We start from the raw sequence: 56840 nt of genomic DNA, 5'->3' as shown, positions 1-56840 counted from the left end.
GGGTCGAGGCGGCGCCCAGCGGCGGCGACGTGCCTAGCCCCTCGCGCCGGCGTTGAGTGTGATCGTGTCGAGGCCGCCGTCGACGACCCCCCAGTCGTCCAGAATCGCCTCGTAGGTGCCGTCGTCGACCAGCGACTGCAGCGCAGCCTGCACGGCCTCGGCCATCCCGGAATCCTTCTGCACGGCCATACCGTATGGTGCCGCCTCAAACGTCTCTCCCGCGGTCTGCAGCTTGCCCGTCAACTGTGCGATCCCGTAGAGGGTGACCGGGGAGTCGGCGCTGAAAGCGTCGGCCTGGCCCAGCGCGACGGCATTCGCCGCGGCATCCTGCGTGTCGAGGGGGATCTTCTGGATCGGCGGTTTGCCGGCGGCGACGCAGGCGTCACTCTTCGCCGGGATCTCGACGGTGTCCTGGTAGGTCGTGGACTGCACGGCGACCTTGAGTCCGCACGCATCGTCGGGGTCGACGGTCGTGCCCGCGGGCGAGGCCCACTGGATGCCTGCGAGGTAGTAGTTCACGAAATCGACTTGCTTTTCACGCTCCGCCGTGTCGGTGAAGGACGACATGCCGACGTCGATCTTGCCGCCGACGACATTCGGGATGATGTTCTCGAATTTGGCCACCGTGTACTGGGCCTCGAGCCCGAGCTTGGCGGCGATCGCATCACTCAGGTCGATCGCCCAGCCGATCGGTTCACCGGCGTCGTTTTTGAACTCGTTCGGCGCGTAATTCGGGCTGGTGCCGAAGACGAGCTTGCCCGGGGTCGCGGTCGTTTCCGGGAGGAGCGCGGCGGCCTCCTCGTCGGTGGTCACCACCTCGGCCGCGGATCCCTCCGTGACGCCAGTCGTCGGAGTGGAGTTGTCCACGCAGGCGGTAAGCAGGAGGGCGGCCACGGCGGCCAGGGCCGGGAGAGCATGTCGAGCGCGCATTGAGCATCCTTTGTGAATTTTTCGCCATCGAAGTGATCAGAGGTGCAACTCTGCCGAGTCTATGTTCAGTGCCGGTCGCGCCCGGGACGTGCCGGGCATCCGTCGCCGTACGCCGCCGAACTGTGACTTTGCCCACCGGCGAGGGAGCCATTCTCCCGGCCCGGCGGTGCGCGAGTGGCGGAGATCAGGCCGTCGGGATCTAGGGCGAGACGGCGGTGGGCTCGCCGCCGGTGATTCGCACGAGTTCGTCGAACGTGGTCGGGAACACGGTGTGCGCGTGGCCCGCAGCCGCCCAGACGACCGGGAATTCGGCGAGGGCGACGTCGACCAGGGTGCGCAGTGGCGACGGATGTCCCAGCGGCGCGACCCCGCCGATCACCTGACCGGTGGCCTGCCTGACGACATCCTTCGAGGCACGTCCGATCGTGCCGCCCAGTCTGTCCCCCAGCCACGCCGCATCGACCCGGTGAGCCCCCGAGGTGAGCACGAGCAACGGCTCACCATCGAGGGTGAAGACGAGCGAATTCGCGATGGCGCCGCGCGAAATGCCGAGCGCCTCCGCGGCGGCGGCGGCGGTTGTGGCCGCATCGTCGAACCAGCGAATTTCCGGGTCCAGGCCGTGGGCGCGGAGAGCCTCCCGAACCCGATCGACGGACGGATGCGCGGAATTGACCATGCCGAAATCCTAGAGCCTGCACGCGAGGCAGCCCGATAGGCTGACGCGTATGACTGCCGACAGCGCCGCCCGCATCATCACCCTGCCCGACCGACCCGGACCGGTCGTGGCCGAGACCGCCTACGTCGCCCCGGGCGCCGTGGTCGTCGGCAACGTCACCCTGGCCGAACACGCCAGCGTCTGGTACAACGCCGTGCTGCGCGCCGAGGCGGAACCCATCCGGATCGGCCCCGGCTCCAACCTGCAGGACAACGTCTCCTGCCACGTGGACCACGGATTCCCGCTGATCGTCGGCCGGAATGTGTCCGTCGGGCACGGGGCAGTGCTGCACGGCTGCACGGTCGAGGACGGCTCGCTGATCGGCATGATGGCGACGGTGCTGAACGGCGCCGTCGTCGGTTCCGGGTCCCTCGTCGCCGCCGGAGCTGTCGTGCTCGAGGGCACCGTCATCCCGCCCAGATCGCTGGTCGCCGGCGTTCCCGCCAAGGTGCGGCGGCCCCTGACGGATGAGGAGGTGGCCGGCCTCGGCCACAACGCAGCGGAGTATCTGCGTCACTGCGACCTGCACGCCTCGGTGACGGCGCTGCCGCAGCGCTGAGCCGGTCTGCCTCACGCTCGCGGCGCGGGCTACGGCTCACGGTGCAGGGAATACCGTGCGCCGGCTTCCACAGCGTGCGCCGCGACGGCGGCACCACCGAGCCTCGCCCGCACGGCCACCTGCGCGAGCCCCGAGAGGCGACCGTTACGAGGCGACCGCCCGTGGCGCCCGACTACCTGCTGATCGACAGCTCGGCTGCCTTCACCACGTTGCACAGCAGCATGGCACGGGTCATCGGGCCGACGCCGCGTGGATTAGGGGACAGGAAGCCGGCGACGTTCGCGACACCCGGGTGCACGTCACCGGTCAGGGTGCCCTTGCCGGTGATCGGGTCGGTCACCCGGGTGATGCCCACGTCGAGCACGGCGGCGCCGGGCTTCACCCAGTCCGCCTGGATCAGGTGCGGCACGCCGACGGCGGCCACGACGATGTCGGCGCGCCGCACCTCGCCGGGCAGGTCTACCGTGCGGGAGTGCGTCAGGGTGACGGTGGCATCCAGACCCTTGCGGGTGAACAGCAGTCCGAGCGGGCGCCCGACGGTGAGGCCGCGCCCGACGACGACGACGCGCTGGCCGACGATCGGCACGTCGTAGCGGCGCAGCAGCTCGACGATGCCGGCCGGAGTGCAGGGCAGCGGCGAGTCCAGCTCGCCCTCGATGCCGAGCACCAAGCGGCCGAGGTTCGTCGGATGCAGGCCGTCGGCATCCTTCGACGGGTCGATCAGTTCGAGCATGGCGTTGTCGTTGTGGCCGACCGGCAGCGGCAGCTGAATAATGTAGCCGGTCACCTCGCGGGCGGAGTTCAGGTCGGCGATTGCGGCGCGCACATCGGCGCTGGTCGCCGACGCGGGCAGGTCGACCCGGATCGATTCAATGCCGATCTCGGCGCAGTCGCGGTGCTTGCCCGCGACATACGAGCGCGAGCCCGGGTCATCGCCGACCAGGAGCGTGCCGAGCCCGGGCACGATCCCGTGCGCGCGCAGCTCCGCGATCCGGTCGATGAGCTCGGTCTTGACCACGGAGGCGGTCGTGACTCCGTCGAGGGTTATTGCCGTCATTGTGGATCCATTCAGTCGGTCGTTCTGACGTTTGCAGGTGCTCCGGTGCTCCGGTGCTCCGGTGCGCAGGTGCGCAGGTGCGCAGGTGCCGAAGGTGCGCAGGTGCCGAAGGCGCGTGCGAATCCGACGGGGATTTTGGGCAACACGCCGGTGACAGATGCCTCCAGCGGGCTTTCGCAGCAAAATCTCCGTCGAATTCGTTCACAGGCCGTACGCCAGGGTGCGGAGCCTGTGGCGTTGACACCCGGGTCGAGGGCGGCCGGGTGCGCGGCGGACGTTACTGCTGCAGACCGGGGTACAGCGGGAAGGCCTCGGTAAGCACCTTGACGCGGGCGCGGAGGCCCTCGATGTCGGCGTCGGGCTTGAGCGCCTCGGCGATGACGTCGGCGACGACCGTGAACTCCTCGTCGCCGAAGCCACGGGTGGCCAGGGCAGGGGTTCCGATGCGCAGGCCGCTAGTGACCATCGGCGGGCGCGGGTCGAACGGCACCGAGTTGCGGTTGACCGTGATGCCGACCGCGTGCAGGGCGTCCTCGGCCTGCTGTCCGTTGATCGGCGAGTTGCGGAGGTCCGCGAGCACGAGGTGCACGTCGGTGCCGCCGGTGAGCACGTCGACGCCGCCGGCGCGCGAATCATCCGCCATCAGACGGTCGGCGAGGATGCTGGCACCGCGCAGGGTGCGCTCCTGACGTTCCTTGAACTCGGGCTCGGCCGCGAGCTTGAACGCGGTCGCCTTGGCGGCGATCACGTGCATCAGCGGGCCGCCCTGCTGGCCGGGGAACACGTTGGAGTTGAGCTTCTTCGCCAGCGCCATGTCGCGCGAGAGGATCAGACCGGAGCGGGGACCGGCGAGGGTCTTGTGCACGGTGGTGGACACGACATCCGCGTAGGGAACCGGCGACGGGTGCAGGCCGGCGGCGACGAGTCCGGCGAAATGGGCCATGTCGACCCAGAGCAGGGCGCCGACCTCGTCGGCGATGCTGCGAAAGGCCTCGAAGTCGAGGTGGCGCGGGTAGGCGGACCAGCCGGCGATGATGACCTTGGGCTTGGTCTCGAGTGCCGTCTCGCGCACGACGTCCATGTCGACCAGGAAGGTGGTCGGGTCGACGCCGTAGGCGACGGGATTGTAGAGCTTGCCGGAGAAGTTGAGCTTCATGCCGTGGGTGAGATGGCCGCCGTGGGCAAGTTCCAGACCGAGGATGGTGTCGCCGGGCGTCGCGATGGCCGAGAGCACGGCGGCGTTCGCGGTGGCGCCGGAGTGCGGCTGCACGTTGGCGTACGCGGCGCCGAAGAGGGACTTGGCCCGGTCGATGGCGAGCTGTTCGGCGACGTCCACGTACTCGCAGCCGCCGTAGTAGCGGCGTCCCGGGTAACCCTCGGCGTACTTGTTGGTGAGCACGGAGCCCTGCGACTGCAGCACAGCGCGCGGCACGAAGTTCTCGCTGGCGATCATCTCGAGGTAGTCGCGCTGGCGTCCGAGCTCCTGCTCGAGAACGGCGGCGATCTCGGGGTCGACGACCTCAAGGGGCTCATTGAATGTGGACCGCAGAACGGTGGATGGCACGGATTCGGGCACGGGGTCTCCTCAGACTTCTTGTTTAACGACGTGATGATCAATCGTCGTGGCCCAGGCGTGCGGTCACTAACCGTGTCAGTCGCTCCCCGATGGTGACCCATCTTTCGTGCTACGCCAGTCGCGACAGAGACGATCTTATCAGTCGGGCCGGGTACCGAGCTCATCGATTATGAGCACATCGACACGCACATGGTGGGTGTCATAGGCGGCCCGGCCCACCATGTGCGCTGCGACCGGGGCGGTCAACGCCTGGAACACGACGATGGCCATGACGAGGGTGACGGTGCCCACGGTAAAGTTGTTCAGAGCGACGTCGGCCGTGATCGCCATGAGGCCGAAGATCTGCGGTTTGGTGGCGGCGTGCAGCCGCGATAGTACGTCGGGGAAACGGATGACGCCGATTCCGGCCGCGAAGCACATCACGGCCCCGGCGAGCACCAGGACAGCCGAGATCACGTCGCGCAGTTCGTCGGTCATTCGGTATCCCGCACGGGCAGGAAGCGGGCGATGCTCAGCGAGCCGAGCACCGCGAAGAGGGCGAGGACCAGCAGCACCGGCAGCGTGTCGGTGTGCCGGTTGAATGCCATCTCCGCACCCATGGCGCAGATCACGGTCGCGACCAGGACATCCGAGGCGATCACCCGGTCCAGCACGGTCGGTCCCCGCACGATTCGATAGAGGGCGCACAGGGCACCGGCCCCGAACAGCACCCCGGCAATGACGGCAACGATGTGCATCAGGCGGTTCCTCCCCGCTTCAGTTTCTCCTTCGCATGCTGGTCGCGTGCGCGCTGGTCTTTCTCACTCCGGTCCTCGTCGCTCACCCGGTGGAGCCGTTCCACGTCTTCCCGGGACCCGAGGGCCATCACGATCCGCCGCTCCTCGGCCAGCACGCCGTTCCGGAACCGCTCCACCTGTTCCGGATGCGCCACGTTCAGCACGTGCAGATAGAGGGTGGACTGCACTCGGTCCACATCGACCACGATCGCCCCGGGAACGATGGACGTCGACACCCCGGTCAGCGTCAGGATGAAGTCGCTGCGGGTGCGCAGGTGCACCGCCACGATCGCGTTGCTGGGTGTGTAGCGCGGGGAGAGCGCGAGGACGGCCACCTGCAGCGAGCCCCGGACGATGTCGAACCCGAGCCGGATCAGGTAGAGCACGGCGTACCACGGGTTAAGGCGCAAACCCAGCTCCACGGCCGGTAGGTAGAAGCCCACGGAGACGAGGGTGGCCAGCAGCGTGCCGGTGAGCAGGTTGAGCCAGGAGAACGAGCCCCAGAGCAGCATCCACAGCAGCACGAGCCCCAGGAACAGCGGCGCCTGGTTGGCGATGGCGACGAGGCGCTGCTTCGGGGTGCTCATGGCGTGCCGTTCGGGAAGACGGCGTCGATGTACGTGGCCGGGTTCTCGATGTTGGCCGCCGCGCGGGTGGTGAACGCGAACACCGGCCCGGCGAACACGGTGAGTGAGACGGTCAGCAGCAGCAGCGCCGTCGTCGCGCCGGTCATCAGCGGCGAGATGGTGCGCGTCGTGACCGTGCCCTCGTCGTCCGGGTCGTCCAGGAGCGCATCGAGCATCGGCGACTCGTAGTCCTCGACCTCGCCGGCCCCCCGCCAGAACGCGATGTTCCAGACGCGGGCCAGGGCGTAGAGCGTGAGCAGCGAGGTGGCGGCGCCGGCGCCCATCAGGATGTAGGTCACCGGTTCGGCGATGTCCGCGCCGGCCTGGAAGAGGGCGATCTTGCCGAGGAAGCCCGAGAACGGCGGGATGCCGCCGAGGTTGAGCGCCCCAACGAAGAACAGGAAGGCCACGAACGGCGCCGCCGTCAACAGTCCGCCGAGCCGGGCCAGCGAGGTGGTGCCGCCCACCCGCTCGATCAGCCCCGCGCAGAGGAAGAGGGTCGTCTGCACCGTGATGTGGTGCACGACGTAGAAGATGGTGGCCGCGATCGCCAGCGGCGTGCCCATCGCGATGCCGAAGATCATGTAGCCGATGTGGCTCACCAGCGTGAACGACAGCAGCCGCTTGATGTCCGCCTGCGCGAGCGCCCCGAGGATGCCCACGATCAGGGTCAGCAACGCCACCACCATCAGCGGCACCGACAGCGGGCTCTCGGGGAAGAGCAGGGTCTGAGCGCGGATGATCGCGTAGATTCCGACCTTCGTGAGCAGCCCCGCGAACACCGCAGTGACCGGCGCCGGGGCCGTGGGATAGGAGTCGGGCAACCAGAACGACAGCGGAAACACTGCGGCCTTCACGCAGAAGGCCAGCAGGAGCAGCAGGTTGAGGATCAGCTGCACGTCCGGCGGGAGGTCCGCCACCCGCTCGGCGATGAGCGCCATAGTGACGGTGCCCGTGGCCCCAAAGATCAGGGCGATCGCGCTGAGGAACAGGATGGAGGAGACCAGGCTCACCACGATGTAGGTGACACCGACACGGATGCGCGCACCCGTTCCGCCGAGCGTCAACAGCACGTAACTAGCCGAGAGCAGCATCTCGAAACCAACGTAGAGGTTGAACAGGTCCCCCGCGATGAACGCGTTGAACAGCCCGGCCGCCAGCACGAGATAGGTGGGATGGAAGATCGAAACCGGGGTTTCCCGGTCTCCGTCCACGATGCCCTGCCCCACGGCGAACAGGAGCACGCCGAGCAGCATCAGCGCGGAGACCAGAAGCATGATCGCCGAGAGCCGGTCGACGACGAGCACGATGCCCCACGGCGCATCCCAGCCGCCCACGTGCACGACGGCGGGGCCGGTCTGATCGACCTGCGCCAGCAGGACCGCGCCGATAAACGCCACCAGCGTCAGGGCGATCACACTGACCACGATCTGCTGGGGGCGACGGCGGCCGAGGGCGAGGGTCAGAGCGCTTCCGAGCAGCGGGATGGTGACGACCAGAGGCACGAGGAGATTCATAGCTTCATCCCCTTGTCCGGCGCGTTGGCAGGGGCACCGAGCTCGCTCTCGCGCTCGCTCGCATCGAGGTCTTCCTGGCTGGCTGCCTCGTCCTCGGTGACCGAGCGGAAGGACTCCTCCGTGCTTGCCACGGTCTCGGCCGCATGCTCGTCGGTGACCGTGTCACCCTCGTCGCCCAGCCGGGCCAGCCACCAGGACCGGTAGATCAGCGCGAGGATGAGCGCCGTGATGCCGAAGTTGATCACGATGGCGGTGAGCATGAGCACCTGGGGCACCGGGTCGACCATCGCAGCGTCGGCGGCCGTGCCGGTGACGATGGGCGCGTTGCCGGGGCGGCCGCTCATGATGAAGATCAGCAGGTTCGTGGCGTTGCCCACCAGCAGGAATCCGATCAGCACCCGGGTGAGACTGCGCTCCAGCATCACGTAGACGCCGGCGGCGTACAGGACCGCCATCACGATCACGAGAGTGAGGGAGGCGCTCATCCGGCTACCACCGCGCCCTGCTCGGACTGCGGGTGCGGCTCGGTCTCGCCGGCTTCCTGCTGTCGATCGACTTCGCTGCCGAGGCTGCGCAGGATGTCCAACACGAGACCGACCACGACCAGGTACACGCCGATGTCGAAGATGGTGGACGTGCCGAAAGAAAGGGGGCCGAGCACGGGTACCGTGGTTTCGAAGTAGGCGGATTCAAGCGGGATGCCGCTGAAGAAGAGCGAGACCACGGCCATCCCGACCGCCAGCACGATGCCGAGCCCGAGGATCTTGCCGGGATCGACGGGTACCGCCTCGCCCAGCTCGTAGCGGCCTCCCGCGAGGTAGCGGGAGACGAGCGCCAGCCCGGCGATCAGGCCACCGGCGAAGCCGCCGCCGGGCGCGTTGTGGCCGGCGATGAGCAGGTAGACGGAGACGATCATGGCCGGGTAGAACAGCAGCCGCACGAGCACCTCGAGCATGATCGACCGGTCCTTCTCGGCAACCGTACGGCCGGCCAGGAGCCAGGACTGGCGAGTGACCGCATGCCCCTCGGAGGACGCGGCCGGGTCGGCGACGACCTTGCGACGGTGCGGCAGCGACCGGCGTTTGCGGGAATCGAGCAGCCGGGGCACGACCGCGTTGCGGCCCGAGACGAAGAGGAGGCTGGCGACGCCGGTGGCCACCACGATCAGCACGGAGATCTCACCCATCGTGTCCCAGGCACGGATGTCCACGAGCATCACGTTCACGATGTTGCGTCCGTGCCCCTCCTCGACCGCGAGGCGCGGAAGCTCCGCCGCGATGCTTGGGGCCTCCCGTGCACCGAGCGCGATCACGCCGATGGTGCCCATCACGGCGCCCACCAGCACGCCGATCAGCACGCGCCGCCGCCGGTGCATCGGCCGGGCGTGCTGGGCGATCTTCTGCGGCAGCCGGCGCAGCACCAGCACGAAGACGACGATGGTCATCGTCTCGACCAGGGCCTGCGTCAGGGCCAGGTCGGGAGCGCCGTGGAAGGCGAAGAACGCGACGAGGCCGTAGCCCGTGACGCCGGCCAGCAGCACGGCAGTGATGCGCTCACCGACGCGAGCCGCCATCACCGCCGCGATGCCCATGATGAGGGCGATCACGACCTGGCCCGGGTAGTCCCAGAGCACGACCTCCTCGGGCCAGCTGCGGTTGACGAAGGCCGCGAAGCCCAGGGCCAGCACGAAGACGACGAGGATGGTGGACAGGTACTGCGGCAACCCGCCCTGCTGGGCGAAGTGGGTGATGCGCGCCGCGGCCCGGTCGATGCCGCGCACGGTGGAGCCGTAGCCCTGACCGGCGTCGATGTAGGCCGGCACCGTGCCCTGCAGCCGGGCCACGCCCGGCCGCTTCCAGAACAGCACGGCGCCGAGCAGGAGAACAACGGCACTCAGGGCGAGCGCCGGTTCGAAGCCGTGCCAGAGCGCGAGGTGGTAGTCGCCGCCGCCGGGAACGGTGTCGGCGTAGGAGACCAGCACCGGGTCGAGCAGGAAGACGAGGGGGCCGAGCAGGAGGGTGGCCACGGCGAGCAGTCCCGGCGCCAGCTGGAAGTCCCAGCGGGCGGGGTGCAGGGCGGTGTCTGCGAGGCTGACCCGGGTGCCGAAGGCACCCCAGAAGAAGCGGGCGCTGTAGGCGACCGTCAGCACGGAGCCGACCACGGTGCCGACCAGGGCCACCCAGCCCCATCCGTCGCCGGCCAGGCCTGCCTCGAGGAATGCCGTGAACACGGACTCCTTGGCGACGAAGCCGAGCAGCGGCGGGATACCGGCCATAGATGCGACCGATAGCAGGGCGATCACGGCCAGCACGGGCGCGTTGCGCCCCACGCCGGAGAGCTGTCGCCAGTCGCGGGTGCCGGCCCGGTGGTCGATGATGCCGACGGTCAGGAACAGCGCCGACTTGTAGAGGGCGTGGGCGAGGAGCAATGCCACCCCGGCGAGCGCGGCGTCCCGGGTGCCGAAGCCGACGACGACCATCAGGAACCCGAGCTGGCTGACCGTGCCGTAGGCGAGCACCAGCTTGAGGTCGTACTGGCGCAGCGAACGCCACGCGCCGACCAGCATGGTGACGACGCCGAGGGTGACGAGCACCGGCATCCAGCCCGGCGTGTCGGCATAGCCAGGGGCGAGGCGCGCCACCAGGTAGATGCCGGCCTTGACCATCGCGGCCGCGTGCAGGTAGGCGCTCACCGGGGTGGGCGCCGCCATCGCGGCCGGCAGCCAGAAGTGGAAGGGCACGAGCGCGGACTTAGACAGCGCGCCGACCAGGATGAGCAGCACCGACCAGGTGGTAGCCGGGCCGGTGACGGGGTCGGCGACGATCGCTGCGAGCGACGTGGTTCCGGCCTCCACCGCGAGGATGACGACCCCGATCAGCATGATCAACCCGCCGAAGGTGGTCACCAGCAACGCCTGCAGGGCGGCGCCGCGGCTCGCCCGTTTGAACGTGTAATGCCCGATCAAAATGTAGGAGAGCACGCTCGTGATCTCCCAGAAGATGAACATGACGACGATGTCGTCGGATGTCACCAGGCCGTACATCGCGCCGGCGAACGCCAGCAGGACCGCGGCGAAGCGCCCGAGCGCCGGCTCGTCGGCGCTGAAGTAGCGGGCGCAGTAGACCAGCACGAGCGCGCCGACCCCGGTCACGACGAGGGCGAGCAGCCAGGCGAGGGTGTCGACGCGGAACGAGAGCGAGATACCCAACGCGGGAATCCACGGGACGCTCTCGGTGATCGCTCCGCCGGTCGACACGGCCCGGGTCTGGGTGAGGGTATAGCCGAAGACGGTCGCGGGGAGCAATGCGATGACGTAGAAAACACGCAGCGAGAGCCACCGCGTAAGGATCGGGGTGAGCGCGGACAGGGCAGCAAACGTCAGGAGGATTGTCGCCATGCGGCCTCCCGGCTCTCGTGAAGTCAGAATGTCGGATTCAGTCTACCGGAGGCCGTGGACGCCGGCCCCGTGCGCGGGCGGCTAGGGTTGGCCAAAACCGGATCTATCGGAAGAGCCCCATGACGCGTGCAAGCCGGGGACCACAACTCCCCCTTAAACCTGACCATCCCGAGTACCACGGTCGTGGCGTGGAGACGCCGTTCGAGCACATCTCGGACGCCCTCAATGTGCACGAGGATGAGGGGCTGCACAAGGGCCTCAAGGCCCGCCAGGTGCAGATGATCGCCATCGGCGGGGCCATTGGCACCGGCCTGTTCCTCGGGGCAGGCGGACGCCTGGCCATCGCCGGGCCCTCCCTCGTCTTCGTGTACGCGATCTGCGGTTTCTTTGCGTTCCTGATCCTGCGCGCGCTCGGCGAACTCGTGCTGCACCGCCCCTCGTCGGGCTCGTTCGTCTCCTACGCCCGCGAGTTCTTCGGCGAGAAGACGGCGTTCGTCACCGGTTGGCTGTACTGGCTGAACTGGGTGATGACCGCCATCGTCGACGTCACGGCCGTGGCGCTGTACATGAACTTCTTCGCGAAGTACTGGGCACCTTTCGGTGATGTGCCGCAGTGGCTGTACGCGCTCGCCGCCCTCGCCGTCGTGCTCTCCCTGAACCTTCTGTCAGTGAGCGTGTTCGGCGAACTCGAGTTCTGGTTCGCGCTGATCAAGGTGCTCGCCATCGTGGCCTTCCTGCTGGTCGGCACCTGGATGGTCATTTTCGGCACGCCGATCCCCGGCCAGGAGACGGGCTTCAGCCTGATCGGGGACAACGGGGGCTGGCTGCCGAACGGGCTGATCGCATCCGTTCTCGTGGTGCAGGGCGTCATCTTCGCCTACGCCTCGATCGAGCTGGTCGGCACGACCGCCGGGGAGACCCAGAACCCGGAGAAGGTGATGCCGAAGGCGATCAACACCGTCATCATCCGCATCGCCGTCTTCTACGTGGGCTCGATCCTGCTGCTCTCCCTGCTGCTGCCCTACACCGCGTACAAGGCCGGCGAGAGCCCGTTCGTGACGTTCTTCGGCACGATCGGCGTCGGCGGCGTCGACGTGATCATGAACCTGGTTGTGCTCACCGCGGCCCTGTCCTCGCTCAACGCGGGCCTGTACTCGACCGGGCGCATCCTGCGGTCGATGGCGCTGGCGGGATCGGCGCCGCGCTTCGCCGGCAAGGTGAGCCGCACGGGTGTGCCGTTCGGCGGCATCCTGCTCACCGGCGTGGTCACCCTGCTGGGCGTCGCCCTGAACGCCGTCGTGCCCGACAGGGCCTTCGAGATCGTGCTGAACATGGCCGCCATCGGCATCATCAGCGCCTGGGGCATGATCGTGCTCTGCCAGCTGCGCCTGCACGCCTGGTCGAAGCTCGGCATCCTGCGGCGACCGGCGTTCCGGATGTTCGGAGCACCGTATTCGGGGTACGCCAGCCTGGTCTTCCTCGTCGCCGTGCTCGTGCTGATGGCCTTCGACTGGCCGGTCGGCACGCTCACGATCAGCTCGCTCGTGATCATCATCCCGCTGCTGATCGTGGGCTGGTACGCCTGCCGCGGCCGCATTCTCGAGATCGCGAGCGCCCGCGAGGGGTTCACCGGCCAGGTGCCGATCCTTCCCAGCCGCCCGCTGTCGGACCAGCTGCGGGGCGCCGACCGGAAGGACACCGACCGCGAGGAGTAGCCGCCACGCCACCGATCGCCGATTCCCCCATGCGTGGAGCCGGGGCGGCTAGCATGGCCGATTGATCACTGCGCGGCAGATTGCCTCGCGATTTACGGAGAACTCTATGACCACCGAATCGGTGTGGCTGCCACCCCGCTCGCTCGCCCTCCTGATCGAGGAACTCGCTGTGCTGGGCAGCGACCCCACCCCGAACGCGGCCACGTCCGAGCGAATCCGGGAGCTGCGCACGACCCTCCGCCAGGCCGAGGCCTCGGTCAAACCGGACGACGGCCTGGTCGAGCCCGGGATGAGGATCACCGCGATGCTCTCCGGCGACACTCGGGCGACCGTGTTCCTCCTTGGCGAGCGTGAACTTGTCTCCCTCGACCCTGAGGTGAAGGTAGACGTGTACTCCCCCTCATCACCGATCGGCCAGGCCATCATCGGAACCCACGTCGGCGACACCGTCGCGTACACGACGCCGACCAACGTCAGCATTCAGATCGAGATCCTCGCAGCGGTCCCGTACACCGGCGGCCGGTGAACCGACACGATTGAGGGGTGCGGATGCTTCCGCGCCCCGCAATCGTGTCGTCTCAGCCGTTTCAGGTCGACACGCCGCCGGTCAGGCCGCCCGGCGGCGCACGACGACGTCGCTGACGATCACCAGCACGAAGGCCAGCACCAGGATTCCGACGTAGACCAGCGGCACGGCCTGCATTCCGGCCGAGCCGAGCAGCGCGGCGCCGAGAAGGGCGCCACCGCCGATCCCGGCGTTGAACGCGGTCGTGTAGATGGCGCTGGCGGTGTCACGGATGCGGAGCGAGGCCGTACGCAGCAGCCGCGTCTGCAGCAGCGGCGGCAGCATGCCGAAGGCCAGACCCCAGAGCACGAAGGCGGTGATGGCAACCGGCAGCGTCGCCGCGAAGAGGGCCAGCACGGTCACGCTCAGCGCCGACACGGCGATGCCGATGACGAGCCCGAGCTGCGGCCGGGGGCCGAAGACCGTGCCGGAGAGCACCAGGCCGACCGCGCCGGCAATCCCATAGGCGAACAGGAGCGGGGCGACCGCGCCGGAGTCCACGCCCATCTCGTCGATCAGGAATGGGGCGATGTACGTGTAGAACGTGTAATGCCCGACCATGGTCAGGCCGGTGATCACGGAAAGCAGGATCACGGCGCGCATGGTCGGGTCGCGACGCGGTTCAGCGATAGCAGTGGCGGCATGTGCGGCGGCGGCCCCCGCGTTGCCGGCCGCGGTCGGATCGCTTGCCGTGGCATCCGTCACGCGAGCACCATAGTGCGACACCGGCGGCAGGAACCGCCAGACGACGACCGCGCCGATCAGCATGAGGGCGGCGAGGGCCAGGAACGACAGCCGCCAGCCGAGCAGGTGCCCGGCGGCGGTGGCGATGGGCACCCCGAACACGAAGGCAAGCGTGCCGCCCGAGACGGTGATGGCCACGGCACGGCCGATCTGTTCCCGCGGCACGAGGTGCGCGGCGTAGGCGCCGACGACGGCCCAGAACAGGCCATGGGCCATTCCGCCGATGATGCGCCCGCCGACCATGAAGGCGTAGTTGGGGGCGATGGCGGTGAGCACATTGCTGATCGCCAGCACCACGAGCACGAGCACAATCAGGCCGTGCCGCGGCAGGCGGCGGGTGAGGTGGGCGAGCGAGGTGCTCGTGAGCACCACGGTGAACGCGAACCAGGAAACGAGCAGGCCGACCTGTCCCTCGGTGACCCCGAGCGCCCGGCTCATGTCGGGTAGAAGGCCCGTCGGAAGCATCTCGGAGGTGACGGAGAGGAAGACGGCGGCGGCCAGGGCGAGCAGGCCCACCCAGGGGAAGGGTCGGGCGGCGGCCGCGATGCTCTCCGGCGCGTGCGGCGCTTCCGGCGCTTCCAGCGAGGGCAGGTTGATGGGTGCGGTGAATGACATGGCTCTGTGGCTCACAGACGGGAACAGGGGCAGCGCGGGTGTGCCGCGGGCCGGTCCGGATCGACTGCGCGCCGACGTGCGCGCCCGGGGCCGGCGTGCTGCGCCGACCGCTTTCCAGCCTAGCCGACGGGCCGAGTGTGCGGCAGGGGGCCGGTAACCTAGTCCGATGACCTCTTCCCTCGCACCGCACCCGCGCCACCATTGGGTGATCACTCTCGTCTGCGTCGACCAGCCGGGTATCGTGCACGCGGTCAGCGGCGCGATCGTGCGGGCGCGCGGCAACATCACCGAGAGCCAGCAGTTCACCAGCGCCGACACCGGCCGGTTCTTCATGCGGCTGCAGGTGGAATCCGCGGCGAGCCAGGCTGATCTCGAGGACGAGCTCGCCCCGGTCGTGCGCAGATACGCCATGGAATCCGTCATCGACGTCGTCGGGCGTCCCAAGCGCACCCTGATCCTGGCCTCAACCGCCGGAAACTGCGTCAACGACATGCTCTTCCGCCAGCGCGGGGGCCAGCTACCTATCGAGGTTCCGCTGGTGCTGAGCAACCACGGCACGCTGCGCGACCTGGTCGGCTTCTACGGGGTGCCGTTCGAGTCGCGTCCGGTGACGGATGCCGCCGGCAAGGCGGCCTTCGAGGCTCGCGTCGTCGATGCCATCACCGAGTACGACATCGAGCTCGTGGTGCTCGCCCGGTATATGCAGATCCTCTCCCCCGCACTCTGCACGCTGCTGGAAGGCCGCGCCATCAACATCCACCACTCCTTCCTGCCCGGGTTCAAGGGCGCCAACCCCTACAAGCAGGCGCACGCCCGCGGGGTGAAATTGATCGGGGCGACGGCCCACTTCGTCACGGGCGACCTCGACGAGGGTCCGATCATCGAGCAGAACGTCGTGCGGGTGGACCACTCGCGCAGCCCGGCCGAACTCGTCGCCATCGGACAGGACGAGGAGAGCCGCACCCTGACCCAGGCGGTCACCTGGTTCGCCGAGCACCGGGTCCTGCTCGACGGCGCCCGCACCATCATCTTCAGGTAGCCTCCCGCCTCTCGGTAGGATGGGGCGAGTGACCGATACGAGCGCGACGACCAGTACCAGCCCCAACGACATCGTGCGCTTCCTGCTCGAATTGTTCGCGTTCATCAGCCTGGGCATCTGGGGCTTCACCGCGTGGCCGCTGCCGTGGCCGGGCATGCTCATGGGCATCCTGGCCCCTGCCTTCGCCATTGTGCTCTGGGCGCTGTTCCGCTCGCCCAAGGCGGTCTTCCGCCTCGACCCGTTCGGCAAGGCCATCGTCGAGATCAGCGTCTTCGGGGCCGCCGCGCTGGCCTGGTGGGACCTCGGCCTGCCGCTGGTCGCCGTGATCTTCGCCCTGGTGGCCACGGTCAGCGGCGTCACCTCGGGCCGCGCAGAACTGCACTGAGGGCGGCGGCCGCCGCACAGTCAGGCTGCCTTGGCTCGAACGGCGCCGGAAAGACGACGACCACCCGGTTGCTGTTGGGCATGCCGTCGCCGACGTCCGGGCAGGCGCCGATGCCCGAGGCACCATTGACCTCCTGGTCTCCAACCCGCTCGGGCGCTGCCAGTTGCTCCTGGCGCAGTTCGCCGCCCTCCCGCTGGGCACCATCCTGCTTGCCGAGGGGACCGGAGTCTCCATGGTCGTGCTCGGCGCCGTGGCCGAGATGAGGTTCCCGAAGGATAACGTGGCAACCGCGATGCTGCACCGGGAACTGCTCGGGAAGAGTCGGTGCGCTGGCGCTGGCGGCCGCATCGGGCAGAACCGTGCAGAACCGTGCAGAACCGGGTTGAGCCCGGTTGAGCCGGGTTGAGCCGGGTTGAGCCGGGAGGATCCCGGCCCCAAGGTTCCCCTGACGCCGGCCGAGCTTGTCAGACCAGGTGACGAACCCTCCCAAGGTTCCCCCGACGCTGGTCGAGCTTGTCAAGACCGGCGACCGGTCCTCCGGAGGTTCCCGCGACGCTGATCGAGCCTGTCGAGACCAAAAGCCAGACTCCCGCCCTACAGCCCTGTCCTCTTGCTCTGCAACACAATACGCGTCTGCTCCGGGTCGACTTCCGCCGGTGGACGCAGCCAGTACTGGCTTTTGGTGCGGGTTATCTTCCAGTGCTGATTATGCAGCAGCAAATGGTGCGGGTGGCACAGCAGCACTCCGTTGGCGAGGTCGGTGTACCCATTGTCCGTGAGCCACTCACTGATGTGGTGGGCCTCGCTCCAGGCCGGTGATCGGTCGCAGCCGACCCAAAGGCACCCGCCGTCACGCACTGCCATCGCGGCGCGCTGTGCCTCGGTGAAGAGTCGTTCGTCACGGCCGACGTTGATGATCTGACCGTCTTCGTCGAATTTGATGCCACGGGTGCCGGTGTCGCAGAGCAACCGGTCGATGGTGTCCTGCGAGATCGGGACGGGGTTGCCCTCGATCTGCCCGTGCGCGGCGGGTTCGGCCGCCTGATCCGGCCCGGCCTGCCCGGTCTGCCCGGCCTGCACAGTCTGCCCCGTCTTGAGCGCCTTTTCGGTCACGATCACGCGCACCGAGGGGCGTCGTCCGCCGAACACGCGGCCGGGGTCGGCCTCGCCGGCGATCGTGAGCAGCTGCACGAGCGAGTCCGCGTTGATCTGCTCGTTGCTGCGCGGGTCGTCCTGCATCTTCTCGGCCCAGGCGGCCCGCTCCTTATCGACGAATCGCACCCCGCCGCGGCGCGGGCCGGTGATGGAGTCAAAGGTCGAAAGCACGACTTCCCGTCTTCGGGGGCGAAGAGGCCGCTCAGGCGCACGTTCCCGTGCTGAGCCGGTAGACCTTCAGGTAGCGGTCGTCGTGGGCCTGCTTCTCCCGGGCGGCGATGCCGGCCTCGTCAAGGTGGTCACGCATCCGTCTTGCGCGTTTGAAGACATCGTCGGCGTTCAACGTTGACACCTCGGCCAGCAGGGACTCCAGCGCCGCTCCGAGCTTCTCGGCGGTGACGGCGGCGTCGATCTGGCCGAGGCCGGCGCGGATCGACTCGGCCGCGTCGACCGAGAGCGTGCCGGCGGTGACGGCCCGGGCGATCGGCGCGTGCCACGGCACCTTCGCGACGAATTCGGCAACCTCGGCGGCATCCGTGTCGGGCGACGAGAGCGCCTCCTTGACCAGCTTCTCGGCCGCCTCGGTGTCGGCCATCATCGTGCCGACTGCGACCAGTTTGTAGGCGTCACCCTTGGACGAGCCTGTCCAGTTCTGGATCAGGGCTTCCGGGGACAAGTACCCCTGCTGCGCCGCCAACCCCGAATGGCCGAGCTCCGGCCGCGAACGGTCAGCAATGGTTGCGGCCATCAACGCGGCATAGGTGTCGAGCAGACGGCGGGCGCATGCGATTCGCTTCTGGCCGGCCAGCGCCCCGGCGTCGGGAAGGGCTGCGAGGTCGGCGCGCGAGGAACGCAACAGCGCGACGGCGTCGGCCGCCTGCCTGAGGTCTTCTGCGAGGTTCGTCATGTTACGAGGATACCTCGTTGCGCACATGAAGTCGAGTCTCTGTCACTATTTATTGGTGACAGTTTCGTAGCTGTATTCGACCTCTCTCGGGGCGGGACTACGCCGGGCGGGCCTGCCGCGGCATCCGCAGCGCGTAGACAGAGGTCGCGAAGAACAGCAAGGCGCCGACGCCGAAGGCTACCGGATAGGAGGCGCTGTCAACGAGAAACCCGGCCGCGAGCGGGCCGACGATGGCACCCAGGTCGGAGAACATCGAGAAGACCGACACGGGTCGACCGCCACCGGCGCCGGCCGCGTCGCCGACGGATGCGGCCGGGGCGGTGCCCATGAACGCCGAGGCCACGCCGTAGAGGCAAAGCAGGGCCGTGAGCACGATGATGTTCGGCGCGAACGGGACCGCGAGGATGGTGAGCCCGGCAACCAGGAACGCTCCGATGATGGCCGGGCGACGGCCCACAGTGTCGACGAACCGCGCGGCCGGCGCGAGTGCCACCGTCTGGGCGACGGCCGCGAAGGCGAAGGCGATGCCGGTCCAGGCGGTCGGACCCCGCAGCACCTCGACGACCAGCACGGGGATCAGGGCGTTGCGCACGCCGAACGAGTTCCAGCCGGTGGAGAAGTTGGCGATGCACGCCGCGCGGAACCGGGTGTCCCGCAGCACCGTTCGGAACGGGATGCGCTCGGGCGCCGGGCCGGCCGCGGCGACCCCACCCCGCACCGGGCGCAGCAGCACGAGCCCGAGGATGCCGGCAACGGCGAGCGTCGCGGCGTAGAAGAAGAACGGCGCGGTGAGCGAGATCGTGGCGAGGAGCCCGCCGAGCGCGGGGCCGGCCATCCCGCCGAGCAGGAACCCACCCTGGTAGAACCCGATGGCCCTGGCCCGGAATCCCGGTGCCGTGGAGCCGAGCAGGAGAGTCATGGCCGCCACCGTGAACAGGGCCGAACCGACGCCGCCGGCTCCGCGCAGGAGCAGCAGCTGCGGATAGTTCTGGGCCACGCCGACCAGCCCGCTGGAAACGGCGACGATCCCGATGCCGGAGGCCAGGATCACGCGTTCGCCGGCCCAGTCGATCAGGCGCCCGGTGAACGGGCTGGAGACGAAGCGCATCAGCGCGAACGCGGAGACGACGGCGCCGATTTCCAGGTAGCCGACCCCGAAGCTGCGCACGTAGACGGGCAGCACCGGCACGACGACGCCGAAGCCCACCATCACGAAGAACGCGATCACGCCGAGCACGTAGACCTCTCGGGACAGCCGCGGCCGGCTCACGCCGAGGTTCTCGCCGCCTCGGCGCATTCGTGCGAATCGCATTACCTCAGGGTAAGCCGTCGCTCGGTATCCGTCCGCCGCCCGCCCAGAACCGAACCCTGACGAATTCGACGGAGATTTTGCCCAAAACGGGTTCGAAACAGCTCCCAAGCGGCCTCGTGTCGCAAAATCTCCGTCGAATTGGTTCGACGCCGGACGCAGCGGGCGAGTCCGACCTCGCTGACGAACCTGGCGGCCGCTAGTTCTCCACCGCCACGACCGTCGAGAAGCCAGTGTCGCCGTAGCGCACCAGCCCGAGGTAATCCGTGCCCGCGGCCAGACCACTCCACGAGGCCGTGTAGGTCGCTTCAACGCCCTGCACTCCCGGGAGAGGGTTCGGGGCAACGGTGAACGCTCCGGCGCCGGCACCCGGTGCGACCGTGAAGGTGGTCAGGTCGTACCGGTCGGTGCCACTGAAGACCGACGCGACAACCTGGTAGTACCCGGCCGTCGGGTTCAGCAGGTCGACGTGTTCGTCCGTCGCCGCCGTGGCCGACTGCCAGCCTTCGATCGGCGTGCCGCCCTTGCCGCTCAATCGGTTGACCACCAGGTCAAGGTCGGCAGCGTCGGTTAGTGAATCAAGGTCGAAGCGCTGCAACACCGTTCCCGCCGGAACCTGCACGGTGAAGACGATCTCCGTTCCGGGGAGCCCCGTTCCGGTGTAGGCCTTGCCCGGGCCGCCCTTCTTCTCTCTGAGCAGCACGCCGGCCGCGAGGCCGTCGGTCGCCAGGGGGATGTCGGCGGTCGTGCCGGGCGTCACGCGGATGCCGACGGAGCCGGCCAGACCGGTTCCGTCGGCGGTGATCGGCGACTCGAGGGTGACGGGCTTGACCGCCACCGGGCTGTGCACGACGGTCGCGCCGCTGGTCCAGCTGAGCGAGCCGGTCGCGAACGTGTCGACGGGCGCATCCGTTCGGGAGAACGTCGCCGTGTAGGACTGAGTCTCCCCTGCCGCGCCGAAGGTCAGCGTGGATGGCTCGATCGTCACGTCGATGCCGGCGAGGCCGGACACAGAGGCGTCGAAGGTGCCCGCCTGGGTCGACGTCACCGTGCGGGTGATCGTCTCCGGCCGGGTGAGCGAACCGATGCCGATCGAGGCCAGGTTGAGGTTCGACGGGTCGACCGCGGTGACGGCGTCCAGGCCGCCCCCGGTGTAGCCGGCGCCCTTGATGTAGGACATCCAGTCGCTCTCCCCGTTCAGGTAGACGAGTCCCGGTCTGAAGAACTTCGTCGGGTCGATGTGGCCGGCGCCCTGCAGAAACGGGTCGGTCACGGCAGCGCCGGAGCCGGTGACCGTGTTGTAGGCGGTGGTCATGAAGGCCGATTTCACCTCGGCCGGGCTCGCGCTCGGCGTCTGGCCCAGGTAGAGGGCGGCAAGGCCCGCCACGTGCGGCGACGACATCGACGTTCCGGACAGGAACTGGTACGTGCCTGCCGCGCCCGCAGCGTTGGCACCGCCGGCGAGAATCGCAACCCCGGGCGCCGAGACGTCCGGCTTGATGATGTCACTGCCGTCGGCAAGTATCGGTCCGCGCGAGGAGAACCCGGCGACCTGCGGGGCGGGCGGAGTGGTCCCGAGCGCATTGCCCGGCGTGAGTGTCACGGTCGCCCCGGTGGTGCCTGCGTAGGCGAAGGCCGTGGCGAACGCTTCGGCGTTGAGGTGCACCGTCGGCACCGCGTGCTGGTCGAGGTCGAGCGAGCTGGCCGTCTTGTTCACCAGCACCATGCCGATACCCCCGGCACGCTTCACCTCGACGGACTTGGCGACCCGGTCATAGACGCCGCGCTGACAGAACACGATCGTGCCGGTCACCTTGGCCGGGTCGAGCGAGTTCGGCCCGCAGAGCAAGGGGTCTGTTCCGCGCCGGGCGGCGACGAGGTCACCGCGCACCAGCGCACCGGTCACGCCGACGGCAGGGACCGTGATCGAGCCGCCGCCATAGGCAGGGCCGCTGCCGAGGGTGGCGGTGGCCTCGTAGCTCGGAATGGTGCTGGCCGCCACGGTGGTGATCCACGGCGACGCGTTATCGAGCGTGGAGGCGTCGGGACCGGCGTTACCGGCCGACGCCGCCACGAAGATGCCGGCGGATGCCGCGCCCAGGAAGGCGACGTCGGTGGCGGAGACCGTGGTCTGGGCCGCACCGCCGCCGATCGAGAAGTTGATCACGTCGACACCGTCGGCCGTGGCCTGGTCGATCGCCGAGAGGAGGTCGCTGGTGGCGCATCCGTCGTCGTCCTGGCTGACCGGGTCGGGGCCGGACCAGCAGACCTTGTACGCGGCGATCTTCGCCGCGGGCGCAACGCCCGAGATGGTGCCGAAGTCGATGCCACCGACCGACGCGGCGACGGCGTGGTTGCCGGCTGCGGTGCCGCCGGTGTGTGAGCCGTGGCCGTCGCCGTCGCGCGGCGAAAGGTACTCGCCGACGCTTTCGGCACCGATCCGGGAGGCGCCGAACCCGTCGACGTAGTACCGGGCACCGACGATTTTGGTGCTGCAGTCGTCTGCGGTGAACTGCACACCCACGACGCAGGCGCCGGTGAAGGTGCCGCCGTCGGACTTGCCGAAGCGGATGCCGCCGTCGGCCGTGCGAAACGGAGCGTCGCCGAGATCGGTGCCGAGGGGGTCGCCGGCGAAGGACCCGTTCTCCGGGGCGATGCCGGTGTCGATGATACCGACGACGACGCCGGCGCCGGCCGCGTCAACGCCGCCGACCGCGTCCCAGACCCCGCCGACGCCGGCGGCGTCACCGAGCCCGAGGAAGTCGGTCGAGGACTGCGCCGTGACCCGGCGGATCGCGTCCTTCTCGACGGCGAGAACCTCTCGGTTCGCGGAGAGCGCGGCGGCCTGGACCGCGGTGAGTTCGGCGGCGAATCCGTTGAGTGCGGTCGTGTAGGAGACGCTGACGCTTACCCCGACGGCCGCGGCGACCCTTCTCTGCTCGGTTGCGAGGTGCGCGGCGTAAGCGGTCGCGTTCTTCGAGCTCGCGTCTAGCTGCCGGCCCGGGGCCGGCTTGGTGGCGTCGAAACCGGCGACGCCGCCGGAGTAGGCGGCGACCGCGCTGGCGGCCAGCGTGACGACGTAGCGGCCGGCCTCGAAGGCGGTGGCCGGTTTTTCAATGGCCAACCGCGGAGCTTGCTGCGGTGCGGCGCCGGCTGCGACGGTGCCGCCGACGAGGGCCGCGGTAGCCACCAGCCCGACGGTCAGGGCCACCGCGGTGGCCCTGCACAGTGCGCGCGGCGGCCGGGGGTCGAGGTCCCAGGGTGAGAAATGCCGATTTCGTGAGTTCACGTGCATCATCCAATCCGTTCAACGACGAAAGGTTGACCCCCAACGGAGGCACATGAACTTGAAGCTAGCTGAATTCGACCTCAGACTGTGCAACTTGCACGCGTTGACACCTAAACTGGGGGCATCCAGCACAGTAGGGTGACGCGACTCAGCGACTCAGCGACTCAGCGACTCAGCGCGCCGGCCGCCGCCGGCTTGCGAGCGGCGATCTGGGCCTGCACCGAGGCGTCCCGGCGGCCGCCGATCGCCCGCAACGCGTTCAGGATCGTGGCCAGGTCGACGAATTCCTGCAATAGTGCTCCCGCGGTGGCGGGAATGAAGCCGAACGCGGCCAGGACCATCAGGCCGAGGCTCAGAGCGATGCCGAGCCAGATGCTCTGCAGCGCGATCCGGATGGTGTCCTGGCCGATCGCGACCGCGCGGGCCGCGCGGGTCAGGTCGTCGATCAGGATGACGACGTCGGCCGATTCGCTCGCGGCCGTGGCCCCGCGGGCTCCCATGGCGATACCGACGTCGGCGACGGCCAGCACGGGTGCGTCGTTCACCCCGTCGCCGACCATGATCACCGGGCGGTGGGCCAGGCCACGCACGGCGTTGACCTTGTCGGCGGGCAGGCAGTCCGCCTGCACCTGCTCGATCCCCACCAGCGCCGCGATGTGCTCGGCGGTGGGCCGAGCGTCGCCGGTGAGCATCACGGTGTCCCGCAGGCCGAGCGCCCGCAGATCCGCCAGAGTCTGCGGTGCGTTCTCCCGCAGCGTGTCACTGGCGACGATGCTGCCGGCGAAGCGCCCGTCGACGGCGATGTAGATGGCCAGTTCGCCGCCCTCGATCGGGGCGGCCACGGCATCCGTCGCCCGTTCCCGGATGAACGACAGCTTGCCCACGGTGACCTCGCGGGCGCCCAGCCGGGCCACGACGCCGTGCGCGGGAACCTCGTTCGCGGTCTCCGACCCGATCAGCTCCAGCCCGCGGGTCCGGGCCGCCGCGATCACGGATGCCGCGAGCACGTGCGACGAGTACTGCTCCGCGGACGCGGCGAGTACGAGCAACTCGTCCTCGTCGAAGCCGGGCTCGGGAAGCACGCGGGCGATGGTGGGGCTGCCGTGGGTGAGCGTGCCGGTCTTGTCGAAGACCACGGTTTTTGCCCGAGAGAGCATTTCGAGCACCCCACCGCCCTTGACGATGATGCCGTTGCGGGCGGCCCGGCTCATGCCGCCCATGAAGGCGACCGGTGCGGAGATCAGGAGTGGGCAGGGGGTCGCCACCACCAGCACCTCGGCAAACCGGGCCGGGTCGCCGCTGACGATCCAGGCCAGGACGGCGATCGAGAGCGAGACCGCAGTGAACGGCACGGCGTAGCGGTCCGCCAGGCGCACCACGGGGGCCTTGCTGGCCGATGCCTCTTCGACCAGCGCGATGATCTGCTGGTACTGGCTGTCCGCGGCGGTCGCGGTGGCTCGGATGGTGGCGGCAGCCTGGCCGTTGATCGACCCGCTGAGCACGGCGTCGCCGGCTTCGCGCTCGACCGGGAGGCTCTCCCCGGTGAGCGAGGACTCGTCGAAGACTGCGCTGACTGAGACCAGAGCGCCGTCGACCGGCACGATCTCGGCAGGGCGAACGAGAAGCAGGTCGCCCGGCCGCACGTCGGTGGCCGGCACGTCCTCGACCTCGCCGTTTCCCGTGTCGGTATCGGTATCGGTATCGGTATCGGTGCCGGTGTCGGTATCGGTGCCGGTGCCGGCGCCGGCGCCGAGCCGGTGCGCGATCTGCGGGGCCCGCCGGAGCAGGGCGTCGAGCTCGCGCTTGGCCCGGTTCACGGCGAAGTCTTCGAGGGCCGCGCCTCCGGTGAGCATCAGCACGATGATCAGGGTGGCCACGTATTCGCCCACCAGCACCGTGGCGACGATGGCCGTGATCGCGAGCACGTCGACACCGAGGGTGCCGCCCAGCAGCCGTCGTACCATGCCGATCGTTTCGTAACCGGCGACCAGCAGGCCGAATCCACTGAACAGCCAGCGCACGGCATCCGTCTGACCGCCCAGGGCGAGCACCGCGCCGATGAGCCCGAGCAGCACGGTCGTGGCGACGAGCGGGTAACGACGAACGGCGGCGACCAGAGACGACATGGTCATATTCTTGCCTCACTCGCCGGCCACCGCCAGCAAGGAAAGCCTCCCCTCAGGGCCGGGAAAACCCGGAAAAACGCCTAAAAAAGGGCGGCAGCCTCACCCCGGGGGGGGGNCGGGGGGGGGGGGGGGGGGGGGGGTGAGACTGCCGCCCTGTCGCTGCGGGTTAGGCCATGCGGGCCTGGAGGTTCTCCGCGATGGCCGCGAGGAACTCCTCGGTCGTCTGGAAGGCCTGCTCCGGGCCCACGAGAAGCGCGAGGTCCTTGGTCATCTTGCCGCTCTCGACGGTCTTGATGACCACGTCTTCGAGCGTGTTGGCGAACTCGGCGAGCGCCGGGTTCCCGTCAAGCTTGGCGCGGTGCGCGAGGCCGCGGGTCCAGGCATAGATCGAGGCGATCGGGTTGGTCGAGGTGGCCTTGCCCTGCTGGTGCTGGCGGTAGTGGCGCGTCACGGTGCCGTGCGCGGCCTCGGCCTCGACGACCTTGCCGTCAGGCGTGGAGAGCACGCTGGTCATCAGGCCGAGCGAGCCGAAGCCCTGCGCGACGGTGTCCGACTGCACGTCGCCGTCGTAGTTCTTGCAGGCCCAGACGTAACCGCCCTCCCACTTCATGGCAGAGGCGACCATGTCGTCGATCAGGCGGTGCTCGTAGCTGAGGCCGGCCGCGTCGTAGCGGGCCTTGAACTCGGCGTCGAAGATTTCCTGGAAGATGTCCTTGAAGCGGCCGTCATAAGCCTTGAGGATCGTGTTCTTCGTCGACAGGTAGACCGGGTACTTGCGCTCGAGGCCGTAGTTCAACGACGCGCGGGCGAAGTCGCGGATGGAGTCGTCGAGGTTGTACATCCCCATCGCGACGCCGCTGCCGGGGGCCTGGAATACCTCGAACTCTTGCGGGGCCGAGCCGTCCTTCGGGGTGAAGGTCATGCTGAGCGTGCCCTCGCCCTCGAAGCGGAAGTTGGTGGCCTTGTACTGGTCGCCGAACGCGTGGCGGCCGATGATGATCGGCTTATTCCAGCCCGGCACGAGGCGCGGGATGTTCGAGATGATGATGGGTTCGCGGAAGATGGTGCCGCCGAGGATGTTGCGGATGGTGCCGTTGGGCGACGCCCACATCTTCTTCAGGCCGAATTCCTCGACGCGCGCCTCGTCGGGCGTGATGGTCGCGCACTTGACGCCGACGCCGTGCTTCTGGATGGCGCGGGCCGAGTCGATCGTGATCTGGTCGTCGGTCTCGTCGCGCTTTTGGATCGACAGGTCGTAATACTCGAGGTCGATGTCGAGGTACGGGTGGATCAAGGTCTCCTTGATCGCGTGCCAGATGATGCGGGTCATCTCGTCCCCGTCGAGCTCGACGACAGTGCCTTCAACCTTGATCTTCGCCAATGGAAATCTCCTCAGAATATCGGGGGGGGCAAGAATAGCCACACCGATTCTAGTGGAGCGACGTAACTATCTTGACATCGAGACAGTTTCCGGATCTTCCGGATGGGGCCACCCCCCACGCCCTGTCGTCCGAAAACCCGACTACCGGCCGGCTCCGGTGCACGTTAGCCTGTTCGCATGGGTGAACTACGACTGGAAGAACTGTCCGCGCGCAACATCGTCGCGGCGAACAGCCTGAGCCTGAAACCGGGTCAGGAGCAGTTCATCGCCCCCGTCTCCTACGCGGTCGCGGCGTCCGTCATCAACCCTGCTACCGCCTGGCAGCGCGTCGTTCTGCTGGACGGCGAGGTTGCCGGCTTCATTCACGGAAACTTTGACCCCGACTCACCGCACGAAGAATTCCGTGCCTGCATCTGGCGCATCAACGTGGACGCGGAGGCCCAGGGCAAGGGTGTCGGCAAGTTCGCCGCAGACGCACTCGCCGCCGAGGCCCGCAAGCGCGGCTTCGACCACATCACCGTGATCTGGGAACCCGGCGAAGAGGGGCCGGAGTCGTTCTTCCACCGCCTGGGCTTCAGCGACATCGGCCAAACCGTCTACGGCGAGATTATCGGCGCATTGCAGCTCTGACTCGCAGCCGATGACGGATGCCGGCACCCGGGAACCTGCCTTCGTCACGCACGTTCTCGGAATCGTGGAGTCGATCCCGGCCGGTCGCGTGATGACCTACGGTGATGTCGCGGCCGTGCTCGGCTCCCGTGGAGCCCGCCTGGTCGGGCAGATCATGGCGCGCCACGGCGCCGCGCTGCCCTGGTGGCGTGTGATCCGGGCCGGCGGACGCCCGCCGATCGGGCACGAGGAGCGCGCGCTCCCCCACTACACCGCGGAGGGCACCCCGTTGAAGGCCGGGGCATACGGCTACCGCATCGATTACGCGGCGGCGCGCTGGAGCCCCGCATAGCGATCACCGCCCGGGGTTGCCCGCAATGCTTGGTTCGAGGCTGCGCCGGATGCTACCGTTTTTCATGGACAGCGAAAGCACAGCCGCACACACCGCCCTCGATCCCGTCGTCACCGACCCGGGCGCCTACCGAGTACTGCTTGAGAACGACCGCGTTCGCGTGCTCGAGTTCCTCGACGCTCCCGGCGATGAGACCAATCCCCACGAGCATCCCGACAGCGTCATGATCACGCTCAGCGCCTACGCCCGGCGCCTGTCGTCGGAAGGCCGCGAAATCGACGTCGAGCTGCCCGCCGGCGAGACCCGCTGGCTGCCGGCCCAGGAGCACGCCGGCGTGAACATCGGCCGCACGCCGACGCACGCGATCTTCGTCGAACTCAAGGAATCGCCCGCGATCCCGCGGGATCCCAGCTACCACCCGCTCGGACCGGTCGCCTCCAACCGCCCCCTGACGGGCACGCCGCTCTCCGACGACTCGAGCGACGAGGAGAAGGCCTGGGGGTTCGCCTAACCGCTCGCGCCGCGAGTCGCGTCGCCGATCACACCAGCGAGTCGCGCCAGGCGGCGTGCAGCTGCGCGAACCGGCCGGTGCCGGCGATCAAGTGGTCGGGCGTGCCGTCCTCCACGATGCGCCCGTGCTCCATCACGAGCACCCGGTCGGCGATCGCCACAGTCGATAGGCGATGCGCGATGATCACGGCGGTGCGTCCCCCGAGCAGTGTCTGCAGCGCCTGCTGCACGAGGCGTTCACTCGGGATGTCCAGACTCGAGGTGGCCTCGTCGAGGATGAGCACCGCCGGGTCGGCCAGGAACGCCCGAGCGAACGAGATCAGCTGCCTCTGCCCGGCGGAGACGCGCCCGCCGCGCTTGTTCACGTCGGTGTCGTACCCGTTCGGCAGCCCCGCGATGAAGTCGTGCGCGCCGACCGCTCGGGCCGCCGCCACGATCTCGGCGGGCGACGCATCCGGTTTGCCGATCGAAATGTTGTCGGCGACCGAACCGCTGAACAGGTAGGCCTCCTGGGTGACCATGACGATCGCTCGGCGCAGGTCCTTGGGGTGCAGGTCGCGCAGGTCGACGCCGTCGAGGGTCACCTGACCCATCGACGGGTCGTAGAAACGCGCCATCAGCTTGGCCAGGGTGGACTTGCCGGCCCCGGTCGACCCAACCAGGGCGATGGTCTGCCCGGCCGGGATCGTCAGGTCGAACTGCGGCAGGATGACCCGGTCGCTCTGGTATTCGAATTGCACGTTCTCGAACGAGACCGCACCCTTTGCCGCCCAGAGGTCGACCGGCGTCACCGGGTCCGGCACTCCGGGATGCTCCTCGAGCACCCCGGAGATCTTCTCCAGCGCCGCGGCGGCCGACTGGTAGGAGTTGTAGAACATCGCCATCTCCTCCATCGGGTCGAAGAACCGGCGGGTGTAGAGCAGGGCCGCGAGCAGCGCGCCGATATAGAGCTGGCCGTCGACGACGCGGAACCCGCCGACCAGGAGAACGACCGCGACGGCCACGTTCCCGATCAACACGAGACCCGGATCGAAGATGCCGAACAGCTGGATGACCCGCTCATTCACCTTGCGGTAGTCCTCGACCAGTTCGCCGAACACCTTCTCGTTGCGTTTCTCCGCCCGGAAGGCTTTGACCGCACGGATGCCGGTCATGGTCTCCACGAACTGCACGATCAGGCTCGCCGACGCCGTTCTCGACCGGCGGAAGAGCGTTTGCGAGCGCACCTGGAACCAGCGGGTGAGCAGCGCCAACGGCACGATCGACGCGAGCAGGACAAGCCCGCTCGTACCGTCGAGCAGGAACAGGGCGATCGCCGTGAACACCATGTACAGCAGCCCCTGCACGAGCTGGTTGATGCCCGAATCCAGCAGTTCCCGGATGGCGTCGAGGTCGCTGGTCTGCCGGGAGATGATGCGCCCCGAGGTGTACGACTCGTGGAATTCGAGGCTCAGCCGCTGCGTGTGCAGGAAGACCCTCTTGCGCAGGTCGATCAGCACGGCCTGGCTGATCCGCGCCGACATGATCGTGTACCAGGCGATCAGGATGGCCCCGACCACACCCGTGGCGAGGTAGACCACCCCCGTGGCGGCCAGCGGCACCCAGTCCTGCTCCATCAGCGCGGGCAGACCGCGGTCGATCCCGAACGCGATCAGGGCCGGGCCGGCCACCTGCGCGGCCGTGGACACGACCACGATCAGCATTGCCGCGAGGACCGAAAAGCGCACCGGGTGCAGCAGCGACCCGAGCAGGCGCAGCGACCGGCCCCGGATCTGCTTGCTCTCCGCGGCGGTGAAGTTGCTGCGGTCTTCGCCCTCGACACCGGTGACGGTCATCGCGCCGCCTCCTCTCGTGCGGACTCTCGTCGTTCTTCGTCTTCCAGGCTCGAGATGACGAACTTGTAGTGTTCGCTCTCGCGGAGTAGATCGGAGTGCCGTCCGATCGCGGTGACACGCCCGTTCTGGAGCAGCGCCACCCGGTCGGCGAGCATCACGGTGGACGGCCGGTGCGCCACGATCAGCGCCGTGGTCGCGGAGAGCACCTCGCGCAGCGCGGCTTCGACAAGGGACTCGGTGTTCACGTCGAGCGCCGACAACGGGTCGTCGAGCACGAGCACGGCGGGTTTCGCCGCCACCGCCCGCGCGAGCGCGATCCGCTGCCGCTGGCCGCCGGAGAGGCTCATCCCTTCCTCTCCGACGAGCGTGTCCACGCCCTCCGGGAGGTCGTGGGCGAAGCCGGCCTGGGCGACCATGAGCGCCTCCTCGAGTGCGGCATCCGCTTCGGGCGAGCGCTCGGCCCACTCCGGACGGCCGAGCAGCACGTTGTCGCGCACGGATGCCGAGAACAGCGTCGCATCCTCGAACGCCATCGACAGGTGGCGACGCAGTTCCTCGCGGCCGAGGGAGCGCACGTCGACCCCGTCGAGGGTCACCGCCCCCTCCGTCACGTCGTAGAGGCGGGTGGTGAGCGCCGTCAGGGTGGACTTGCCGGAGCCGGTCAGACCAACGAGCGCCATGGTCTCCCCCGGTTCGAGCACCAGGTCCACGCCGTCGAGCAGGTCCGGGAAGCGGCTCGGCGAGTCGGGGTAGCGGAAGTGCACGTTCTCGAACGCGAGGCGGCCGCGGGGCCGGTCGACGGTGACGGGATGCTCGGGGTCGGTGATGGCGTTCGGCGCGTCGAGCACGTCGAAGAACCGGTCGGTCGCGGTGCGGGCATCGAAGGTCATCGACAGCAGGAACCCGACCGACTCGATCGGCCAGCGCAGCACGGTGGCCGTGGCGAAGAAGGCCACGAGCCCGCCCACGCTGAACTCGCCCTGGCTGGCCAGCCAGACACCGGCGACGAGGCAGAGGGCGAAGGCCACATCCGGGATCATCAGCAGCCACAGCCAGATGCCGGCGATGGCGCGCGCCTTCTCAATCTCGGTGCCGCGCAGGCTCTCGGCCTGGTCGGAGAAATTCTTCAACGCGAACTTGCCGCGCCCGAAGGCCTTGAGCACCCGGATGCCGTGCACCGACTCCTCGACGGCCGTCGCGAGGTCGCCGGCCTGGTCCTGGCTGCGCCGCGCAACGACGGAGTATTTCTCCTCGAACAGGTAGCCGACGATCCACAGCGGCACGGAGCAGACGAGGAAGATGAGGCCGAGGATCCAGTTCATCGACACCAGGATGGCGGCGCCGATCACAACGGTGACGACGTTCACGATGAGCAGCACGAGGCCGAACGAGATCCAGCGGCGGATCAGGTTGAGGTCGCTGACGGCGCGGGAGAGCAGTTGGCCGCTCGGCCACTTGTCGTGGAATGTGACCGGGAGGTCCTGCAGCCGGGCGTAGAGCGCGTTGCGCATCCGCGCCTCGATGTGGGTGCCGGGGCCGAGAACGAACCAGCGGCGCAGTGCGATCAGCACCGCCTCGATCACGCCGAGGGCGAGTACCACGATGACGGCCGGCCAGATCTGGGCGGCGTCCTGCTGAGTCAGGGCACCGTCGACGAGGCGCTGCAGCACCTGCGGGATGGTGAGCGCCACAAGCGCCGCCAGCAGGGCGGCGAGCATGCCGAGGGCCAGCCGCGGCAGGGCCGGCCGGGCGAAGGGGTAGAGGCGCAGCAGCACCTGGAGGGTGTTCCTCCGGGGCAGGGCAACGGGGTCGGTTCCCGCTGCGGGGTCGGGGTCGGGCGGATGGCTGTGGTCGGTGAGCGTGGTCACGAGTGAGTCCTGAACGAGTCTGGTTCCAGTGAACGTCGGCGCGCGGCGCCGGGAGGCCGACGACGAGCACGTCGGTCGGCGGGGGTGGAAGCCGTAGCTTCCGGGGGCAGCATGGCTGCCGGCCTGCGGGGCGGAGCCGGTCGCTGGGTGTCAGCGGCCCGGAGTCAGGCCCGAGGCGGGGCGGGAGATCGCGGGAGGGGGCAGGCTAAGCGGCGCGCGGGAACGAGGTGGCTGCGCCAAGGCGCGCGCCGTCGTTCGCACACGTTGCGATCGTGAACGGTGCTGTCTTGGTCATGTCGGCCTCCTGAGCGCGTGGTGTCTGAGCTGTGCCCCCCTGATCAGGCAGCTTTTCAGACTACGGTTCCGGGGCCTCGGGCGCAAGCGCCGAATTCGGGGATCGGGATTCAGCGCACCCGTACGCTCAGGCAGGTGACGCAGCCCTCGAGCTTCTCGAAGTCGGAGATGGGTGGCTCGGATTCGGCGCGCCGGTCATGCGCCGCTCCGCGCGTGGCGTGCCGTGCGCGGAGCGGCGCAGCACGCGCGCAGCGCCAGCGAGGCGACCGGGGAGCCGCCCGGGGCGGCTACCGCGGGCGGGCGGCGTCCAGCCGCGCGGCAGCGAGGCGCTCGGCGGCGGCGAGCGTTGTGATGCCTTGCTCGCGGGCATCCGTGAAGATCTGCGCGACGACATCACCGATCGCGGCGACCCGCTCGGTCACGACGGCCCGGTCGGCGTTCGGCTCCGAGGCCAGGGCCAGGTAGATGACGCCGCCGGCGTTCACAACGAAGTCGGGTGCCCAGAGGATGCCCCGCGCGTCCAGCTGGGCGGCACCCTCCGGCTGGGCGAGCTGGTTGTTGGCGGCCCCGACCACCCCGAGCACATTGAGTTCACCGATCACCCGGGCGGTGAGCACCCCGCCGAGCCCGCAGGGCACGAACAGGTCGGCCGGCACGTGGTGCACCTCGTCGACGGGGACCCAGGTCGCGCCGAGGCTGGCGGCGACCTGCTGCTTGCCCAGGTTGACGTCGCTGACCGTGAGGCGTGCCCCGGCGGCGGCGAGCTCGCCGGCAAGGCGGCCGCCGACCTGGCCGAGGCCGGAGATGACGATGTGCCGGCCGGACACCTCGCGGCTGCCGAACAGGGCGTCGAGGGTGGCGAGCACGCTGGCGTAGACGCCGGCCGCGGTCGCGTCGGCCGGTTCGCCCACGCCCCCGCTGGCGGCCGGGAGACCGCAGACGTGGTCGGTGCGTTCCTTCACGATGGCCATCGACTCGGCGTTCGTGCCGACGTCCTCGGCCGTCATGTACGCGCCGTCCAGACTTTCGATGGCGTCGCCGAGGTCGAGCATGACGTCACGCCGCTCCGCCTCGCTCAACTCGGTGCCGAGCGGCACGTGGATCACGGACTTGCCGCCGCCCAGGTTCAGCCCGGCGGCCGCGTTCTTCAGCGTCATGGCCGCGGACAGGCGCAGGGCGTCGGCGACGGCATCCGTCCAGTTCTCGTACTGCCACAGGCGGGCGCCGCCGAGGGCCTGGCCGAGCCGGGTGGAGTGCACGGCCACGGTGATCACGAGGCCCGAACGGATGCCGGTGGTGATCAACACGCGCTCGTGCGTGAATGGGAGGCCGATCAGGGCATCCAGCGAGGTGGTGGGGTGCGTGAGCGTCATGGGGTGGTTCTCCTCGCTGGTCGGCCTTGTGGGCTGGCTGTGCCGCCGCGATCGTGACGCGTCGACTGCACCAGAATAGCCGCGCGACTCCCCGACTGCGCGTCGTGACCGGCGGCGCGTCAGCGCTTCTCGGCCGGACCCTCCTGCACGGGGATGGTCGCGGTGAACTCGGCCGCCCGCGCCTTGGCGTTCTCGTCGCCGGAGAACAGCCCGATGGGCGCGGTGACGGGGTGGGCCGACGGCGCGGCGCGCGCGGGAACCTCCGCACGCGGGGGTTCCCGCCGCAGTTCCATCCGTCCCACCGGCAGTGCCTCGGGGTTGTGCGTGTTGAGCCAGTCGATCAGGTTCTCGCGCACGAGGCAGCGGAGGTCGAACAGGGTGGGAGCGTCGGCGGCGGAGACCAGCACGCGCACGCGCACGAAGCCGCCCACGGCATCCGTCACCTGGAGTACGACCACGCGGCCGTCCCAGAGCTCGGTCTGCGCGACGATGCGGTCGAGTTCCACGCGCATGCCGGCGGGGTCGACACGCCAGTCGAGGTCGAACTCGACCGCGCCGAGCAACTCGCTGTTGTGCCGGGTCCAGTTCTGGAACGGGTTGGTGGTGAAGTAGGTCGACGGCAGCACCATGCGGCGGTCGTCCCAGATGTGCACGACCACGTAGGTGAGGGTGATCTCCTCGATCTTGCCCCACTCGGTCTCGACGATGACCACGTCGTCGACCCGCAGGGCGTTGTTGAAGGCCAGCTGGATGCCGGCGAACACGTTCGCGAGAGTGGACTGCGCGGCCAGGCCGGCCACGACGCTGAGCAGACCGGCTGAGGCGAACAGGCTCGCGCCCAGGGTCGCGGCGCCGGGGATGCTGAGCAGCACTGCCCCGATCGCGCAGATGACGATCACGACGACGCCGATGCGCCGCAGCATCCGCAGCTGGGTACGCACCCTTCTCGCGACGCGGTTGTCGCGCACGTCGATGCGGTAGCGGGCGGCCGCCACCTCCTCGAAGAAGTAGAGCAGCGCGCAGACCAGCCAGGTGGACGCGGCGATGAAGAGGGCCCGGAAGAAGAAGTCGACCAGTCGTTCGATCCCCTCGGAGGTCTGCAGGAACAGCGTGTTAACGGTCCAGATCGCGCCCACCAGCAGCGTCAACCGGAACGGCACCCTGACCAGGCCGACCAGCGTGCGCGCCCAGGCTTCCTTCCGGCCCACCACCCGGAAGACCAGGGCGACGATCGCCGTGATCGCCACCGCGGCCACGACCGCGACCGCCAGGGCGACGAGGTAGCCGGTCTGGATGAATCCCTCGAGGTCTGGCACGGCGTTCCTTCCTGCCGGGACGGGTCTGGCGAAGCCACGGTTCCTTCAATCGTGCCAGATTCCGTGGCCGCACCGGGGCTGCCCCGATGAACGCCTAGTGGAAGAAGTGGCGCTCCCCGGTGAAGTACATGCTGACGCCGGCATCCGCGGCCGCCTGGATGACCTCGGCGTCGCGCACGGAGCCGCCGGGCTGCACAACAGCGGTGACGCCCGCGTCGAGCAACACCTGCAGGCCGTCCGCGAACGGAAAGAACGCGTCCGAGGCCGCGACCGAGCCGGCCGCCCGGTCGCCGGCCCGCAGCACCGCGAGGTGGCAGGAGTCGACCCGGTTGACCTGGCCCATTCCGACGCCCACGGATGCCCCGCCGCGCGCCAGCAGGATGGCGTTCGACTTCACGGAGCGGCAGGCCTTCCACGCAAACTCGAGGTCCGCCCGGGTGGCCGCGTCGACCTCGTCGCCGGCCGCGAGGGCCCAGGTCGACGAGTCGAGGTCGTCGAACGTGTCGGACTCCTGCACGAGCAGGCCGCCAGAGATCTGGCGCAGTTCGAGCGAGGATCGGTGGTAGTCAACCGGAAGCTCGAGCAGGCGGATGTTCTTCTTGGCGCTGAGCAGCTCGAACGCGGCCGGCTCGAAACCCGGGGCGACGAGCACCTCGGTGAAGATCTGACTGACGGTCTCGGCCATGCCGAGGGTGACTGTGCGGTTGGCCGCGATGACGCCGCCGAACGCGGAGATCGGGTCGCAGTCGTGCGCGCGGTGGTGCGCGGAGGCGATCGCGTCGGGCGCCTTGGGGTTGGCGACGGCGATGCCGCAGGGGTTGGCGTGCTTGATGATGGCGACGGCCGGTGCGACGAAGTCGTAGGCGGCGCGCACGGCGGCATCCGCGTCGACGTAGTTGTTGTACGACATCTCCTTGCCGTGGCGCTGCACGGCCTGCGCGATGCCCTGTCCGCCCTCACCGAGGTAGAGGGCCGCGGCCTGGTGCGAGTTCTCGCCGTAGCGGAGCACCGCACTGCGGGTGGCCTCGATGACAAGGGTCTCGGGAAACGGCATCTCCTCGGAGAGGGCGTCGCCGATCACGGCGTCGAACTCCTCGAGGATCTCCTCGTCGAGGGCCGCTGCGTCGTCCTGCCACTGGTCGTAGACGTTCTCCGTGAACCAGGCGGAGACGCTCAGGTCGTAGCCGGCGGTGTGCTCGAAGGCGAGCGAGGCCAGCTTCTGGCGCAGCGTAAGCGGGGTGCCGCCGGCCTCGACGGCTGCGATGATCTCGTCGTAGTTGTCGGGGTCCACGACGATGGCGACGTTGGCGTGGTTCTTGGCCGCGGCGCGCACGAGGGCCGGGCCGCCGATGTCGATCTGCTCGATCACGTCGGCCGGGACCGCACTCGACAGGGCGGTCTCGACAAACGGGTACAGGTTCACGACGACGAGCTGGAATGCGGCGATGCCGAGGTCGGCGAGCTGCGCCTCGTGCGCCTCGAGGCGCAGGTCGGCGAGGATACCGGCGTGCACTCCCGGGTGCAGGGTCTTGACCCGGCCGTCGAGGGATTCGGGGAAGCCGGTGACGGCGGAGACATCCGTCACGTCGTGGCCGGCGGCGCGGATGAAGGCGGCCGTTGAACCGGTCGATACGATTTCGACGCCGGTCGCCGCGAGAGCTGCGGCCAGTTCGACCAGACCCGTCTTGTCGCTCACCGAGATGAGGGCGCGCTGCACGGGCACGACGTCGCGGTGGCGGTACAGGCTCGGGGCGTAGGTGGGACCGCTCATATGTGGGGATACTCCTTGAGATCGACGTGTCCGTTGGCGATATCGAGCACGGCCTGCACCAGCAGGCGACGCTCGACGATTTTGATGCGGTCGTGCAGGGATGCCTGGGTGTCACCGTGCAGCACCGGCACCCGTTCCTGCGCGATGATCGGTCCGTCGTCGACGCCGGTGTCAACCACGATCAGGCTGGCGCCGCTTTCGGCGACCCCGGCGGCGAGCGCGTCACGCACCCCGTGCGTCCCGGGGAATTCGGGCAGGTAGGCCGGATGCGTGTTGAGCAGGTTCGGGGTCAGCGCCGCCACCACCCGGGGCGGCAGCAGGCGCATGAAGCCGCTGAGCACGATGAGGTCGGCGTCCCACTGCTGGATCTGCGCGAGGAGCTCGTCGCCCCAGGCCTCCCGGGACGGATGCGACGTGTACGGCACCGTGAACGTGGAGATGCCGTATTCCTCGCCGAGCACGAGCCCGTCGGCGTCCCGGTCGGAGCCGATGGCCACCACGCGGGCCGGGTATTCGGCGTCGCGGCAGGCCTCGAGCAGGGAGCGAAGGTTGGATCCCCCGCCGGAGATCAGTACGACCAAGTTCAGCACGGGAGAAGCCTACCGGCGAGGGAGCGCGTCGCGCAGCCGGCCGAGGAGACGACCGACCCCGGTATCCCCACTGCGCGCCGCACGTGAAGCGGTTGCCGGCTTCGTGCCCGGCTTCGTGCCCGGCTTCGTTCCCGGCATTTCGCCCGTCGCACCGCGCCCGGAGCCGTTCTCGCCGACCGTGGGCGCGGGAGTCAGGAGACCGAGGCAGGCCGCGATGCCGACCTCGAGCGCGACCAACGCCCCGACCAGCAGCGGGTTCGGGCCGACCTCGACAAGACGGCCCGGGCCGAGAGCTCCGCCCGACCACCAGGCCAGCAGCCCGAGAAGCACACCGGCGACGAACCCGGTGCCGAGGCCCGTGAGGAGCCGTTCCGAGATGGAAGGAGGAACATCCGCGGTCGCCCGCTGCCTCAGGATGACGGCGGCGAGGAAACCGACCAGCAGCGGCACGAGCAGGCCGACAAACCCGAACGCCAGGCTGCCCTGCGGCAGCACGCCAAGGATCGGCAGGCCCGGTACGGCGCCGAGCGAGGTGCCGACCGGGGACACGCTGGTGCCCACGCCTACCGCGATGCCGGGTCCCGCAAACCAGGCCGCGGCCCAGATAACCAGGTTCGGGATCAGCGAAAGCTGCAGGAGTGTGAGCGCGATGCCGCCCAGGACGCCTGCCTGCACGGTCTCGTAGAGTCCGATGATGGTGGCGTAGCTGGTTAGGATCAGCACGAAAACGGTGATCCCAGAGACGCAGAGGATACCGGCGGCCGCGGCCGTTCCGCTCCGCAGCGCCGCGGCGGCGCCCGCGCGCACCGCGACCGGGAGCAGGCCGGCTGCGGCGCCCATGTTGCTGGTGTTGCTGCTGGTGTTGCTGGTGTTGCTGGTGCCATTGAGGCCGTGGACGCTCTTGCCGGCGCTGCTGCCGGCGCCGGAACCGCTGACGCTGGCGACGTTGCCGGCGCTGTCGGCACTGCTGCCGGTTGCGCCGCGGCCCGCGCCCCGGACGACTCCCGGGAGGCGGCCGGGCAGGCCGGGGATGCTGCCGATCAGGCGGTCCAGCTGACCCTGGCCGGCGCCGATCAAAACGCCGGCGGCGAAGATGAGCGGAGGCAGAACCAGACCCTGTACCGTCTGGGGGCGCACGGCATCCGTGCCGGCCGACAGCACGAGCAGAGCGGTCAGCAGCGCGTAACCGGCGATGGCGCCCGTCACCCCGACCCAGCGGTAGGGGGTTTCCGCCGCCCGGCGGCCGGTGCGCAAGCCGAAGAGCACGGCCATCAGCGCGAAGCCCAGCAGTGCGATCGTGATCGGGAACGCGGCGTCCGAGCCGGGCAGGTTCAGGGCGGCGACGAGGGTCGGGTCGAGTTGGACGACCAGGTCGACGCCGTTGCCGACGAGCCAGACGTCGACCGCGGCACGCCAGAACACGAGCCAGTTGACGGCCATGTCGAACTGCGTGGCCCACAGAACCGTGAGCGGAACGAGCGCGATGCCGACCCCGATGGCTACGACAATGAGCGCGTCGAGCGCGGCAAGCAGGGCGGTCGTTAAGCGTTTCATCCGATCGGAGCCTACCGTTTCCGCCGCCCCGGCTCCCCTGCCCCCCGCCGCGCGCTGACGAATTCGCCGGAGATTTTGCTCGATCCAGGCTGGAACAGATATTTCGGGCCGGTTCTGACCAAAATCTCCGTCGAATTCGTTCGGGCCCCGGGCACGGCAGAGGCAGGGCGGCAGAGGCACGGCAGGCGGCAGGCAGAGGCACGGCAGGCAGGCTCGTCGGCCGCGGCCGACAACGCGACAGGGCCCGCCTGGTGAGGCGGGCCCTGTCGTTCGGTGCTTGTGCAGCGATGCCGGTTACAGCGCCGCGAGGACCTCACGCAGCAGGGTGGCGGTCGCGCTCGGCGTCTTGCCGACCTTGACCCCGGCGGCCTCGAGGGCCTCCTTCTTGCCCTGGGCGGTTCCGGCCCCGTTGGAGACGATGGCGCCGGCGTGGCCCATGGTCTTGCCCTCGGGGGCGGTGAAGCCGGCTACGTAGCCGACAACGGGCTTGGTGACGTGGGCCTTGATGTACTCTGCCGCCTTCTCCTCGGCGTCGCCGCCGATCTCTCCGATCATGACGATGGCGAGCGTCTCGGGGTCAGCCTCGAACGCCTCGAGCGCGTCGATGTGCGTTGTGCCGATGATGGGATCGCCGCCGATGCCGATGGCGGTGGAGAAGCCTAGGTCGCGCAGTTCGTACATCATCTGGTAGGTCAGGGTGCCCGACTTGGAGACGAGGCCGACCGGGCCCTTGCCGGTGATGTTCGCCGGCGTGATGCCCACGAGCGCCTCACCGGGGGTGATGATGCCGGGGCAGTTCGGACCGATGATGCGGGTCTTGTTGCCCTTGGCGTTGTTGTAGGCCCAGAACTCGGCCGAGTCCTGCACGGGCACACCCTCGGTGATGATGACGAGCAGCGGGATGCCGGCGTCGATGGCTTCGATGACGGCGTCCTTGGTGAAGGCCGGCGGCACGAATGCGATGGAGACATCCGCGCCCGTCTTTTCGATCGCCTCGGCAACCGTGCCGAACACGGGCAGCTCAACGCTGCCGTGCACGACGGTGGTGCCGGCCTTGCGAGCATTCACGCCGCCGACGACCTGGGTGCCGGCCCTCAGCATGAGGGCGGTGTGCTTGGTGCCCTCACCGCCGGTGATGCCCTGCACGATGACCTTGGAGTCCTTGTTGAGGAAGATTGACATGTTCGAAAATCCTTTACTTCGCGGCGTGGGCGAGTTCGGCGGCCTTGGCGGCACCCTCGTCCATGGTGGCGGCCAGTGTGACGAGCGGGTGGTTGGCCTCGGTGAGGATGCGACGGCCTTCCTCGACGTTGTTGCCGTCGAGGCGCACAACGAGCGGCTTGTTGGCGGCGCTGCCCAGTTCGGCGAGCGCGCCCACGATGCCCTTGGCCACAGCGTCACAGGCGGTGATGCCGCCGAAGACGTTGACGAACACGGCCTTGACCTGCGGGTCACCGAGGATGACGTCGAGACCGGCGGCCATGACCTCGGCGGATGCTCCGCCCCCGATATCGAGGAAGTTGGCAGGCTTGACGCCGCCGTGGTTTTCGCCGGCGTAGGCGACGACGTCCAGGGTGCTCATCACGAGTCCGGCGCCGTTGCCGATGATGCCCACTTCGCCGTCGAGCTTGACGTAGTTGAGGTCGTTCTCCTTGGCCTTCGCCTCGAGCGGGTCGGCAGCGGCCGCATCCTCGAGGAGGGCGTGCCTCGGGTGGCGGAAGCCGGCGTTTTCGTCGATCGTGACCTTGCCGTCGAGGGCGATGACGTCGCCCTCTTCGGTCAGCACGAGCGGGTTGACCTCGACCAGGGTCGCGTCTTCACCGGTGAATACGTTGTAGAGCTGCACGAAGACGGGTGCGACCTTGTCGACGAGGTCGGCCGGGAACTTCGCGTCGACCGCGATCTGACGGGCCGTGTTCAGGTCGATCCCGGCAATCGGGTCGATGGCCGTGTAGGCGAGCGCTTCGGGCTTCTCGACAGCGAGAACCTCGATCTCCACGCCACCCTCGTAGCTCGCGAGCGAGAGGTAGGAGCGGTTGGTGCGGTCCAGCAGCACGGAGAAGTAGAACTCCTGCGCAATACGGGCTCCGCCGGCCACCATGACCCGGTTGACGGTGTGGCCCTTGATGTCGAGTCCGAGGATGGCGCGCCCGGCGGCTTCAGCGTCGTCGGGGGTCTTCGCCACCTTCACGCCGCCGGCTTTGCCGCGGCCGCCGACCTTGACCTGGGCCTTGACGACAACAACGCCGCCCAACTTCTCGGCCGCGGCACGCACCTCCTCCGGAGTGTCCGCGATGATGCCCGGCAGAACCGGGACTCCATACTGTTCAAACAGGTCTCGTGCCTGATATTCGTAAAGATCCACGCTGCTCTTCCAATCCGCGTCGTAGCGTTCCTGCAAGGTCTTGAGGGGCAAGGGCACGGATGCCCGCGCCGCAGATAGCTCGACATCAAGACATGCGTACCATTTGAAACTCTATCGGTCCCCGCCGACATCGCGAACACGCCGTGCGCCGCACGTCGGTCGCCGTGAAGTTGCCGCCGTGAGGCAAGCCAGTCCTTGCTGGCGCGGCGCGCATCCGCCTGCTTGGATTCAGTCATGACTGAACCCGAACACGGCGTCGATCCCCACTCCGCCGACCATGCCTCGCGCCTGAACTGGCTGCGGGCCGGCGTGCTCGGAGCCAACGACGGCATCGTGTCGGTTGCGGCCTTGGTGGTCGGCGTCGCGGCGGCGACCACGGATGCCTCGGCGATCCTGATCGCGGGTGTCGCCGCCCTGCTCGCCGGCGCGATCTCGATGGCCCTGGGCGAGTACGTCTCGGTGAGCAGCCAGCGCGACACCGAGCGCGCCCTGATCGCCAAGGAGACCTGGGAACTCGAGAACATGCCCGAGCAGGAGCTCGCCGAACTGGCCGACCTTTACCAGGCAAAGGGGCTCACCCCCCGGACGTCGAAGCAGGTGGCCCTCGAGCTGACCGCGCACGACGCCCTCGCCGCGCACCTCGAGGTGGAACTCCACATCGGCGCCGACGAGCTGTCGAACCCGTGGCACGCCGCCTACGCCTCCGCCATCGCGTTTACGGTCGGTGCGAGCCTGCCACTGCTGGCGGTGCTGCTGCCGCCGCCGGAGTGGCGCCTGCCGGCCACTTTCCTCGCCGTCGCGATCGCCCTGGTCATCACCGGCTGGCTGAGCTCCTACCTCGGCGGCAGTCCGAAAGCCCGCGCGATCTCCCGGGTGCTCGTCGGCGGCCTGCTCGCGCTCGGAGTCACCTGGGCGATCGGCTCCCTGCTCGGCACCGCGGTCTGATCGGCAACGCGGTCTGATCGGCACCGCGGCCGGATCGGCAACGCGGTCTGACCCTCCGGGCCCCCGTAGGCTGGAAGCATGGCAATCCAGCAGAGCAGTCGGTCCAGTCTCCTCCTCGCGGCGGGACTCGACGCCGCCCTGGTGCTGGTCTTCGTGCTGATCGGCCGGGCCAGCCACCAAGAGGATATTCTCGGCACCCTGATCACCGGGCTGCCCTTCCTTGGCGGTCTCCTCGTGGGCTGGCTCGTCATGCGCGCCTGGCGCAGCCCGCAAAAGATCGTCTGGACAGGCACCGGAATCTGGCTCTTCGCCGTCGGCGTCGGGATGCTGCTGCGCACCGTGAGCGGGCAGGGAACGGAATTCAGCTTCGTCGTCGTGGCGACCGTCGTGCTCGGGGTGTTCCTGCTCGGCTGGCGCGGGCTCGCGGTGCTCCTCCGCCACCGGCAGGCTCGCACCCGCGCCGTCGCGTAGCCGCTCCGTCACGCACCCGCGCCGTCGCGTAGCCGCTCCGACGCACGTACGCTCGCCGAACGGTGAGCAGAGCTCCTCTCCCCACGGGCCACAGGGTTGAGGAGCCGAACTCACGGCTCGGCGAGTCTCTCGAGTACGCGGCGCTTCAGCGTCTCCGGCCTGAACGAATTCGACGGAGATTTTGCCAGAAACGGCCCTGATTACCCTCGAAAAGCCGTTTTTCAGGAGAATCTCCGTCGAATTGGTTCGCCGCGGGCACGGCGCTCCTCCGGGGGTGAACGGCGCCACGCGGTGCGGTCGGCTCTGATCTTCCGAGAGCGACAGAACCAATCGGTTTGACGAGGCCGGCTACTCCCGGGGTCCGGGCTCGCCGGGCTCCTCGGTTCCCCGGTCGTCGTCCTCGTCGTCAAGCTCAACCGGGCGCTGGTCGGCGTCGATCATCCACACCGCATCTCCGTGCTCGGCGAGCGGCACATCCTTGTCGAGGGTCAGTTCGATGTCATCGATCTCGCGGTCTTCGTCGAGTCCGTCGCTCGTCGCATCCGCTCGCCGCGGCCAGAGTCCCTCCGGGTCGCTCGCCATGATGACACCTCCAGCTTGATGGGAGCCGCCCCGTTTGGGCATCCCCGCGGCGGCAACGCTACGCTCCCGAGCCGCAAGCGACAAGGAAGGGCATCCAGGCAGGGCGACAGGCCCCGCGCCCGCGAGCCCGGTCAGGCCGACGCTGCCCGCAGGCCCGACGCTGCCCGCAGGCCCGACGCTGCCCGCAGGCCTGGCGTGGCCAGCAGCGAACCGTCGCGCAGCACCGCCAGCACATCGATCGGGAAAGCCTCCGTGCTGCGGTCCAGTGCCGCCTGCCCGCCGGCGACGATGGCCGTGGCCAGCACATCCGCGGTCACGATGTCCCGGGCGAAGACGGTGACCTGGCGGTAGGGCGACACCCCGCCGTCGACGGTGGTCCAGATGTGGTCGCCGCGCTCCGCGCTGCCCGAGGTGGCCACGGCCCGCACCGGCAGGGTCAGCGGCACCGTGGCGAGCAGGGTTCCTCGGTCCAGAGGGTCGACGATCCCGGCCGACCAGGCGAGGCCGGGCGCCCGGTCACCGCCGACGAGGATGTCCCCGCCTGCGTTGAGCGACCAGTCCCGGGCTCCGATTCGGTTCAGCAGGTCTCCGGCCTCCGCGATCGCGAGGCTCTTGACGATGCCGGACAGGTCGATGGCGCCGTCGGCGCGGTGCGGGGTGAAGACCCCGTCGGTGCGGCCCCGCCACGCCAGGGCGAGCGCGTAGCAGTCGCGGAGTTCGTGCCCGGCCTGGGTGAGCCGCAGCTCGCCACGGTTGACGCGGCTGAGCTCCGACCCCTCCCGGTGCAGGCTGAAGCGTTCGTTCCAGCCTCGGAACACCTCCACGACCGCGTTCCGGGCAGCAGCCAGGCGGGCGTCGTCGTGCGGGGCGGCGCCGTCACCGAGACGGATGCTGATGACGGTCCCCATGCTCAGGGCCGTGATCGCCGTGTGACCGGCCACCGCGCTACAACTGTGCGGCATCGAGGGCTGCCTGGAGCGAACGGAGGTACCCCTGGGTCGTGTACGTCGCGCCGCTGACGTTCGCCACGTTGGCGGACTGCGCGGCGAGCACCTCGTCCCGCAGGATCGGGGCCGCCCGGTTGCTGATCTGGACCGACTTCCGGTCGTCATTGGTCAGCTGCAGCGGGGTGACCATGGTGATCGTACCGTTGTCGATGGTCACCGACACCTGCATCGGGCCGAACCGGGTCTGCACGGCTGAGCCCTCGAACGTGCCGGTGACGCTGGTGGGCGCGAGCGCCTCGGCGACAGGTGCCGACGCGTCGATCGTGGTCGTCGCACCGCCCGTGCCACCGCCCGTCGAGGACACGCCCGTCGTTTCGTTGGACGGCGGCTTCGTCAGGGTCGTCGTCAGCGTGGCCTGCAGGGATTGCACGGCGGGGGCTCCGACGAGCCAACCCACCGACAGAACGGAAACGGAAGCCAGGGCGGCCGCAGCCGCTGCTCGAATTCTCACCAGTCAAACCTTTCGAAATGAATCTGTCGCGGGGGAAGGCCGGCCGAGCGGGCATCCCGCACGACCTCATCAGTCCACCGCCGTGGACCACAGACATACACGTCCGCGTCACGCAGCCGCGGCACCAGGGTCAGCAGGTTCACCGGGCCCGCCACCGCGTCGGCGGGCAGCCAAATCTCCACACCCGGCGGCCGCTTCCCCACGATGACGCGGAACTCCGCACCCCGCGCCCGGCACAACTCGGCGAGTTCGTCGGCCAGGTAGCTGTCTGCGAGCGTGTGGGAGCGCAGGATGACCGTGGCCTGCCCGGGCAGGAAACTCGCCGTCTCCAACAGGGAGCGGATCGGGGCGACGCCGATACCGGCGGCCACGAGCACGATCCGCGGTGACGTTCTGGCCCGGTCGGTGAACAGTCCGTATGGGCCCTCGACGCTCACCCGGGTGCCCCGGCGCAGGCCGCCGAGCGCGGCAGAGGCGTCGCCAAGGGAGCGCACCGTGATGCGCAGGGAGTTGCCGGTGGGCGCGGCCGAGAGGGAGAACGGATGCGCCTGCCACCAGAGCCCGGGAGTCCAGAACCGCCAGATGAAGAACTGCCCGGCGTCGGCCTGAAGCCGGGCCAGGCGGTGGCCGGACACACGGATCGAGACGACGCCGTCGGCGACCCGGTCGACGCCCTCCACCCGCAGCCGGGCCCTCAGCGAGCGGACGACCGGCAGGATGACCCGGAAGACGAGGATCGAGCCGGCCACCCCCACGTACAGGGCCAGCCAGTAAAACCACTGCGGCGAGCCGGCGACCAGGAGGGCCCCGACGGTGAGCTGGTGCGGCAGCGACGCCAGCACGGCCACGTAGGAGAGCAGGTGCACGATGTGCCACACCTCGTACGGCAGGCGGTGCCGAACGATCACGATCGAGCTGACGACCACCAGCACCAGGAGTCCGAGGCCGATGACGGCCAGGAGCATGTCCGGCAGCACGGTCAGCATGCGCCACACCTCGGCGACGACGCTGATCTCGCCGGCCAGCGCGTAGCCCACGATCAAAAGCCCGGCGTGCGCGAGGATCAGGGAGAGCGCCGGCTTACCGAGCGACTGGTGCAGGGCCATCGCACCGTCGTGGCCGAAGGCCCGGTCGATGGCGGGCAACCGTGCGGCCAGCAGCATCATGATCAGGAGCAGGTCTGTGCCGATCAGTCCGGCCAGCACGCCGAGGGAGGTGAGCACGTCTGCGGGGGTGGCGAAGCGGGCAGCGCCGCCATCGGCCAGGAACAGGGCGATGACGAGGGCGACGGAGACGGTACAGAGAACCTGCAGGGTGTCAGCCAGCCGCATCCGTTGCCGGTATTCGGGGCGCACGCGCGGCGCGGGAGCAGTGCGCCGACGCGGCGGGGTGGTGCGGGTGTCGATGCTCATGCGAAGAGCCTCGCGAGCGTACCAATCGACGGGCTATCGAAAAGCTGGGAGCAACCTGTGCAGTTCCTAAGCGTTCAGGGGTGGACGCTTTCCACCGAGCCGACGCGAATGCTGCCGGGCGGGGCCGCGCGCCGCGAGCACGATCAGCACCGCGACCACGCCGCCGAGCGCGGTTTCCACCACCCGGTCGACCAGCAGCGTCGGCACGGCGACCGGGTCGGCCAGGTGAGCCACGGTCAGCGCCAATGGCGTGACGAACAGCAGGGCGGCGCCGTAGTGCCTGCCGATCAGGATTTCCGCGCCGAACTGGCCGATCGCGATCACCGCGATCAGCACCCAGACGGATGGCCCGGGCAGCAGCACGAGGGCGGTCACCGCCACTCCGAGCGCGGTACCGATGATGCGGTGCACCGCCCGGGAGATGGAGTGCGCGGCACGGGGCGGCGGGAGCACGGCGACCACGCTCACCACTGCCCGGTAGGGGTGCCCGATGCTCACGAAGAGGGCGAGCCCGCCGGCCAGCAGCACGCCGACCTGGTGCTGCAGGATGGTGAGCCACACCTGGACGTCGCGGAACGCGGCCGGTCGCAGCAGCGGCGTGCGCGGCAGCTCCTTGAACAGGTCGCCGGAGCGGTCTCCGACCAGGCGCCGAAACGCCCAGCCGGACATGGTGAGCAGCCAGGCCAGCGCGGCGCTCGTCACTGCCACCAACAGGCGCGGCAGCATCTCGTCGACCGGCGCGGGCACCTGCGCACAGACCAGGTAGGCGAAGACGAAAAAGATCGGCGTGCCGGGGAACAAGCCATACGTCGATGCCAGCAGGATCCCCGCCGTGATCACGAGCAGGAGCCCGAGCACCAGGGCCGGCAGGGTTGCCTCGGCCACGCTCATCACGAGCCCGGCGGCGACGCTGACCAGCAGGAAGGCCGCGGCGCGCCGGGACCCGCGGCACGCGGCTCCGCCACTAGAGCTTCTCGATCGGCGCGATCTTGATCAGAAGCTTCTTTGCGCCCGCCGTGTCGAACTGGACGTGCGCGATGCGCTTGGTGCCGTCACCGGTGACCTGGTTGACGCGGCCGTCGCCGAAATCGACGTGACGGATGCGGTCGCCCTGCATCAGGGTGAGGTCACCGTTGTCGCGCACCTGGCTCGGCACCCGGCTGGCCCATTCGGTCTTCTTCTTCGGCGCGGGCGGCAGCGCCTGCGGGTCACCGCGCCCCGCGAACCCGCCGCCGAACCCGTCGCGTCTCGCGTTCAGCGCCCGGGGCTGGGTACCGCCGCGGGAGTTCGCCATGCCCGGGGACTGCTTCCAGTCGATCAGGTCGACGGGGATCTCCTGCAGGTAGCGACTGGGCATGGCCACGTTGATGTCGCCGAACTGGGCCCGGGTCATCGCCAGGGAGAGGTAGAGCCTCTGGCGGGCTCGGGTGATGCCCACGTAGAACAGGCGCCGCTCCTCGGCGGGCCCGCCGGGCTCGTTGGCCGACATCTGGTGCGGCAGCAGGCCCTCCTCCACGCCGGTCAGGAACACGGCCTCGTATTCGAGTCCCTTCGCCGTGTGCAGGGTCATCAGGGACACCGTTCCGGAGGCGTCGTCGAGGTCGTCGGCGGCGGCGACCAGGGACACCTGGGTGAGGAAGTCGACCAGTCCCGAGTCGGGGTTCTCCTTGTTGAAGTCCTTGGTCTGGGCGACGAGTTCCTCGATGTTCTCGGCGCGCGCCTCGTCTTGCGGGTCGCGGCTGCCTCGCAGCAGGCTGAGCAGTCCGCTGCCATCGAGCAGGAACGTAAGCAGCTCGGACACGTTCGCCGTGCCGGCCGGGTTCTCCGGGTCGAGCTTCAGCGCCGCCTCGTCGAGCAAGGTTGCCAGCTTCAGGATGGCCCCGGTCACCTTGGGGCCGAGGCCCAGCGATGCGCAGTCGCGCATCGACTGCCGGAAGCTGATCTGGTTCGCCTCCGCGAAGCTCGCCAGCGCCGTCTCGGTGGCCGGGCCGATTCCGCGCTTGGGGGTGTTCAGGATGCGACGCAGCGCCAGTTCGTCGTTCGGGTTCGCGACGGCGATCAGGTATGCCAGCGCATCCTTGATCTCAGCCCGCTCGTAGAACTTGGTGCCGCCGACGACCCGGTAGGGCACCGCGGAGCGCACCAGGATTTCTTCAAGCGCACGGGTCTGCGCGTTGGTGCGGTAGAACACGGCCATGTCGCGGTAGGCCATGCCGGCGCGGTGCAGCACCTCGATCTCGTCCGAGACGAACTGGGCCTCGTCGTGACCGGAATAGGCCGTGTAGCCCACGATCTTCTCGCCGTCGCCGCCCGCGCTCCACAGTTTCTTGTCTGTGCGGTCGAAGTTGTGGCCGATCACCGCGTTGGCGGCCGAGAGGATGTTCTGGGTCGAGCGGTAGTTCTGCTCGAGCAGGATCACCCTGGTGCCCGGAAAGTCGCGCTCGAACTCGCTGATGTTGCGGGTGTCCGCGCCTCGGAAGGCGTAGATCGACTGGTCGGAGTCGCCGACCACGGTGAGCGAGGCTCCCGGGATGCCGCCGGAGGCGTCGCGCAGGTTGCGCACGTGCACACCGGTCGCCTCCATCTCCTCGGCCAGGTCGGGCTCGACGGGACGGGTCAGCTCGCGCACCAGCGAGTACTGCGCGTGGTTGGTGTCCTGGTATTCGTCGACCAGGATGTGGCGGAACCGGCGCCGATAGAGGGCCGCGACCTTCGGGAACGCGCGGAACAGGTAGACCGTCTCGCCGATCAGGTCGTCGAAGTCGAGGGCGTTGGCCGCGCGCAGCCGATGGGTGTACTGCCGGAAGATCTCGACGAACATGACCTCCTGCGGGTCGCTCATGTTCGCGTTGCGGGCGTAGGAGTCGGCGTCCGCGAGCTCGTTCTTGAGCTTGGAGATCTTCGCTGACGCATTACCGGGCGTGAAGCCGAGCGTATCGGCGTCGAGGGCCTTGATGATGCGCTTGAGCGTGACCTTGGTGTCGGCCGAGTCGTAGATGCTGAACGTGGAAGAGAGGCCCGCGCTTTCCGCTTCGCGGCGCAGGATGCGCACGCAGGAGGAATGGAAGGTGCTGATCCACATGCCGTCGGCCCCCTGGCCGAGGATCGCCCGCACCCGCTCCCGCATCTCCGCCGCGGCCTTGTTGGTGAAGGTGATGGCGAGGATCTGGCTCGGCCAGGCCTCGCGGCTCTCCAGCAGACTGGCGATGCGGCGGGTGAGCACGCTGGTCTTCCCGGAGCCGGCGCCCGCGATGATCAGCAGCGCCGGTCCGCGGTACAGCACAGCCTCGCGTTGCTGGGGGTTGAGCCCTTCGAGCAGTGGACTCTCTCGGTCGCGCGGAGCCGCTCCGTCCAGGATGATGGGCACCGCGGAGGGGACCTGGCGGGCGGGCGTGTGGTCCGGGTCGAAGAGGGTCGTCATATCGCTCCCAATTCTAGGTGCTGCGTCTGACACCGCCCCGGTGCGGGGCAGCGCCCCGGTCAGTCCTCCGCGGCCAGCTCGTCCCGCACGAGCACCGCCAGGTCGGGGTGGTCGGCGAAGACCCCGTCGATCCCGGTGCCGAGGATGGTGCGGAACTCGGCCTGCCAGTTTCCGAAGTCGGCCCGCAGCCGCCCACGGCGGAACGTCTTCGCAAGGTACCGGTTCTCCGGGCGCAGCGTCCAGCAGTAGATCTCCAGGTCCGCGGCGTGCGCGGCGTCGACCAGGTCGGAGGCGCCGGAGACGTGACCATCGGCATCCGTGGCCAGGATGAGCGATTTGGGCACGCTGATCCCGTCGACCGTGCCGCTCAGCCCGTAGAGCCCGGTGTCGGAGAGGTAGTCGGCGTAGTGGGGCGCTTTCGGCCCGAGCAGCGCGACCTCGTCGGCGGGTTTGCCGCGCGCCTCGAGTAGGAAGACACGCTTGCCGTAGATGCCGCGCGCGTAGACCTTGTCGAGGAGGCTGCGCTCGAAGCTCTCGATGGTGAGGCGGCCGTCGCCGGCGTTCCAACCGGCGTCGTTGACCTCGGCGGCGAACAGCTCGTCGAGCGGAAGCCCGATCGACTCGAAGTAGGTGGCGTGCTTGAGCTCGGCGACGACGCCGATGGGCCGGCGCACCCGTCCGGACAGCCGGTCCATCAGCTTGAACACGTCCCGCAGGCGCAGCAGGGGGAACCGGTCGTCGAAGGTGGCGCTTGCCTTCCGCACCTCGGGCAGGCGCTCCCGGGCGCGCAGGGTGCGCAGCTCGGCCCAGGTGAAGTCCTCGGTGAACCAGCCGGTGAGCCGGATGCCGTCGATCACCTTGCTCGCCCGGCGGCCGGCGAACTCGGGGTGCGCTGCGACATTCGTCGTCGCCCCGATCTCGTTCTCGTGGCGCACCACCAGTACACCGTCGCGGGTGGCGACGATGTCAGGCTCGACCGCGTCCGCGCCGAGAGCGACGGCCAGTTCGTAGGCGGAACGGGTGTGCTCTGGTCGGTAACCGCTCGCCCCGCGGTGACCGATCACAATCGGCTGCATTTGCCAACCCTACGCGTGCAACTGCCAGAATCGAGGCGATGACACCCTGGACCGTTCCACCGACCCGTCTGCACCGGTGGGGCAGCTACCGCGCCCGCTACGTGACCGGACTGACGCTGGTCGTGCTCGGGGTGCTTGCCACGAACTTCACCAGTACCTACAGCCTGTTCTTCCTGGCCATCGGCCCGCCCCTGCACGTGCTGGGCTGGCTGATTCTGCCGGGGGCCCTGTGGCGGCGGCTCACGGTTCTGGTTCCGGCCCTGCTGTGCAGCATCCTGCTGCTGGGCGGAGCCGATTTCAACGGTGTCTTCGCCGTGCTTCTGGCCTGCTGGCTGCTCGTGCGGCACCGCCCGTGGTTGAGCTACCTGGCCCTGATCCCGTCGATCACGATGAGTTTCCTGCTCAAGGACGCGCTGAACAATTACGACCAGAACTGGGTCGGTTATCTAATCGGTTTCATCACCACGGCGGCCGCCTCCTGGCTCGCCTGGTGGCTGGCCGGCTGGTCGGCGGGGCGCCGCCCCCCGGTCACCGCGAACCACGGGCATCAAATTGGGCGGATCCCCAGCAGATCTGAATAGAATCTAGGAACTGTCCAGCACCTACCGGTGTTGGCTCCGCTACCTACCCACTTGATTGTGAGCTTCGGCAACCATGGCATCTTCCAACCCCGCATTCTCCCGAAACGCCGCGTTCGGCGCTCCTGGCGCCACTGCCGGTGGCAAGGTGCTCTCCGACAGCGACCTGCAGGGCATGTTCAACGCTCCCTCCGCCGGTTCACAGGACACCGACCGGATGAGCTACGACGACACCATCCGCAAGACGGTGCTCAGCTTCGCCTTGCTGCTGGTGACCGCAGCCATCGGCTGGCTGGTCACCCCGGTGACGATGCTGCCGCTCATCGTCGGCGCGATCGCGGGTCTGGTCCTCGGACTGGTCAACGCGTTCAAAAAGGAGCCGTCGCCGCCCCTGATCCTCGCATACGCCGCGGCCCAGGGCCTCTTCGTCGGTGGCATCTCGATCGTCTTCGAGCAGATCTACCCGGGTGTCGTCACCCAGGCCGTGCTCGCCACGCTCGTCGTCGTCGGCGTCACGCTGGCCCTCTTCGCCAGCGGCAAGATCCGCGCCTCCAAGAAGGCCACCAAGGTCTTCATGATCGCCATGATCGGCTACGGCGTGTTCTCGCTGATCAACTTCGGCATGATGGTCTTCGGCGCGACCGACAACGCGTTCGGTCTTCGCAGCGCCGAGATCTTCGGCATCCCGATCGGCCTCCTGATCGGCGTCCTCGCCGTGATCATGGCCGCGTACTCGCTGGTGCTCGACTTCGACTTCATCCAGCGCGGCGTCAACAACCGAATCCCCCGCAAGTACGGCTGGACCGGGGCCTTCGGCATCATGCTCACCGTCGTCTGGCTCTACGTCGAGATGCTCCGCATCTTCGCCATCGCCCGCGAGTAGTACCCACCCCGCCGCACGACCGCACGTAGAAAGGGCCGCCCCATCGGGGCGGCCCTTTCGTCGTCCTCACCCCCAAAGTTGCTTGTCCCTCAGCGATCGCGAGGCGGGGAGAGGGCGTGTCGCGGGGTGTCGAGTTATGGGCGGCGGATGCCGGCCCCGGAGCGAAGCGGAGGGTCCGGCATCCGCCGCCCATTGTTTGAGCTGAGGAGCGACACGCTCACTCCCCGCGTCACAACCGGGAGCATTCCCCTACTCCCATTCGATGGTCCCCGGCGGCTTGGACGTGACGTCGAGCACGACGCGGTTCACCCCGTCCACCTCGTTCGTGATTCGGTTCGAGATCCGCGCCAACAGGTCGTACGGCAGGCGGGTCCAGTCGGCCGTCATGGCGTCTTCCGACGACACCGGGCGCAACACGATCGGGTGCCCGTAGGTGCGGCCGTCACCCTGCACGCCCACGGACCGCACGTCGGCGAGCAGCACCACCGGGCACTGCCAGATCTCACGGTCGAGGCCCGCGGCGCTCAGCTCGGCGCGCACGATCGCATCCGCATGGCGAAGCAGGTCGAGCCGGTCCTGGGTGATCGAGCCCACGATGCGGATGCCGAGTCCGGGTCCGGGGAACGGCTGGCGCTGCACGATCTCGGCCGGCAGTCCCAGCTCGGCGCCGATCGCGCGCACTTCGTCTTTGAACAGGGTGCGCAGCGGTTCGATCAATTCGAACTGCAGGTCTTCCGGCAGGCCCCCGACGTTGTGGTGGCTCTTGATGTTGGCGGTGCCGCTGCCGCCGCCGGACTCGACGACGTCCGGGTACAGGGTGCCCTGCACGAGGAAGCGGATCGGGTCTTCATTCGTTGCCGCCGCTTCCTTGATCAATTCGGCCTGAGCCTGCTCGAAGGTGCGGATGAACTCACGACCGATGATCTTGCGCTTGGTCTCCGGGTCGCTGACGCCCTCCAGCGCGGTCAGGAACCGCTCACGTACATCGACGGTGACCAGACGCACGCCGGTGGCCTTGACGAAGTCTTCCTCGACCTGACGGCGCTCGTCCTGGCGGAGCAGGCCGTGGTCGACGAACACGCAGACGAGCTGGTCGCCGATGGCCTTGTGCACGAGGGCAGCGGCCACGGCGGAATCGACTCCGCCGGAGAGCCCGCAGATGACCTTGCCGGTGCCGACCTGGGCCTGGATGCGGGCCACCTGTTCGGCGATGACGTTGCCGCTGTTCCAGTCGGCGGGGATGCCGGCGGCGCGGTGCAGGAAGTTCTCGAGCACGTTCTGGCCGAATTCGGAGTGCTTGACCTCGGGGTGCCACTGCACGCCGTAGAGCCGGCGCGAATCGTTCGCGAAGGCGGCGACCGGGGTGGAGCTCGTGGACGCGAGCACCGAGAAGCCGGCGGGGGCTTTCGACACGGAGTCACCGTGGCTCATCCACGCCGTCTGCTCGGCCGGCTGCCCGGCCAGCAGCGCGTTGCCGCTGTCGGTGACTCTGACCGGGGTCGCGCCGTACTCGCTCCGGCCAGTGCGGGCCACCTCGCCGCCAAGGGTCGTGGCCATCACCTGAAAGCCGTAGCAGATGCCCAGGATCGGGATGCCCAGGTCGAAGATGTCCGGGTCGAAGGTGGGGGCACCCTCGGCGTAGACGCTGGACGGCCCGCCGCTGAGCACGATGCCGAGCGGGTTCTTCTCCGCGACCTCGGCCGCGGTGATCGAGTGGGCCACGATCTCGGAGTAGACGGATGCCTCGCGCACCCGGCGCGCGATCAGCTGCGCGTACTGGGCACCGAAGTCGACCACCAGAACGGGGCGGGCACCGGTCGAGGCGCTCACAGCGGCGCTCACGAGCGGGCCTCGGCCCCAGCGGCAGCGGCAGCCGAGTCGGCGTGCGTCGCCAGGAAGGCGTTGACCTCGCGCGCGACGCGCACCTCGAGGAAGAAGGACAGGGTAGGAATGATGCCTCCGAGTGCGATCAGCAGAAACTTGGGGAATGACCAGCGCATCAGGCTCCAGAGCTGGAAGTCACTGAACAGGTAGAGCACGTACAGCCAGCCGTGCACGATCAGGATGCCGGTGCTCAGGTTGAATGCGGTCACCGAGTCCCGGGCGACGAGGGCGATGATCCCGTTCGGGCCGCCGACTTCGATTTCGAGCTGCAGCACGAACTTCAGGAAGACCTCGACGCAGAGCAGCAGCAGGAAGACACCGGTGATGACCGAGGAAACCTTGTAGAGCCGGAGCGCACCGGGGATTTTGGGGATGTCGGCAGGCTTGGGGTCAAGTGGCATGGGCCAATTCTAGACGGCCTCCGTCGCGTCGATGGCGGCCTGCTCCTGCTGACGCTCCCAGTCGTCCCGAACCAGGCGGTACCAGAGGAACACCGCGAAGCCGGCGAAGACTGCCCACTCGAGGGCGTAGAAGATGTTCAGCCAGTTGACCGATGCGTCGTTGCCGGGCACGGGCGAGTCGATCACGGTGAGGTTCGCGGCAGCATCCGTGTCGACGATGTAGCCGGCGTAGACGGACTGGTCGGTGAAGTCCGCCCACCGGTTGATCAGCGCGGCGGTGGAGACCGTGGTCTGGGTGCGCGGGTCGCTGTCCTCGTCCGGCACGACGGGAGCCTCGGAGGGAACGAAGCGGCCCATCACGGTCTGCTGCTGCGCGGCGGCCTGCGCCGAGAGCGCCTCGATCGCCGACCTGGCCTCCTCCTCGGTGGCGGCCCAGCCGCGAGCCACGGCGATGGTGGAGACGGGCACGGATGCCGTTTCCACCGTCGACAAGCGGCTCACTACCCAGAAACCGCTGTCGCCCCCGTTGAGGCGTTCGCTGATCAGCACGTCGTCCCCCGGCACGAAGGAGCCGTCCACGGTGACCAGCTGGCCGGTCGCTGACTCGCGCGGCGGCCCGTCCGGCGACACCGCCTCGTGGAGCGGCTGCACGGTCTCGGTGCTGCGCTCCACGACTTCGCCGGACGCGATGGCGCGTTCGAGCTGCCACCGGCCGAGCAGGGCGAAGGCCGCGGCGATCGCGAGCGCCAGCAGCAGCGCGATCAGCCAGCGCGGCCGGAGCATGGTTGTGATCATGAGTAGTCCCCTGAAGCGGTGTCACGCGCCGGCTTGTCGACCGGGCCGGTTTCGGCCGGGCGCCGGCCGGAGATGAAGTCGAGCATGGAGTCCGGGGCCGCGGACGCCGGTCCGTCGGCCGCGGCGGCATCTGCCTCCGAGTCGGCGGTCGCGTCGGCAGGGCGCTGGCGGTGGTCGGCGAGGAGACGGTCGGCGGCGCGTTGGGCATCCGTGCCGGTGTCGGCGGCGGTGGCCGCCTCGACCAGGGCGATTTCCTCCGCCAGCATCACGTCGTGGGCGCGTTTCCGGGCCGGGACGGCTTTCCGGCGTCGCCGCAGGGCCGCGCCGATCTTCTCGGAGTTCGCCGCGAAGAGCGGCCCCAGGATCGCCATCGTGAGCACGTAGAGGCCGGCGAAGGGCTGCAGCCGCTGATCGAGACCCGCGGTCACCGACAGGGTTGCCAGGATCAGCGTGAACTCGCCGCGGTTGACGAAGATGGCCGCGGTGTTGAGTCCCTCCCGCGGGCCCATGCCGTGCAGTTTCGCCATCAGCATTCCGGAGATCAGGCTGAGCACGAAGGTCATGCCGACGGCCGCGAACACGATGGTGATCACCGATCCGAATTCGGCCACGTTCAGCGCGAGGCCGAAGTTGAGGAAGAAGAAAGCCCCGAACACGTCGCGCAGGGGTACGGCGACGCGCTCGATCCGGCCGCGGTACGTGCTCGCGCCGAGCACCACCCCGATCAGGAAGGCCCCGATCGCATCCGTCACGCCGATGATCTCACCGATCCCGGCAAAGAGCACGGCGAGCCCGAAGAAGAGGATGGTGAACAGTTCGTCGTCCTTGGTGCGCATCAGCCGGGAGACGACTTTGGCGCCCCAGCGGGCCACCGAGAACATCACGACGAGAAAGAGGAAGGCGATGCTCAGTTGCAGCACGATCGGCCAGGCCTCGGTCTTGCCGCTGAGCACGACGGAGACGATCGCCAGGTAGACCGCGATGAAGATGTCGCCGACGATGGTCACGCCGAGGATCATCGGAGTTTCCTTGTTGGCAAGCCGGCGCAGTTCAATCAGGAGCTTGGTGATGATGGCGCTCGAGGAGGTGCCGGTCATTCCGGCGATCACAAGGGCCTCCCGGCTGCCCCAGCCGACCATCAGGCCGAACGCGAAGCCGACTCCCATGTTGATCAGAACGTAGGAGCCGCCGGAAATCAGGAGTTTTCCGGCGTCGCCGAAGAACGCCTCCTGGTCGAATTCGAGGCCGAGGCTGAACAGGAGCAGGATCAGCCCGAAAATGGCGATCAGTTCGATGTCCGCCGACTGGAAGTCCAGCGGGAACCAGCCGGTGTTCGGGCTGGCCAGGAGCCCGACAATCATGTAGATGGGGATGGACGGCAGCCCGATCAGCTTTCCGGCACGACCGAGGAGATAGGCAACGACGAGCAGGATGCCAAGAGTGATGAGGTCTTCGCCGAGTTGCATGTACTAGCCCCCGGGCGGCGCGTCGACGGACTTGGCCTTAACCTCGCCGGTGCGGAAGAAGGCGAAGGCCTTCGCGACCTTCTCGGGCGAGCCGGCGACGACGAGCGTGTCGCCGGGGAAGACACGGAAGTCGTGGGCGGGCGCCGGGTTCGCGGACTCCCCGCGGACGACGGCCACGACCGTCAGACCGGCTATGCCGCGGTCGGCGGGGTTGCCGAGCGCCTGGCCGGCGATGTGGTCTTCGTAGTCGACGGTGAACCAGTCGATGCTGAGGCCGGGGATCTGGTCGAGCGCGGTGAGCGACTCGGTGATCTGGGTGCCGCCGAGGAGCTCGGCGAGTGTGTGCGCTTCGTCTTCGTTCAGCCGCAGGGACACCTTGGCGGCGTCGGGGCCGCCCTCGTCGTCCGCGAAGGTGATGAGGTCGCTGTGCCCCGAGCGGTGGGCGATGACGCCCACTTTGCCGCCGTCATCCGTGATGAAGGTGTGCAGCACTCCCACCCCGGGAAGTTTGACCCGCCGAACGTCAACCATGGTGCAACTCCTGAGGTTTGTGGGCAGTCAGCCCAGTCTACCGGAGCGAGTTTGCGTGCCTCCCGCCCGCTGTCGCGCCGCCAGCCCCGCGGCCCCGCGGCCCCGCGGCCCGCCGCC

51 protein-coding genes and 1 riboswitch are annotated in these 56840 nt (G+C 68.8%); of the genes, 12 read left to right on the top strand and 39 right to left on the bottom strand.

The genetic code is table 11. The annotated features are described in order from the left end of the window. Window positions 1-33: 33 nt before the first annotated feature. Entirely contained in the window at window positions 34-930 is an 897-nt protein-coding gene (locus tag E3O47_RS00260) for an ABC transporter substrate-binding protein (protein ID WP_104100168.1), read from the bottom strand. 199 nt (window positions 931-1129) lie between these two features. Next, window positions 1130-1606 carry a YbaK/EbsC family protein gene (locus E3O47_RS00255; protein ID WP_104100169.1) on the bottom strand — a complete coding sequence of 159 codons (477 nt, stop codon included), beginning with the start codon at window positions 1604-1606 and terminating at the stop codon, window positions 1130-1132. Between the two features lie 49 nt (window positions 1607-1655). On the opposite strand from E3O47_RS00255, the gene E3O47_RS00250 reads away from it, so the two are divergent. Next, window positions 1656-2204, top strand: coding sequence for a gamma carbonic anhydrase family protein (locus E3O47_RS00250; RefSeq protein WP_134419264.1), 549 nt, complete (start codon window positions 1656-1658; stop codon window positions 2202-2204). Window positions 2205-2376: 172 nt separating this feature from the next. Here E3O47_RS00250 and E3O47_RS00245 read toward each other — a convergent pair whose 3' ends face one another. The 8 genes from E3O47_RS00245 to E3O47_RS00210 all read right to left on the bottom strand — a co-directional run bounded on the left by E3O47_RS00245 (window position 2377) and on the right by E3O47_RS00210 (window position 11153). Further along, window positions 2377-3261 carry a bifunctional methylenetetrahydrofolate dehydrogenase/methenyltetrahydrofolate cyclohydrolase gene (locus E3O47_RS00245; protein ID WP_134419263.1) on the bottom strand — a complete coding sequence of 295 codons (885 nt, stop codon included), beginning with the start codon at window positions 3259-3261 and terminating at the stop codon, window positions 2377-2379. 277 nt (window positions 3262-3538) lie between these two features. Further along, complete coding sequence (gene glyA / locus E3O47_RS00240; RefSeq protein WP_104100172.1) at window positions 3539-4837, bottom strand: serine hydroxymethyltransferase; 1299 nt, start codon at window positions 4835-4837, stop codon at window positions 3539-3541. A 42-nt stretch (window positions 4838-4879) separates the two neighbouring features. Then, window positions 4880-4969: riboswitch (ZMP/ZTP riboswitch) on the bottom strand. A 6-nt stretch (window positions 4970-4975) separates the two neighbouring features. After that, window positions 4976-5314, bottom strand: coding sequence for a monovalent cation/H(+) antiporter subunit G (gene mnhG / locus E3O47_RS00235; protein ID WP_134373853.1), 339 nt, complete (start codon window positions 5312-5314; stop codon window positions 4976-4978). Continuing rightward, the gene (locus E3O47_RS00230) at window positions 5311-5574 is read right to left on the bottom strand and encodes a monovalent cation/H+ antiporter complex subunit F (RefSeq protein ID WP_134342227.1); all 264 of its coding nucleotides are present in this window, start codon (window positions 5572-5574) and stop codon (window positions 5311-5313) included. Before E3O47_RS00230 ends, mnhG begins: the two co-directional genes overlap by 4 nt. Next, a complete protein-coding gene (locus E3O47_RS00225) occupies window positions 5574-6200 on the bottom strand; it encodes a Na+/H+ antiporter subunit E (protein ID WP_134419262.1) in 627 nt (208 codons plus the stop codon). Before E3O47_RS00225 ends, E3O47_RS00230 begins: the two co-directional genes overlap by 1 nt. Beyond that, window positions 6197-7756 carry a Na+/H+ antiporter subunit D gene (locus E3O47_RS00220; protein ID WP_134419261.1) on the bottom strand — a complete coding sequence of 520 codons (1560 nt, stop codon included), beginning with the start codon at window positions 7754-7756 and terminating at the stop codon, window positions 6197-6199. Before E3O47_RS00220 ends, E3O47_RS00225 begins: the two co-directional genes overlap by 4 nt. Next, window positions 7753-8241, bottom strand: a complete 489-nt coding sequence (locus E3O47_RS00215; RefSeq protein ID WP_104100177.1) for an NADH-quinone oxidoreductase subunit K — start codon at window positions 8239-8241, stop codon at window positions 7753-7755. Before E3O47_RS00215 ends, E3O47_RS00220 begins: the two co-directional genes overlap by 4 nt. Beyond that, the gene (locus E3O47_RS00210; protein ID WP_134419260.1) at window positions 8238-11153 is read right to left on the bottom strand and encodes a Na+/H+ antiporter subunit A; all 2916 of its coding nucleotides are present in this window, start codon (window positions 11151-11153) and stop codon (window positions 8238-8240) included. The genes E3O47_RS00215 and E3O47_RS00210 overlap by 4 nt, the downstream gene beginning before the upstream one ends. A gap of 188 nt (window positions 11154-11341) precedes the next feature. On the opposite strand from E3O47_RS00210, the gene E3O47_RS00205 reads away from it, so the two are divergent. Further along, a complete protein-coding gene (locus E3O47_RS00205) occupies window positions 11342-12868 on the top strand; it encodes an amino acid permease (protein WP_241986021.1) in 1527 nt (508 codons plus the stop codon). 106 nt (window positions 12869-12974) lie between these two features. Further along, window positions 12975-13394 (top strand): GreA/GreB family elongation factor, encoded by a 420-nt coding sequence (locus E3O47_RS00200; protein WP_104100180.1) that lies wholly within the window; start codon window positions 12975-12977, stop codon window positions 13392-13394. A gap of 81 nt (window positions 13395-13475) precedes the next feature. Here the strand turns inward: E3O47_RS00200 and E3O47_RS00195 are convergent, their stop codons facing one another. Then, window positions 13476-14792, bottom strand: a complete 1317-nt coding sequence (locus tag E3O47_RS00195) for an MFS transporter (protein WP_104100181.1) — start codon at window positions 14790-14792, stop codon at window positions 13476-13478. A gap of 166 nt (window positions 14793-14958) precedes the next feature. Between E3O47_RS00195 and E3O47_RS00190 the strand changes: the two genes are divergently transcribed. Further along, window positions 14959-15831 (top strand): formyltetrahydrofolate deformylase, encoded by an 873-nt coding sequence (locus E3O47_RS00190; RefSeq protein ID WP_134419257.1) that lies wholly within the window; start codon window positions 14959-14961, stop codon window positions 15829-15831. Between the two features lie 28 nt (window positions 15832-15859). After that, window positions 15860-16216, top strand: a complete 357-nt coding sequence (locus E3O47_RS00185; protein WP_241986019.1) for a YrdB family protein — start codon at window positions 15860-15862, stop codon at window positions 16214-16216. On the opposite strand, the gene E3O47_RS16740 is transcribed toward E3O47_RS00185, so the two are convergent. From E3O47_RS16740 to E3O47_RS00150, 7 genes are all read right to left on the bottom strand, one after another. Continuing rightward, window positions 16188-16736: a hypothetical protein gene (locus E3O47_RS16740; protein WP_277870362.1), complete on the bottom strand. Its 549-nt coding sequence runs from the start codon at window positions 16734-16736 to the stop codon at window positions 16188-16190. The genes E3O47_RS00185 and E3O47_RS16740 overlap by 29 nt on opposite strands. 74 nt (window positions 16737-16810) lie before the next feature. Beyond that, window positions 16811-17542 carry a DUF222 domain-containing protein gene (locus E3O47_RS16735; RefSeq protein WP_134342223.1) on the bottom strand — a complete coding sequence of 244 codons (732 nt, stop codon included), beginning with the start codon at window positions 17540-17542 and terminating at the stop codon, window positions 16811-16813. Between the two features lie 31 nt (window positions 17543-17573). Continuing rightward, a complete protein-coding gene (locus tag E3O47_RS16730) occupies window positions 17574-18278 on the bottom strand; it encodes a DUF222 domain-containing protein (RefSeq protein WP_166785287.1) in 705 nt (234 codons plus the stop codon). 97 nt (window positions 18279-18375) lie between these two features. Next, complete coding sequence (locus tag E3O47_RS00165; RefSeq protein ID WP_241986017.1) at window positions 18376-19590, bottom strand: MFS transporter; 1215 nt, start codon at window positions 19588-19590, stop codon at window positions 18376-18378. 196 nt (window positions 19591-19786) lie between these two features. After that, window positions 19787-22876, bottom strand: coding sequence for a S8 family serine peptidase (locus E3O47_RS00160; protein WP_241986015.1), 3090 nt, complete (start codon window positions 22874-22876; stop codon window positions 19787-19789). Between the two features lie 164 nt (window positions 22877-23040). After that, entirely contained in the window at window positions 23041-25002 is a 1962-nt protein-coding gene (locus E3O47_RS00155; protein ID WP_134419253.1) for a heavy metal translocating P-type ATPase, read from the bottom strand. 166 nt (window positions 25003-25168) lie between these two features. After that, window positions 25169-26383 (bottom strand): NADP-dependent isocitrate dehydrogenase, encoded by a 1215-nt coding sequence (locus tag E3O47_RS00150; RefSeq protein WP_104100190.1) that lies wholly within the window; start codon window positions 26381-26383, stop codon window positions 25169-25171. Between the two features lie 177 nt (window positions 26384-26560). Between E3O47_RS00150 and E3O47_RS00145 the strand changes: the two genes are divergently transcribed. The 3 genes from E3O47_RS00145 to E3O47_RS00135 all read left to right on the top strand — a co-directional run bounded on the left by E3O47_RS00145 (window position 26561) and on the right by E3O47_RS00135 (window position 27855). Beyond that, entirely contained in the window at window positions 26561-27013 is a 453-nt protein-coding gene (locus E3O47_RS00145) for a GNAT family N-acetyltransferase (protein ID WP_104100191.1), read from the top strand. 10 nt (window positions 27014-27023) lie between these two features. After that, on the top strand, window positions 27024-27344 hold the full coding sequence (locus E3O47_RS00140) for an MGMT family protein (RefSeq protein ID WP_134373833.1): 321 nt from the start codon (window positions 27024-27026) through the stop codon (window positions 27342-27344). Between the two features lie 64 nt (window positions 27345-27408). Further along, window positions 27409-27855: a cytoplasmic protein gene (locus E3O47_RS00135; protein ID WP_198411461.1), complete on the top strand. Its 447-nt coding sequence runs from the start codon at window positions 27409-27411 to the stop codon at window positions 27853-27855. Window positions 27856-27883: 28 nt separating this feature from the next. On the opposite strand, the gene E3O47_RS00130 is transcribed toward E3O47_RS00135, so the two are convergent. The 9 genes from E3O47_RS00130 to sucC all read right to left on the bottom strand — a co-directional run bounded on the left by E3O47_RS00130 (window position 27884) and on the right by sucC (window position 40820). Next, entirely contained in the window at window positions 27884-29689 is a 1806-nt protein-coding gene (locus E3O47_RS00130) for an ABC transporter ATP-binding protein (protein ID WP_134419252.1), read from the bottom strand. Further along, window positions 29686-31407, bottom strand: a complete 1722-nt coding sequence (locus tag E3O47_RS00125; protein ID WP_134419306.1) for an ABC transporter ATP-binding protein — start codon at window positions 31405-31407, stop codon at window positions 29686-29688. The genes E3O47_RS00130 and E3O47_RS00125 overlap by 4 nt, the downstream gene beginning before the upstream one ends. A gap of 731 nt (window positions 31408-32138) precedes the next feature. Then, window positions 32139-33224, bottom strand: coding sequence for a Glu/Leu/Phe/Val dehydrogenase family protein (locus tag E3O47_RS00120; protein WP_134400968.1), 1086 nt, complete (start codon window positions 33222-33224; stop codon window positions 32139-32141). Between the two features lie 119 nt (window positions 33225-33343). Beyond that, on the bottom strand, window positions 33344-34540 hold the full coding sequence (locus tag E3O47_RS00115; RefSeq protein WP_134342989.1) for a mechanosensitive ion channel family protein: 1197 nt from the start codon (window positions 34538-34540) through the stop codon (window positions 33344-33346). A gap of 94 nt (window positions 34541-34634) precedes the next feature. Beyond that, a complete protein-coding gene (gene purH / locus E3O47_RS00110; RefSeq protein WP_134419250.1) occupies window positions 34635-36311 on the bottom strand; it encodes a bifunctional phosphoribosylaminoimidazolecarboxamide formyltransferase/IMP cyclohydrolase in 1677 nt (558 codons plus the stop codon). Continuing rightward, the gene (purN, locus tag E3O47_RS00105) at window positions 36308-36901 is read right to left on the bottom strand and encodes a phosphoribosylglycinamide formyltransferase (RefSeq protein ID WP_134375393.1); all 594 of its coding nucleotides are present in this window, start codon (window positions 36899-36901) and stop codon (window positions 36308-36310) included. The genes purH and purN overlap by 4 nt, the downstream gene beginning before the upstream one ends. Before the next feature lie 9 nt (window positions 36902-36910). Then, window positions 36911-38455 (bottom strand): DUF6350 family protein, encoded by a 1545-nt coding sequence (locus E3O47_RS00100; protein WP_174722124.1) that lies wholly within the window; start codon window positions 38453-38455, stop codon window positions 36911-36913. 294 nt (window positions 38456-38749) lie between these two features. Continuing rightward, window positions 38750-39637 carry a succinate--CoA ligase subunit alpha gene (sucD, locus tag E3O47_RS00095; protein ID WP_104100903.1) on the bottom strand — a complete coding sequence of 296 codons (888 nt, stop codon included), beginning with the start codon at window positions 39635-39637 and terminating at the stop codon, window positions 38750-38752. Window positions 39638-39650: 13 nt separating this feature from the next. After that, a complete protein-coding gene (gene sucC / locus E3O47_RS00090) occupies window positions 39651-40820 on the bottom strand; it encodes an ADP-forming succinate--CoA ligase subunit beta (RefSeq protein ID WP_104171905.1) in 1170 nt (389 codons plus the stop codon). 234 nt (window positions 40821-41054) lie between these two features. On the opposite strand from sucC, the gene E3O47_RS00085 reads away from it, so the two are divergent. Next, entirely contained in the window at window positions 41055-41765 is a 711-nt protein-coding gene (locus tag E3O47_RS00085; protein ID WP_104171802.1) for a VIT family protein, read from the top strand. A 78-nt stretch (window positions 41766-41843) separates the two neighbouring features. Then, entirely contained in the window at window positions 41844-42236 is a 393-nt protein-coding gene (locus E3O47_RS00080) for a DUF3054 domain-containing protein (protein WP_134342986.1), read from the top strand. Window positions 42237-42584: 348 nt separating this feature from the next. On the opposite strand, the gene E3O47_RS00075 is transcribed toward E3O47_RS00080, so the two are convergent. From E3O47_RS00075 to E3O47_RS00045, 7 genes are all read right to left on the bottom strand, one after another. Beyond that, window positions 42585-42818: a hypothetical protein gene (locus E3O47_RS00075; RefSeq protein ID WP_134375397.1), complete on the bottom strand. Its 234-nt coding sequence runs from the start codon at window positions 42816-42818 to the stop codon at window positions 42585-42587. A 131-nt stretch (window positions 42819-42949) separates the two neighbouring features. Continuing rightward, the gene (locus E3O47_RS00070; protein WP_347232573.1) at window positions 42950-43759 is read right to left on the bottom strand and encodes an FAD:protein FMN transferase; all 810 of its coding nucleotides are present in this window, start codon (window positions 43757-43759) and stop codon (window positions 42950-42952) included. 4 nt (window positions 43760-43763) lie between these two features. Continuing rightward, window positions 43764-44276 carry an FMN-binding protein gene (locus E3O47_RS15770; protein WP_166785286.1) on the bottom strand — a complete coding sequence of 171 codons (513 nt, stop codon included), beginning with the start codon at window positions 44274-44276 and terminating at the stop codon, window positions 43764-43766. After that, window positions 44273-45688, bottom strand: coding sequence for a ferric reductase-like transmembrane domain-containing protein (locus tag E3O47_RS00060; protein WP_241986013.1), 1416 nt, complete (start codon window positions 45686-45688; stop codon window positions 44273-44275). Before E3O47_RS00060 ends, E3O47_RS15770 begins: the two co-directional genes overlap by 4 nt. Before the next feature lie 66 nt (window positions 45689-45754). Further along, entirely contained in the window at window positions 45755-46573 is an 819-nt protein-coding gene (locus tag E3O47_RS00055) for an FUSC family protein (protein WP_166785285.1), read from the bottom strand. Window positions 46574-46652: 79 nt separating this feature from the next. Next, window positions 46653-49109 carry a UvrD-helicase domain-containing protein gene (locus tag E3O47_RS00050; protein ID WP_134419248.1) on the bottom strand — a complete coding sequence of 819 codons (2457 nt, stop codon included), beginning with the start codon at window positions 49107-49109 and terminating at the stop codon, window positions 46653-46655. A gap of 59 nt (window positions 49110-49168) precedes the next feature. Then, complete coding sequence (locus tag E3O47_RS00045) at window positions 49169-50185, bottom strand: glycerophosphodiester phosphodiesterase family protein (RefSeq protein WP_104100910.1); 1017 nt, start codon at window positions 50183-50185, stop codon at window positions 49169-49171. Between the two features lie 38 nt (window positions 50186-50223). On the opposite strand from E3O47_RS00045, the gene E3O47_RS00040 reads away from it, so the two are divergent. Further along, on the top strand, window positions 50224-50766 hold the full coding sequence (locus tag E3O47_RS00040; protein ID WP_134419247.1) for a hypothetical protein: 543 nt from the start codon (window positions 50224-50226) through the stop codon (window positions 50764-50766). 73 nt (window positions 50767-50839) lie between these two features. Further along, on the top strand, window positions 50840-51646 hold the full coding sequence (locus E3O47_RS00035; protein ID WP_104100912.1) for a Bax inhibitor-1/YccA family protein: 807 nt from the start codon (window positions 50840-50842) through the stop codon (window positions 51644-51646). Between the two features lie 249 nt (window positions 51647-51895). On the opposite strand, the gene guaA is transcribed toward E3O47_RS00035, so the two are convergent. The 5 genes from guaA to E3O47_RS00010 are packed head-to-tail and all read right to left on the bottom strand — an operon-like array spanning window position 51896 to window position 56723. Further along, window positions 51896-53488, bottom strand: a complete 1593-nt coding sequence (gene guaA / locus E3O47_RS00030) for a glutamine-hydrolyzing GMP synthase (RefSeq protein ID WP_241986012.1) — start codon at window positions 53486-53488, stop codon at window positions 51896-51898. Further along, a complete protein-coding gene (locus tag E3O47_RS00025) occupies window positions 53485-53931 on the bottom strand; it encodes a DUF3817 domain-containing protein (protein WP_134419246.1) in 447 nt (148 codons plus the stop codon). The genes guaA and E3O47_RS00025 overlap by 4 nt, the downstream gene beginning before the upstream one ends. 9 nt (window positions 53932-53940) lie before the next feature. Continuing rightward, window positions 53941-54726 (bottom strand): SURF1 family cytochrome oxidase biogenesis protein, encoded by a 786-nt coding sequence (locus E3O47_RS00020; protein ID WP_134419245.1) that lies wholly within the window; start codon window positions 54724-54726, stop codon window positions 53941-53943. After that, window positions 54723-56192 (bottom strand): cation:proton antiporter, encoded by a 1470-nt coding sequence (locus tag E3O47_RS00015; RefSeq protein WP_134419244.1) that lies wholly within the window; start codon window positions 56190-56192, stop codon window positions 54723-54725. The genes E3O47_RS00020 and E3O47_RS00015 overlap by 4 nt, the downstream gene beginning before the upstream one ends. A 3-nt stretch (window positions 56193-56195) precedes the next feature. Then, window positions 56196-56723 (bottom strand): TrkA C-terminal domain-containing protein, encoded by a 528-nt coding sequence (locus E3O47_RS00010; RefSeq protein WP_104100916.1) that lies wholly within the window; start codon window positions 56721-56723, stop codon window positions 56196-56198. Between the last annotated feature and the right edge of the window lie 117 nt (window positions 56724-56840).

This window comes from Cryobacterium sp. TMT2-17-1 (assembly GCF_004402765.1).
GTDB classification, from domain to species: domain Bacteria; phylum Actinomycetota; class Actinomycetes; order Actinomycetales; family Microbacteriaceae; genus Cryobacterium; species Cryobacterium sandaracinum.
Note: the sequence above shows the minus strand (reverse complement) of the source record. Positions and strands in the feature narration are given on the sequence as shown.

What these genes read in the sequence shown, in the direction of transcription:
- E3O47_RS16730 (WP_166785287.1), bottom strand. Translation starts at nt 18,278, where the DNA reads ATGACGAACCTCGCAGAAGACCTCAGGCAGGCGGCCGACGCCGTCGCG.
- E3O47_RS00245 (WP_134419263.1), bottom strand. Translation starts at nt 3,261, where the DNA reads ATGACGGCAATAACCCTCGACGGAGTCACGACCGCCTCCGTGGTCAAG.
- E3O47_RS00230 (WP_134342227.1), bottom strand. Translation starts at nt 5,574, where the DNA reads ATGCACATCGTTGCCGTCATTGCCGGGGTGCTGTTCGGGGCCGGTGCC.
- E3O47_RS00200 (WP_104100180.1), top strand. Translation starts at nt 12,975, where the DNA reads ATGACCACCGAATCGGTGTGGCTGCCACCCCGCTCGCTCGCCCTCCTG.
- E3O47_RS00155 (WP_134419253.1), bottom strand. Translation starts at nt 25,002, where the DNA reads ATGTCGTCTCTGGTCGCCGCCGTTCGTCGTTACCCGCTCGTCGCCACG.
- E3O47_RS00085 (WP_104171802.1), top strand. Translation starts at nt 41,055, where the DNA reads ATGACTGAACCCGAACACGGCGTCGATCCCCACTCCGCCGACCATGCC.
- E3O47_RS00260 (WP_104100168.1), bottom strand. Translation starts at nt 930, where the DNA reads ATGCGCGCTCGACATGCTCTCCCGGCCCTGGCCGCCGTGGCCGCCCTC.
- E3O47_RS00010 (WP_104100916.1), bottom strand. Translation starts at nt 56,723, where the DNA reads ATGGTTGACGTTCGGCGGGTCAAACTTCCCGGGGTGGGAGTGCTGCAC.
- E3O47_RS00035 (WP_104100912.1), top strand. Translation starts at nt 50,840, where the DNA reads ATGGCATCTTCCAACCCCGCATTCTCCCGAAACGCCGCGTTCGGCGCT.
- E3O47_RS00025 (WP_134419246.1), bottom strand. Translation starts at nt 53,931, where the DNA reads ATGCCACTTGACCCCAAGCCTGCCGACATCCCCAAAATCCCCGGTGCG.
- E3O47_RS00215 (WP_104100177.1), bottom strand. Translation starts at nt 8,241, where the DNA reads ATGAGCGCCTCCCTCACTCTCGTGATCGTGATGGCGGTCCTGTACGCC.
- E3O47_RS00165 (WP_241986017.1), bottom strand. Translation starts at nt 19,590, where the DNA reads ATGCGATTCGCACGAATGCGCCGAGGCGGCGAGAACCTCGGCGTGAGC.
- E3O47_RS00225 (WP_134419262.1), bottom strand. Translation starts at nt 6,200, where the DNA reads ATGAGCACCCCGAAGCAGCGCCTCGTCGCCATCGCCAACCAGGCGCCG.
- E3O47_RS00100 (WP_174722124.1), bottom strand. Translation starts at nt 38,455, where the DNA reads ATGAAACGCTTAACGACCGCCCTGCTTGCCGCGCTCGACGCGCTCATT.
- E3O47_RS00120 (WP_134400968.1), bottom strand. Translation starts at nt 33,224, where the DNA reads ATGACGCTCACGCACCCCACCACCTCGCTGGATGCCCTGATCGGCCTC.
- E3O47_RS00125 (WP_134419306.1), bottom strand. Translation starts at nt 31,407, where the DNA reads ATGCTCGCCGCCCTGCTGGCGGCGCTTGTGGCGCTCACCATCCCGCAG.
- E3O47_RS00020 (WP_134419245.1), bottom strand. Translation starts at nt 54,726, where the DNA reads ATGATCACAACCATGCTCCGGCCGCGCTGGCTGATCGCGCTGCTGCTG.
- E3O47_RS00210 (WP_134419260.1), bottom strand. Translation starts at nt 11,153, where the DNA reads ATGGCGACAATCCTCCTGACGTTTGCTGCCCTGTCCGCGCTCACCCCG.
- E3O47_RS00220 (WP_134419261.1), bottom strand. Translation starts at nt 7,756, where the DNA reads ATGAATCTCCTCGTGCCTCTGGTCGTCACCATCCCGCTGCTCGGAAGC.
- E3O47_RS00140 (WP_134373833.1), top strand. Translation starts at nt 27,024, where the DNA reads ATGACGGATGCCGGCACCCGGGAACCTGCCTTCGTCACGCACGTTCTC.
- E3O47_RS00255 (WP_104100169.1), bottom strand. Translation starts at nt 1,606, where the DNA reads ATGGTCAATTCCGCGCATCCGTCCGTCGATCGGGTTCGGGAGGCTCTC.
- E3O47_RS00130 (WP_134419252.1), bottom strand. Translation starts at nt 29,689, where the DNA reads ATGACCGTCACCGGTGTCGAGGGCGAAGACCGCAGCAACTTCACCGCC.
- E3O47_RS00250 (WP_134419264.1), top strand. Translation starts at nt 1,656, where the DNA reads ATGACTGCCGACAGCGCCGCCCGCATCATCACCCTGCCCGACCGACCC.
- sucD (WP_104100903.1), bottom strand. Translation starts at nt 39,637, where the DNA reads ATGTCAATCTTCCTCAACAAGGACTCCAAGGTCATCGTGCAGGGCATC.
- E3O47_RS00040 (WP_134419247.1), top strand. Translation starts at nt 50,224, where the DNA reads ATGACACCCTGGACCGTTCCACCGACCCGTCTGCACCGGTGGGGCAGC.
- E3O47_RS00050 (WP_134419248.1), bottom strand. Translation starts at nt 49,109, where the DNA reads ATGACGACCCTCTTCGACCCGGACCACACGCCCGCCCGCCAGGTCCCC.
- E3O47_RS00190 (WP_134419257.1), top strand. Translation starts at nt 14,959, where the DNA reads ATGACCTCTTCCCTCGCACCGCACCCGCGCCACCATTGGGTGATCACT.
- E3O47_RS00015 (WP_134419244.1), bottom strand. Translation starts at nt 56,192, where the DNA reads ATGCAACTCGGCGAAGACCTCATCACTCTTGGCATCCTGCTCGTCGTT.
- E3O47_RS00195 (WP_104100181.1), bottom strand. Translation starts at nt 14,792, where the DNA reads ATGTCATTCACCGCACCCATCAACCTGCCCTCGCTGGAAGCGCCGGAA.
- E3O47_RS00060 (WP_241986013.1), bottom strand. Translation starts at nt 45,688, where the DNA reads ATGAGCATCGACACCCGCACCACCCCGCCGCGTCGGCGCACTGCTCCC.
- E3O47_RS00045 (WP_104100910.1), bottom strand. Translation starts at nt 50,185, where the DNA reads ATGCAGCCGATTGTGATCGGTCACCGCGGGGCGAGCGGTTACCGACCA.
- mnhG (WP_134373853.1), bottom strand. Translation starts at nt 5,314, where the DNA reads ATGACCGACGAACTGCGCGACGTGATCTCGGCTGTCCTGGTGCTCGCC.
- purH (WP_134419250.1), bottom strand. Translation starts at nt 36,311, where the DNA reads ATGAGCGGTCCCACCTACGCCCCGAGCCTGTACCGCCACCGCGACGTC.
- E3O47_RS00075 (WP_134375397.1), bottom strand. Translation starts at nt 42,818, where the DNA reads ATGGCGAGCGACCCGGAGGGACTCTGGCCGCGGCGAGCGGATGCGACG.
- E3O47_RS00080 (WP_134342986.1), top strand. Translation starts at nt 41,844, where the DNA reads ATGGCAATCCAGCAGAGCAGTCGGTCCAGTCTCCTCCTCGCGGCGGGA.
- E3O47_RS00135 (WP_198411461.1), top strand. Translation starts at nt 27,409, where the DNA reads ATGGACAGCGAAAGCACAGCCGCACACACCGCCCTCGATCCCGTCGTC.
- E3O47_RS00145 (WP_104100191.1), top strand. Translation starts at nt 26,561, where the DNA reads ATGGGTGAACTACGACTGGAAGAACTGTCCGCGCGCAACATCGTCGCG.